The sequence below is a fragment of the Streptomyces sp. NPDC002446 genome, assembly GCF_053595675.1.
Genome location: NZ_JBSFYC010000045.1, coordinates 1 through 55892, shown reverse-complemented (window position 1 = coordinate 55892; position 55892 = coordinate 1). Strand labels below are relative to the sequence as shown.

The following is a 55892-nucleotide window of genomic DNA, read 5'->3' as shown; positions in this document are numbered from 1 at the left end:
CACCGGGTGCGGCAGGCCGCCCCTCAGCGGCGCCCGCCTCCCGCGCTCAGGCCGCGCCCACCTTCTGCTTGACCTGTGCCAGGGACGGGTTGGTCAGCGTCGAACCGTCGGCGAAGAGCACGGTCGGCACCGTCTGGTTGCCGCCGTTGGCCTTCTCCACGAACGCCGCGGACTCCGGGTCCTGCTCGATGTTGATCTCGGTGTAGGCGATTCCCTCACGGTCCATCTGGCTCTTCAGCCGACGGCAGTAACCGCACCAGGTCGTGCTGTACATCGTCACAGTGCCCGCCATGCGCCCCGCGCTCCTTCGTCAGTAGTGAATCCGTACCGCCCACTCGGCGCGGCCAAGCAGCACAACGCACGTCGGGCCCGGGCAATTCCCGGCTTCCCGGAACGCCCGCCTGACCCACAGTCTCCGGCATTCCGCCGGCGCACGTCGCCGGCCGTCCACAGCGGCCGCGCCTCGTACGACCGGGACCCGGCGGCTGTGGACAGACTTCCCGGGCGCCCCCGCGGACCTGGCAGCATGGCGGGGTGACAGCAGCAACGGACTCCTCCCTCTTCCCGCGGGTGCCCGACACGGCCGACGGGGTGCTCGACGGGCTCGACCCCGAGCAGCGCGAGGTCGCGACGGCGCTGCACGGTCCGGTGTGTGTGCTCGCCGGTGCGGGCACGGGCAAGACGCGGGCGATCACCCACCGGATCGCGTACGGGGTGCGGGCCGGGATCCTGCAGCCCGCGAGTGTGCTCGCGGTCACGTTCACGGCCCGCGCGGCAGGCGAGATGCGCGGCCGGCTGCGTCAGCTCGGCGCCGGCGGGGTCCAGGCCAGGACGTTCCACTCCGCTGCCCTGCGCCAGCTCCAGTTCTTCTGGCCGAAGGCCGTCGGCGGCGAGATCCCGCGGCTGCTGGAGCGCAAGGTCCAGCTGGTGTCCGAGGCCGCCGCCCGCTGCCGCATCCGGCTCGACCGCAGCGAGCTGCGCGATGTCACCGCCGAGATCGAATGGTCCAAGGTCACCCAGACCGTGCCGGCCGACTACCCGGCCGCGATCGCCAAGGCCGCCCGCGAGGCGCCCCGGGACTCGGCCGAGATCGGGCAGATCTACGGCACGTACGAGCAGCTCAAGCGCGACCGCGGCACGATCGACTTCGAGGACGTGCTGCTGCTCACCGTCGGCGTGCTGCAGGACCGGCACGACATCGCCGAACAGGTCCGCGCCCAGTACCAGCACTTCGTCGTCGACGAGTACCAGGACGTCAGCCCGCTCCAGCAGCGGCTGCTGGAGCTGTGGCTGGGGGACCGCGACAGCCTCTGCGTGGTCGGCGACGCCAGCCAGACGATCTACAGCTTCACCGGCGCCACCCCCGACCACCTCCTCGACTTCCGCACCCGCCATCCCCACGCCACGGTCGTCAGACTCGTCCGCGACTACCGCTCCACCCCGCAGGTGGTGCACCTCGCCAACGGTCTGCTCTCCCAGGCCAAGGGCCGCGCCGCCGAGCACCGCCTGGAGCTGGTCTCGCAGCGCGCGGCCGGGCCCGAGCCGGTGTACACGGAGTACGCCGACGAGCCCGCCGAGGCGGAGGGCACCGCCCGCCGCATCCGGGACCTGATCGCGTCCGGCGTGCCCGCCGGCGAGATAGCGGTGCTCTTCCGCGTCAACGCCCAGTCCGAGGTCTATGAGCAGGCGCTCGCCGATGCCGGTGTGCCGTATCAGCTGCGGGGCGCGGAGCGGTTCTTCGAGCGGCCCGAGGTGCGCGAGGCCGGCGTCAAGCTGCGCGGCGCCGCCCGCTTCGGGGCCAACGACACGCTGCTGGACGACGCCGTGGACCTGCCGTCCGAGGTCCGGGCGGTGCTCAGCGACATGGGCTGGACCGGTGAGCCGCCGGCCGGCTCGGGGGCGGTGCGGGACCGCTGGGAGTCCCTGGCGGCTCTCGTGCGGCTCGCCGAGGACTTCGCCGCGGCCCGGCCCGGGGCCTCCCTCGCCGACCTGGTCGCCGAGCTGGACGAGCGGGCCAGTGCCCAGCACGCCCCGACGGTGCAGGGGGTGACGCTCGCCTCCCTGCACGCCGCTAAGGGCCTGGAGTGGGACGCCGTCTTCCTGGTGGGCCTCACCGAGGGCATGATGCCGATCACCTACGCCAGGACCGATGAGCAGATCGAGGAGGAGCGCCGGCTGCTGTACGTCGGCGTGACCCGTGCCCGGCGGCATCTGGGCCTGTCCTGGTCGCTGTCGCGCTCTCCCGGCGGTCGGGCCTCCCGCAGTGCCAGCCGCTTCCTGCGGGGCCTGCGCCCCGGCTCCGGGGCACCGGCGGGACGCCGTACGCCGGGCGCGGTCCCCGGCAGCGTCGAGCGCGGCGACGGTGCGGCCCCGGTGCGCAGGCGCTCCGGGCACCGCAGCCCTGCCCGCTGCCGGGTCTGCAACAGAACGCTGACGGACGCCGGCGCGATGAAGCTGATGCGCTGTGAGGACTGCCCCTCGGAACTCGACGAGGCGCTGTACGAGCGGCTGTGCGAGTGGCGGGCCGAGCAGGCCGCCCGTACACGGCAGCCGGCCTACTGCGTCTTCACCGACAAGACACTGATGGCGATCGCGGAGGCCGTTCCGGGAACCGAATCGGAGCTTGCGGTCATCTCAGGAGTGGGGCGGCGCAAGTTCGACCGCTACGGCAGCGATGTGCTGGCTATCTGCGCCGGCGAGGAGCTCATGGGAGCCTTGGGAGACCCGTCCGAGGGCACCTTGGAAAACTCGTCGGAAAAATAGTTTGCGCACGCGGAGCGCATCCCCATAGCCTGCGGGAGCGACGGAAACAACGGAACCTTCCGGGATCCGATGGATCCGTGCTGTACTTGAACACCCTGGAACGGGATCTCCCGTTCCACCGAGACGCCGAGAGGAGGCGAGCCCAGTGATCAGCTTCATCGAGACCAACAAAATGACCGATCTCTCGGTCGTCGCCGCCTGCACGCTCGGCTCTTCGCTTCCTGGCACCGGTCTGTCCGGCTTCGGCCGTCTGTCCGGTATCGAGGTCGCGCGCCCCGAGTCCCTCGCTGTGCTGACGCCCAGTGAGCGCACCGCGCGACCGACCGAGGCACCTGCGGCAGTAGCAGTGGCGGCCGAGGCGAATGCCTTTGCCTTCGCGGCGGCGGCCAATGGTGCCGAATCCCGGAAGCAGTACCAGACGAAGCATGAAATGTGGGCCTACCGCGGCCTCGAACCCTGGAGAGATCCAGCCTGATCGGCAGATCAGGTCGGCACCTTCCAGGGCCGCGGAACCCACACCGGGATCCGCGGCCCTTTTGTTTGCTCCAAGCGCCCGCCACAAGCCGGGCCACAACAGACGAGGAACACACACCGTGCAACTGCAGACGCACACCCCGTCCGTAGCCACCGACCTGATCCCTCCGCCCGACCCCCAGGAGACCTCCTTGCTGCCCCTCACCGAGCTCGACGACGAGATCGACCGCCTCGGCGCTGCCGTCCCGTGCCGCACCTACGACCCCGAGGTCTTCTTCGCCGAGTCCCCGGCCGACGTGGAGTACGCCAAGACGCTGTGCCAGAGCTGTCCGGTCCGTGAGGCCTGCCTCGCCGGCGCCAAGGACCGCCGTGAGCCCTGGGGCGTCTGGGGCGGCGAACTCTTCGTCCAGGGCGTCGTGGTGCCCCGCAAGCGTCCGCGTGGCCGTCCGCGCAAGAACCCGGTTGCGGCATGAACACCACAGGCACAGGAACGATCGACCGTCCCGTCACACGGGATCCCAAGAAGCAGGACCCCACGATGAACCCCACCTTCACCGACACCCCCGTCCCCGCGAACGCCGACGTGATCGAGTCGCGTCAGAACAGGAACCACGCCATGCAACTCATTCCAGAAGCCCTGGCACGTGCGCATATGCATGAACGCCTGCGGGAGGCCGAGTCCGAACGCAGGGCTTACCGGCTCGCCGCCGCGCGGCGGATGCAGCGTCGCGCCGAGCGCGCCTCGCTCCGGGCCCGCCGTGCGCTGGCCATGGCCGTGATGCAGTAAGGCGATGCCCTGACACCGCCGCCCACCACGGGGTCCGTCCGACAGGACGGGCCCCGTGGTGCGTTGTATCCGGCTTCGCGCGGTTGACGGGGATATCGTCGGATGGTGGACCAGAAGACGCATGAGCAGGCGGAGTTGGCCGACGGGAACACGGTGTGCGCCGGCTGCGGCGCGGTCGCCGAGGGCACACCGCCGACCTGGACCTGCTCCGTGGAGAACGGCGAGCGCCGCTACTTCTGCGACAACTGCGCCCGGGAGAACATCCGGGCCATCGAGGGGCGCCTGGACTCGAGCTGGTGGTGAGCCCCGGACACCGGGCTCAGGCCGTGCTCTCCTCGACCGCCTCCTCACCGGTGTCCGCAGAGGTCGTGGTGCTCCCCGAGGCGCCGAGGCCGGGGGCGTGGTCCGTGACGTCCCAGGCCGCCGGCTCCTCCTCGGGCACGAAGCCCGGCATCCACGCCTCCAGCTCGTCGCGCAGCCGCACCGTCGCCCCCAGCTGGCACAGCACCCCGATGGTGCTCAAGGTCACACGGTGGATCAGCAGATACGCGGGCGGCAGATTGAGCTGCTTGCCCAACTGGTACGCGGGGGAGCGCGGATCGCCGATCCGGGCCGCCTGATGGCGCATCCAGCTGCGGGTGAAGGTGAACTCATCGGCCTGAGCGGGCTCGATGATCGGCAGCAGATACTCCAGTACCGCGTCCGGATCCAGCTCGACGGACTCCTTGACGAAGCCCTCCTCGCACAGCTGCTGGTAGACCGCGTCCGCCTCCCCGTCCAGCGTCATCCGCAGCGAGCTGCCGATCGTCGGCGGCAGCCCGTCGGGCAGCCGGTCGACGGTGCCGAAGTCCAGTACGCCCAGCCGCCACTGCTCGGCGGGCCCGTCCGGGGAGTCCCCGGCCAGCAGCCGGAAGTTGCCCGGATGCGGGTCGGCGTGCAGCAGGCCGGTGCGGGCCGGGCCGGAGAACAGAAAGCGGGCCAGGAGCTGACCGGCCCGGTCCCGCTGCTCCTCGGTGCCGTCCGCAATCACCTCGGACAGCGGCACCCCGTCCATCCACTCCGTCACCAGCACCTCGTCGCACTGGTACACCACGGCCGGCACGACCACGTCCGGGTCGTCGGCGAACTCCTCGGCGTGCGCCTGCTGGGCCTGCGCCTCCAGGGAGTAGTCCAGCTCCTCCGATACCCGGTCGCGCAGCTCGGTGATCAGCGGCTTGATGTCCATACCGGGGATCAGCGGCCCCAGCAGCCGGGCGAACCGGCTCAGCTGCGCCAGATCCGACAGCAGAGCCTGACCGGCGCCCGGATACTGCACCTTGACGGCCACCTCGCGGCCGTCGTGCCAGACCGCCCGGTGCACCTGCCCGATCGAGGCGGCCGCGGCCGGCTTGTCCTCGAACTCCTCGAACAGCTCCCGCCAGTCCTCACCGAGCCGTTCCGCGAGTACGGAGTGCACGGTGCTGGTCGGCATCGGCGGTGCGGCGTCCTGAAGCTTAGTCAGGGCGGCGCGGTAGGGTCCGGCGATCTCCTCGGGCAGCGCCGACTCAAAGACGGACAGCGCCTGCCCGAACTTCATCGCCCCGCCCTTCAGCTCGCCGAGGACCTTGAAGAGCTGTTCCGCGGTGCGCTGTTGGAGCTCCCGGCCGACGAGCTCGGCGGATCTGCCGCCGATCCGCTTGCCCAGGCTCCAGGTGGCACGGCCGGCGAACCCCAGTGGCAGCGCGGCCAGCTTGGCGGTGCGGGTGACCGCCTTGCGGGGAAGATCAGACATGCGCCCCTCCAACTCACACTGTCCCCCAACCGGGGTTACTCCGTCATTGTGGCGTGTCACGGCCGAGGATCCGAGGCGCCTGCCCCACACAGTGAAGCGGCGGCGCCGCAGCCGCACTCCGGATGGGCCTCGATCCGTACCGTGCGCACGCTCGCACACGGCAGCGCGAGCTCCATCCGCGCCCCTGTGCACGGCGGCAGTTCACCGTCGAGGAACGTCAGCGCCTGGACGGCGGCGAGCCCGGCGACCGCGGACGCCAGTGCCGCGTCACAGGCCGGCACGGCGGGTGCCGCGCGCCCCGACCGCCACTGCGTCAGCAGCCGGGGCCAGGCCGGCTCCGCGTCCGTACGGCGCAGCTCGTCGCAGCCGGCGCAGGCCGAACCACCGGGCAGCACCAGCGGACCCACCACACCCGTGCCCTCGATCACGCCCGCGTAGAGATGCGGGATTCCGGCGCTGAGCAGCGGCTCGGACAGCACCGGGTCGGGGGCGTACGCGGCGAGCCCGTCACGCGGGGCGAGCACCACGAGCGACAGGCCGGGCTCGCCGGACTCGCTGACCGGCACCCTCGGCCGGGGCCGGCGGCTCCAGGGGGAGGACTGCTGGACCAGCCGCTCGGCGGCCTCCTTGCGCTGCTCACCGATCCGTTCGGCCGGCAGTCCGCCGGGTGTCACGTCCGCGGGTGTGACCCTGCCGCCGTCGAACACCTCCACCCGGCCGATCCCGGAGGCCGAGAGCAGCGCAGCGATCGCCGCGCCCACCCGGCCGGCTCCCTTGACCCGGGCCCGGACCGCCCGGCGCGCGCCCATCCGGCCCAGGGCGCCGGCCGGCTCCCGGTACTGCACCGACAGGGAGGCCAGGTCGGGCCGCAGCTGTTCGAAGGCCGGGTGGTCGGCCCGTACGGCCTCCGCCGCCGGGCCGCCCGCGGTGGGCGCCTCCAGCAACCCGGCCGCGCCGAGCCGGTCCACCACTCCCCGCGCGTGCTCGGGCGGCAGGTCCAGTAACGCGGCCTCCGCGATGAGTTGCTGCATGGTGCGGGTGCCGTCGATCAGCGAGAGGAAGCTGCCGGTCGCCGTGTCGACCGGGCCGACCACCATCGCATGGGCCGGCGCCACGCCGAACCGCACCGTCTCCCTGTCCCGCCATCCGCGCCGCAGCGCGGGCTTGAGCATCGGATGCATGTCATCCGCCCCCGTCCTTCGTCGGTCCGGTCTTCAGCATGCGCCCTGCGGCGGATCGGGTCCGAAGTTATCCACAGGCGGTGCGGTATTAGTCGTACAAGCGGTGCACGCCATGGAGTGGTTCGGCGGCGAACCGTCCGCGGGGCGGGACTTCCCGCAGGGCCAGCGGGTAACGTCGGGCGCGTGCCCGCCGACCCTCCCGCTCACGGCTCAGGGGAGACACCCCTGCGCCGCGCCGCAGACACTTCGCGCCGGGCTGCCCCGAGCCCGAAGGGCCGCGGGGGGTCGGGGACGAGCGCGGTCGAGGTGCGCCGCAGCTCACGGCGGCGCAGAACGGTCTCCGCGTACCGCGAGGGGGACCGCACGGTCGTCCTGATTCCGGCCCGTATGTCCGAGGCCGAGGAGCAGCGCTGGGTCACCGTCATGCTCGACAAGCTCGCCGCCCAGGAAAGCAAGCGGATGCTCGGCGACGGCGAGCTGGCCGAGCGCGCCGAGCGGCTGTCGGACCAGTTCCTCGACGGCCGGGCCCGGCCCGCGTCGGTGCGCTGGGTCACCAACCAGAACACCCGCTGGGGATCGTGCACCCCGGCCGAGGGCAGCATCCGTCTCTCGCACCGCCTTCAGGGCATGCCGGAGTACGTCATCGACTACGTCCTGCTGCACGAGCTCGCCCATCTGCTCGTCCCCGGCCACGGCCCCCGCTTCTGGCGCCTGTTGGAGTCCTACCCCCGTACGGAACGGGCCCGCGGCTATCTCGAAGGAGTCGTCGCGGCCGACCGGCTGCCCCACCTGCCCGCCGCCCGGAGCGAATAGCGCTGCCGCGCGACATCCGCCGCGCCCCGGGATCGCTTGCTGTCGGTGCCAGCGGTTAGCCTGGCCGCGCAGACGAACTCACAGCGGGAGCGGGGGACGGGCGTTACGTATGGCCAGGGAATTCCAGCGGGGCCACAAGGCCAAGATCGGTGATCTGACGGCGGGGACGGATCTGTACGTCGGCGTGCAGATCGCCGGACCCGGCCTCACCTTCGACATCAGCTGCTTCGGTCTGGACGCCGACGAGCGGCTCTCCGACGACCGGTACTTCATCTTCTTCAACCAGCCCAAGTCGCCCGAGGAGTCCATCCAGCTGCTCGGCGCGCAGGCCGGCGACAGCGAGTCCTTCCGGGTCACCCTCGACAAGATCCCGCCGCACATCCAGAAGCTCTCCTTCACCGCCGCGCTCGACGGCGCCGGCCAGGTCTCGCAGATCGGCCCCGGCTACATCCGGATCGTGGCCGGCGGCGAAGAGGTCGCCCGCTACTCCTTCACCGGCAGCGAGTTCAGCACCGAACGCGCCGTGATGCTCGGTGACTTCTACCTCAAGGACGTCTGGCGGTTCGCCGCGGTCGGCCAGGGCTTCGACGGCGGCCTGGAGGCCCTGCTGAAGAACTTCGGCGGCGAGGTCGCCGAGGAGGCCGAGGCGCAGCCCGAACCGCCCGCGCCCGCGCAGGCAGTGCCCGGCTTCGCTCCGCCGTCCGGGCCGGCCGCCCCGGCGCCGTCCTTCGGGGCCCCGGCCGCCGCTCCCGTACCGCCGCAGCCCGCGCCCGGATTCGGCCCGCCCCAGGGCTCGCCGCAGACGGCGCCCCCGGCCCCCGCTCCGGCGCCCGAGCCCCCGCAGCCCACCGCCCCGCAGGTCCACAGCGCGCCCACCATCGCCGCGCCGCTCGCCCCGCCGCCCGGCCCGGTGGCGCCTCCCGGACAGCAGCCGCCGGCCCCCTACGGCCAGCCGGCACCCGGCCAGCCGATGCCCGGTCAGGACCCGTACGGCCAGCCGCAGCCCGCGCCCGGCGGATTCCCCGGCCAGCAGGCCCCGCAGGCACCCCCGTACGGCCAGCCCGGCCAGTTCCCGGCCCAGCCCGCGCCGTACGGCCAGCCGGGACAGCAGCCCCCGGGCGCCCCGCACCCCGGCGGCCAGGCTCCTGCCGTCCCCCAGGGCGGCGGCCCCGGACTCGGCGTCGTCCTCGACAAGTACAAGGAAGCCCCCACCGGCCAGCGCTGGACCCCGCAGAACGGCAAGCTGATCCGCGTCGACCTCGGTGTCGACGGCCAGCCGGTGCTCGCCCGCCAGGGCAGCATGGTGCTCTACCAGGGCAAGGTCGACTTCGGTTACAAGGGCGCCGGCTTCCGCGGCCGGATCGTCGGCAACGCCACCGGCCAGGAGATGCAGCTGATGCGCTGCACCGGAGCGGGCCAGGTCTTCTTCGCGGAGAACGGCGCCCATGTCCACCCCATCGAGCTGCAGGGCGACGCCATCTGCGTGTCGGCTGAGGCCGTCCTCGCCTTCGACGAGTCGCTGCAGCACGAGGTCCGCCGGATCGAGGGCCACGGCATCCCCGGTGGCGCCCTGTTCACCATGCAGTTCCAGGGCACCGGCACCCTCGTCGTCAAGACCCACGGCACGCCGGTCGTGCTGCCGGTCACCCCGACCACCTTCGCCGACTCCAACGCCATCGTGGCCTGGTCCGCCGCCTCGCAGGTGATCATCTCCAGCCAGGTGAGCCTGCGCCGGCACGCCTATCCGGGCCACTCCGGCGAGACCGTGAACCTCCAGTTCCGCGGTGCGCCCGGCAACTTCATCGTCGTCCAGCCCTACGAGGTCTGAGGGAGCCCGTAACTCATGAACCAGCAGCAGATGTCGGGCTACGTCCCGACCCCGCCCGCCGCCCGTATGGAGAACCACGGCAGCGCCATGGTGAAGATCGCCATGCAGAGCGGCCAGGACGTCTTCGCGCGCACCGGCTCGATGGTCGCCTACGAGGGCTTCGTCCAGTACGAGCCGAACCCGCCCGCCGTCCGCCAGATGGCCTCCCAGTGGCTGACCGGCGAGGGTGCGCCCCTGATGAAGTGCTCCGGAGACGGCCTGCTCTACCTGGCCGACTACGGCGCCGACGTGGTCTGCATCAACCTCAACGGTGACGCGCTCTCCGTCAACGGCACCAACCTCCTCGCCTTCGACGCGAGCCTCCAGTGGGGCGTACAGCGCGTCAAGGGCATGGCGAAGTTCGCCGGCCAGGGACTCTTCAACGTCGGGATCTCCGGCACCGGCTGGGTCGCGCTGACCTCCCGTGGCACGCCCGTCGTCGTCGACTGCGGCCGCGGCGAGGACGAGACCTATGTGGACCCGGACGCCCTGGTCGCCTGGTCGACCAACCTGAAGATGAAGGGCAAGCGCAGCTTCAAGGCGTCCTCGATGATCGGGCGCGGCAGCGGCGAGGCGTACCAACTCGGCTTCTCCGGCCAGGGGTTCGTCGTCGTACAGCCCAGCGAGGACAGCACCGACCGGCTCCGGGCCCGGGGCTGAGGGGGAGGACGAACACGCCATGCAGAGTCCGCTTTTCGCCTTCACCGAGGCACAGACCCAGGACCGCTACGCCCTGCAGAACAGCCAGCTGCTGCGCGTCGCCCTCCAGGGCCACGAGGACGTCCTCGCCCGTAAGGGGGCGATGGTCGCCTACCAGGGACTGCTCGAATTCGACGGCAACTACCAGACGCCGGGGCAGCGCCGTGCCCGCGCGCACTCCGGCGAGGGCCTCGACCTGATGCGCGTCTCCGGGCAGGGCACGGTCTATCTGGCCAACCTCGCCCAGTACGTGCACGTCGTCGACGTCGACCACGACGGCCTGACCGTCGACAGCAGCTACGTCCTGGCGCTGGACTCCGGCCTCCACTGGGAGGTCGTCTCCGTCGACAGCCAGTACGGCATCTCCGGCACCGGCAAGTACCAGCTCAACATCTCCGGGCAGGGCAAGGTCGCCCTGATGACCTCGGGCGAGCCGCTGATGCTGCAGGTCACGCCCGACAAGTACGTCAACGCCGACGCCGACGCGGTGGTCGCCTGGTCGGCCTCGCTGCGGGTGCAGATGCAGGCGCAGACCCACTCCTCGGGCGTGTGGCGGCGGCGCGGCAACACGGGCGAGGGCTGGGAGCTCAGCTTCCTGGGCCAGGGCTATGCGCTGGTCCAGCCCAGCGAACTGCTGCCGCCGCAGAACGCCGTCATCGGCTCCGGGGTGGCCGCCCAGTTCGGCATGGGCCAGCAGGGCGCCCGGGGACAGAACCAGGGCAACATCTTCACCAACTGACCCGCCGCCGACGCTCCTCGGCGCCCGCCCCGCAAAGGGCGGGCGCCCAAGGAGTCGTTGCCGTCTACAGGAGGGCGCGGGCGCGCTCCACCAGGCGCGCCACCGAGGCATCGGCGACGCCGGGCACCTCGTCGTACGCGAACCACCGCAGGTCCAGCGACTCGTCGCTGATCGCCGCCTGCGCGCCCTCGGGCGCCAGCGCCGCGTACTGGACGTCCAGATGCACCGCACAGGGCGTGTGATGGCGGTCCAGCCGCACCGGGCCGCCGGGCAGCAGCGTCAGCCCCTGCGCGATCCCCGACTCCTCGCGCGCCTCACGCAGCGCCGCGTCCGCCAGCGAGGCGTCCTCGGGCTCGCAGTGGCCGCCCATCTGCAGCCACATCTCCAGCTTGCGGTGCAGCGTGAGCAGCACCCGGCCGGCGGCCGGGTCGATCACCAGCGCGCTCGCCGTGAGGTGCCCGTCCTTGCAGGGCTTCCACATGCCGTCCTGATGGGCGGCGAGATGATCCAGATACGTCAGCCGCAGCTGCTCCTGATCGGGCGACGGCGCGGGCCACTCCTTGAGCACCCGCGCCGCATCCGCGTGCAGACTCACTTGTCGCCGTCACCCTTGCCCTCGCCCGGTGCCGCATCGGGACCGTCGCCCTCCTGGGAGGGCTTGCCCAGATCCGGCCTGCCGCCGCGGGCGGCCTCGCCGAGCATCTTGTCGAGCTCGGAGAAGTCCGCCTGCTCGTGGTGGACAAAGCCGTCCGGGTCGTCCAGGTCGGCCGCCGTCGGCAGCATGTCCGGGTGCTCCCACAGGCCGTCGCGGCCGTCCAGGCCCCGCGCGTCGGTGAGCGACGCCCACAGCCGCGAGGCGTCCCGCAGCCGCCGCGGACGCAGCTGGAGACCGATCAGGGTCGAGAAGGTCTGCTCGGCGGGACCGCCGCTCGCCCGCCGCCGCCGCAGCGTCTCGCGCAGCTTGTCCGACGACGGCAGATGCGGCTTGGCGGCGGCGTGCACCACCGCGTCCACCCAGCCCTCGACGAGCGCCAGCGCGGTCTCCAGCCGGGCCAGCGCGGCCTTCTGCTCCGGGGTGTCCTCGGGCTGGAACATGCCCTGCTGCAGGGCGTTCTGCAGCTCCTCGGGGTGCTGCGGATCGATCTGGCCGACCACGTCCTCCAGCTTGGTCGTGTCGACCTTGATGCCGCGCGCATAGCCCTCGACGGCACCGAACAGATGCGAGCGCAGCCACGGCACATGGGCGAAGAGCCGCTGGTGGGCGGCCTCACGCAGGGCCAGATACAGGCGCACCTCGCCCTCGGGCACCCCCAGGCCCTCGCCGAACGAGGCGATGTTCCCCGGGAGCAGCGCGGCCTTGCCGGCCGGCCCCAGCGGCAGCCCGATGTCCGTCGAACCGACGACCTCGCCGGCCAGCACGCCCAGCGCCTGGCCGATCTGGGTGCCGAACATCGCGCCGCCCATGGAGCGCATCATCCCGAGCAGCGGGCCCGCCATGGCCTGCATCTCCCCGGGCAGCACATCGCCCATGGCCGCCCCGACGCGCTCGGCGAGCGGATTGACCAGGTCCTTCCACACCGGAAGGGTCTCCTCGACCCACTCGGCGCGGCTCCAGGCCACCACCGAGCCGGAACCCGACGGCAGCGACGTCACACCGTCCAGCCACAGGTCCGCCAGCCGGACGGCCTCCTCCACGGCGGAGCGCTCGCCCGGGGACAGGCTCGCGTCCTTGCTGCCGTCCTCGGCGCCCTGCGCGACGGTCTGCCGCGCGATGTCCTTGGCCATGTCCCAGTTCACCGGGCCGCCCTCGTACGAGAGCATCTGGCCGAGCTTCTGGAAGGCGGCTCCCAGATCGCCAGGGTTCATCTGGCCGCCCGGGCCGCCCATGCTGCCGAAGAGCGCCGCGAACGGATTGTCCGCGCCGCCGCTCCCGCCGCCGAACCCGAACGGGTCCGCGGGGCCCTGGCTACCTCCCTGGCCGCCCTTCTTCTTGCCGTTGTCGCCGTCCTCCGGCTCCTCCGGCGGAAGGCCGAATCCAAATGGGGTGTCACTCACGGGTTTCCTCGGCTCGTAGGGCCGCCGACCAGGTGGCCGACGGCGGCTGCCCGACATCACCTCCAGCGTAGACACCCCGCCCGCATCGGGGCTCGGTGCTTCGCTGTCCCGGTGGCTGCGGCAGGATGGAGCCACCTGGTGCGGACGCGTCAGTACGCGTCCGCACTGAAGACAACCGCTGGAGACGCCCGGTGAGTTCCCCAGATCCGACCGTTCGCGCAGCGCGAAACGCTGCGGCCCAGACCGAGAAGGCAGGCGACACCGCGGGCGGCGCCCCCGACCGGCCGCTGCGCCGGCCCGTCGTCGCCGTCACCGGAGCCGCGTCCGGAGTCGGCGCGCAGCTCACCCGCGCCCTGGTCGCCTCCGACGAGGTCAAGGCGGTGGTGGCGATCGACGAGCGGCGCGGCGACGTCGCCGAGGCGCACTGGCACGTCCTGGACGTACGCGACCCCGCGATCGCCGACAAACTGCGCGGCGCGGACGTCGTCGTCCACCTGGCGCTCGACCTCGACCTGGAGACCGACGCCACCGCGCGCACCGCCTACAACGTGCGCGGCACCCAGACCGTGCTGACCGCCGCCGCGGCCGCCGGCATCCACCGGGTGGTGCTGTGCACCTCCGCCATGGTCTACGGGGCGCTGCCCGACAACGACGTGCCGCTGGCCGAGGACGCCGAGCTGCGGGCCACCGCGGACGCCACCGGCGTCGGCGACCTGCTGGAGATCGAGCACCTGGCGCGCCGCGCGCCGCGCGCACACCCGGGCCTGAACGTCACCGTGCTGCGCCCCGCTGTCCTGGTGGGGGGCACCGACACCGCGCTGACCCGCTACTTCGAGTCGCCCCGCCTCCTGGTCGTCGCCGGATCCCGTCCCGCCTGGCAGTTCTGCCACGTCGAGGACCTGGTCAGCGCCCTGGAGTACGCGGCACTGGAGAAGGTGGACGGCGAGCTGGCGGTGGGCTGCGACGGCTGGCTGGAGCAGGAGGAGGTCGAGGAGCTGTCCGGTATCCGGCGGATGGAGCTGCCGTCCTCGGTGGCCCTGGGCGCCGCGGCCCGGCTGCACCGCATCGGCCTGACCCCCTCGCCCGCGGGCGACCTCGCGTACACGATGCACCCCTGGGTGGTCAGCGGCAGCCGGCTGCACGACGCGGGCTGGCGGCCCCGGTGGACGAACGAGGAGGTGCTCGCCGAGCTCCTGGAGGAGGTCGCCGGACGGCACACCGTCGCCGGCCGCAGGCTGGGCCGCAAGGACGCCACCGCCGCGGGTGCCGCCGGCGCCACCGTCGCCCTCCTGGGCACCGCCGCGCTGGTGCGGCGCGCCCGTAAGGCCCGCCGGCGCATCTGAGCGCACCGGGCCCGCGGGGCTGGAGGAGTCTCCATACGGCGGCCGGGACGACCGGCAGAAACGGTCATTCCCCGGCGCCGCCGCGGTGCGGCACGATGGGGGTATGTCTGGCACGCCTTCCCCCTCGACCCCCGGCCGCGACCACCCCGGTGAGCGGGCCGCGGCGGACCCGATCCGGCTTCTGGAGATCCGCGACACCGCCCTGTCCCTCGACGAGGTGTTCGCGGCCGCGGGCGACCCGGCCGCCGGTGGCACGGCCCTGTTCGTCGGCACGGTCCGCTCGCACGACAACGGTGCCGACGTCGAGGGCCTGGGCTACTCCGCGCACCCGACCGCAGTGGCGGAGATGCGCCGGATCGCCGAGAAGGTCGTCGCCGACTATCCCGTGCGGGCGCTGGCCGCCGTCCACCGCGTGGGCGAGCTGCGGATCGGTGATCTGGCCGTGGTCGTCGCGGTCTCCTGCCCGCACCGGGGCGAGGCGTTCGAGGCCTGCCGCAAGCTGATCGACGACCTCAAGCACGAGGTCCCGATCTGGAAGCACCAGACGTTTGTGGATGGAACCGAGGAGTGGGTAGGAGCCTCATAACGTACGGGGTGGTGGTCCCAAACCCCGAGACGGCCGTTCTCGAACGCGGGGCCGAACCGGTGTAACGCATTCCGGTTGCGTAACCCGCCCCCTGGCGTGAGCGTTGATCTGGCAGATGGCTAATCTGCTTATTCGTCGATTGCGGTCGTGACAAGGGGTTGGGAGGTCGCTGATGGGTGCGCTCCTCTGGTTGCTGATTCCGGTGGGGGCCGGGCTGATCGCCGCGGTCTGGAGCAGTTGGGCCCTGCGGAACCGCAAATCCGGGGATGTCGCGGAGCTCGCGGGCTACGCGCGATTCCGTGACGCGATGGAAAAAGAGCATTCCGTTTCGCACCCCGCACCGGCCGCCTCCGATCCGGCCTGACGTCCGTCCGTCACCCGAACGCAGCAGCAAGCGGTGCCCCGCGCGCCCCTTCCGCGTGCGGGCGGGTGTTCGACCCCGTACGGACGGCCCCGCGGGCCGGTTGTCATACCCGTCCCGTACTGTCGTTCCATGCCACGCCGCACCGCGACGCTGCTCGCCTCGACCCTGATGTTCATCGTGCTGATCATCGTGGGCCTGCTGCTCCCCGTGCCGTACTCGGAGATGTCGCCGGGGCCGACGGTCAACACGCTCGGCGATCACGACGGCGAGCCGGTGCTGCAGATCGCCGAGCGCAAGACCTACCCGACGACCGGTCACCTCAACATGACCACGGTCCGGGTCACCGGCCCCGACTACACCATGAACCTCTTCCAGGCGGTCTACGGCTGGCTCGACCACGACAGCGCCGTGGTGCCGCACAAGACCCTCTACCCCGAGGGACAGACGGCCGAGCAGGCCGACCAGGAGAACGCCGAGGAGTTCAGCCAGTCCCAGGAGAGCGCCAAGGTCGCCGCCCTTCAGCAGCTGCGCATCCCCGTCGCCACCCAGACCGTCGTCAGCTCCGTCGTCAAGGACAAGCCCGCCGACGGCCGGCTGCACGCGGGCGATGTGATCAAGGCGGTGGACGGCACGGCGGTCAAGCAGGCCAGTGACGTCGCCAAGCTCGTCACCCGGCACAAGCCCGGCGAGAAGGTCGTCTTCACGGTCATCCCCGTCAAGGAGGCGGCCGCGGCGGAGAAGCGGGGCAAGAAGCCCGAGGGCGGTACGGCCCAGGTCGCGATCACGACGCAGAAGGCGCAGGACGGCCGGGCCATCGTGGGCATCCAGGCCGGCGTGGACCACACCTTCCCGTTCCCCATCGACATCAAGCTGGCCGACGTCGGCGGCCCGAGCGCCGGGCTGATGTTCGCGCTGGGCATCATGGACAAGCTCACGCCCGGGGACATGACGGGCGGCAGGTTCGTGGCCGGTACGGGCACGATCGACGACAAGGGCAAGGTCGGCCCGATCGGCGGCATTTCGATGAAGACGGTCGCGGCGCGCGACAAGGGCGCGGAGTTCTTCCTGACGCCCAAGGACAACTGCGCCACCGCCGCCAAGGACACCCCGGGCGGGCTGCGCCTGGTCAAGATCGACACGATAGGCGACGCCGTCAAGGCACTGGACAAGATCCGCAAGGGCGACCTTGCCGGCCTGCCGAGCTGCAGCCCGGCAGGCCGGTCGTAGCGCGCGACCGGAGACCGGCCGGCGCCGGTCTCAGTCCTCGAAGGTCGCCGCGAGCGCGTCGGCGAGGCCCGGGACCAGCCGCGAGCCGGTGAGCACCTCGGACGTGGAGTCCTTCTCGCGCAGCCGCAGCGCCGATTCGCGGCGCCCGTCGCGCAGTACGGCCACCGTCATCCGGACCTCCTGGCGGTCCGGATGCCCGGCGACCCACTTGGCGAGCTGCGCCTCGTCCATGCCCTCGGGCTCGGAGTCCTCGGCGGACGGGGGCAGCATCAGCCGCTCCACGGTCAGTGCGCAGCCGGTGACGGCGTCCGGCCAGGCGATGGTGGCGAGGAACTCGTCCAGCGGCACACCGGCCGGGATCTCGTCCTGTTCCACGGGGGTCAGGGAAGCGGTGGTGGAGTCGTCGATGCCGAGCTGGCCGGCGAGCGCGGGCTCCTGGGCGCGCAGCTTGGCGGTGTCGACGAGGGCGAACAGTCGGGCGGGCTGATCCCAGCCGAGCCCGGCGCTGTACTCATCGATCTCGAGCACCGCGCGGGTCAGCGGGTCGGCGGCGAGGGGAGTGCCGTCAACGGGGAGGTTGGTCATGCTCAACATCGTGCCTTGTGTACCCCGGAAATCGGGAACTGGGTAAAGCCTTCGTAAGTTGCATCACTGGGTCCTACTATCGCCGGGCCTGCTCCACACGACAGCGAACTTCGAGGTGCGCACCTTGGCTTTCCAGATGCCGGACCGCGGCGGAGGCCCGACAGGGCCACGGATCAGAGTCGGCCGACCTTCGCGGCGGATCCGGACCCTGCTCATGACATTGGGTGTGCTGGCCGTTTTGGCCATGCTCTTCGTGATGTTTGCGGGATTTTGGACCGATTGGCTGTGGTATCGGTCGGTCAAGTACTCGTCGGTCTTCACCACCACCCTGTCGACCAAGATCGGTCTGTTCTTCGTCTTCGGCGTCCTGATGGCCGTGGCCGTAGGCCTCAACATCTGGCTGGCGCACCGCCTGCGGCCGCCGCTGAGCGCGATGTCCATGGAGCAGCAGAGCCTGGACCGCTATCGGATGAGCATCGCGCCGTTCAAGAAGTGGGCGCTGATCGCCATCACGGCGGTGGTCGGTCTGATCGCCGGCGCCTCCGCGTCCGGTGAGTGGCGTACATGGCTCCAGTGGGTCAACGGCGTCCCGTTCGGGAAGAAGGACCCGCAGTTCGGCAAGGACGTCGCCTTCTACGCGTTCGACCTGCCCTGGTACCGCTTCCTGCTGAGCTTCGGCTTCGCCGCCGCGGTGCTGTGCCTGGTCGCCGCCGCGCTGACGCACTACCTCTACGGCGGACTGCGGCTGACCAGCCCCGGTTCCCGGGCGACGGCCGCGGCCACCGGCCATCTGTCGGTGCTGCTCGGCATCTTCGTCTCGCTCAAGGCGATCGCGTACTGGCTCGACCGGTACGGGCTCGCGGTCAAGTCCAGCGGCCTGAAGTCGGCCGAGAACTGGGCGGGTCTGCGCTATGTGGACGCCAACGCCTATCTCCCGGCGAAGACCATCCTGTTCTTCATCGCGGCGATCTGCGCGGTGCTGTTCTTCGCGACGCTCTGGCGGCGTACGTGGCAGCTGCCGGTGATCGGCTTCGGCCTGATGGTGCTCTCGGCGGTCCTGATCGGCGGGCTGTACCCGGCCATCGTCCAGAAGTTCCAGGTCCAGCCGAACGAGCAGGCCAAGGAAGCGCCGTACATCAAGCAGAACATCAAGGCGACCCGGGACGCGTACGGCATCCAGGACGCCGAGGTCACGCCGTACAAGGGCAACTACAAGCCCACCACCAAGGAGGACGGCCAGCGGCTGCGCGACGACGCCGACACCACGGCCAGCATGCGGCTGCTTGACCCGAACGTGGTCTCGCCGGCCTTCCAGCAACAGCAGCAGGTGCGGGCGTACTACCAGTTCCCCTCCACCCTCGACGTCGACCGCTACAAGGACGAGGACGGCGCCGACCAGGACACCGTCATCGGTCTGCGTGAGCTGAACATCGCCGGTATCCCCGAGCGCAACTGGATCAACGACCACTTCAAGTACACCCACGGCTATGGCGTGGTCGCCGCGAAGGGCACCGAGGCCGGCGACGGCGGCGGACCGAAGTACACCGAGTCGGACCTGCCCGCCAAGGGAGAGCTCGGCAAGTCCGTCGGCAAGTACCAGCAGCGGGTGTACTACGGCGAGAAGACCACGCAGTACTCCATCGTCGGCGGTCCGCAGAAGGAGCTGGACTACTCCGACGACAGCGGCGAGAAGAGCTACAGCTACCGCGGCGACAGCGGGGTCAACCTCGCCAACCCGATCAACCGCGCCGCGTACGCGGTGGCGTTCGGGGAGCCGCAGATCCTCTACTCCGGCGCCATCGGCGACGGCTCGCGGATCCTCTACAACCGCACGCCCAAGGAGCGCGTCGAATCCGTCGCTCCGTGGCTGACCATCGACGGCGACGCCTATCCGGCGGTCATAGACGGCCGGATCAAGTGGATCGTGGACGCCTACACGACGAGCAACGGCTATCCGTACGCCTCGCGCACCACGCTCGGGGACACCACGGCCGACTCGCTCACCGACGGCCAGCGGGCGGTGGTGGCCCAGCAGAACCAGGTCAACTACATCCGCAACTCCGTCAAGGCGACGGTGGACGCGTACGACGGCTCGGTCAAGCTCTACCAGTGGGACGAGAAGGACCCGGTCCTCAAGACCTGGATGAACGCCTTCCCCGGCACGGTCGAGAAGAAGAGCGCCATCAGCAACTCGCTCAAGGAGCACCTGCGCTATCCGCAGGACCTCTTCAAGGTGCAGCGCCAGCTGCTGACCACGTACCACGTCACGGACCCGGGGACCTTCTACACCGGCTCCGAGCGCTGGCAGATCCCCAGCGACCCGACGACCAAGTCGGGCAACGCGGTACCGCCGTACTACCTGAGCATGAAGATGCCGGATCAGAAGGACCAGTCCTTCTCGCTGACGACGACCTTCACGCCCAACAAGAAGGACAACCTCGGGGCCTTCATGGCCGTGGACGCCAATGCGACCAGCGGCGACTACGGCAGGATCAGAGTGCTGAAACTGCCCGCGCAGACACCGGTCCCCGGTCCACAGCTGGTGCAGTCGAAGTTCAACTCCGATCCGGTCATCGCCAATGAGCTCAACATCCTCAAGAAGTTCGGCGATTCGGAGATCGAGTACGGCAATCTGCTGACCGTGCCACTGGACGGCGGACTGCTCTACGTCGAACCGGTGTACCTGCGCGGCGCCAACACCAACTACCCCCTGCTGAAGAAGGTGTTGGTCAGCTACGGCGACAACAAGCCCGTTCTGGAGGACTCCCTCAAGGACGCGCTGGATGTGGTCTTCGGCAAGAAGGCGCCCAGCTCGGGTACGGAGAAACCGCCGGGCGACACCGACACGGGCAAGCAGCCACCGGCCGACCAGACGGTGCAGCAGGCCCTGTCCGACGCCCAGAAGGCCTACGAGGAGGGCGAGAAGGCCCGCGTCTCGGGCGACTGGGGCGCCTACGGCGAGGCCCAGAAGAAGCTCAAGGCGGCGCTGGACCGGGCCGCGAAGGCGTCCGAGAAGGGCGGCGGGTCGGGCGGCTGAGCCGGCTGGCAGCGGTCCGCGGCCCTGCGGCCGCCGGTGTGCAACCGGCGGCCGCGGGGCCGCGCCGGTGCGGGCACGGTCCGTCGCCGTGATAGATTGATGACACAACGACGCGGGGTGGAGCAGCTCGGTAGCTCGCTGGGCTCATAACCCAGAGGTCGCAGGTTCAAATCCTGTCCCCGCTACGGAAAGCCGAAGGCCTGGATCCGAACAGATCCGGGCCTTCGTCATGCGTTCGGGTCGATCCTGGCAAAGGCCGGGTCGCGCGGCCTGTGTAGGGAACCTGTGTGCTTGAGTTTGACATGTCGCCGTGTCGGGAAGTCGACAAACCGCTGAAGTGACCTCACTGGCTGCGGTATACCAGGTGTACGCGGGTTACAGGTGATGCGACGATGGGTCTTATGGGGGACAAGGCAAGGTTGTTGGAGACGGACCGGTTTGTACATGCGCCCGACGACGGGCGCGAATCCGAGCTGCAGATGGACGCGATGGAGGCCGCGGAGGCCGCCGAAGCGTCCGATGCCGTGACCGAGAACGGCCACCGCCGGGCCGCCGAGGCGGGCGACACCGCCGCGATGAGCGCGCTCGGCGCGATGCTGCTGCGCCGCGGTGACCTCGACGGCGCCGAGCCGCATCTGCGCTCCGCGGCCGCCGCGGGGGACCGCGCCGCGGCCAACAACCTCGGCGTCCTGCTCCATCAGCGCGGCTACGGGGACGAGGCGGCCGGCTGGTGGCGGATCGCCGCGGTCGCCGGTTCGGCGGCCGCCGCGCACGCCCTGGGCCGGCACTACCGCGAGCGCGGCGACGAGCCGGCCGCCGAGTACTGGCTGCGCCAGTCCGCCGAGTCCGGCCACTGCCTGGGCGCCTACGCACTCGCCGATCTGCTGGAGCACCGCGGCGACATCGGCGCCGAGCGCTGGTTCCGGGCCGCCGCCGAGCGCGGCCACCGCGAGGCCGCGTACCGCCTGGCCCGGCTCATCGAGGACGGCCGCGACACGGACCGCCGCACGGTGCCCGCCTACGGGGAGCTGAACCAGCAGGAGGAGGCCGAGCAGTGGTACCGCCAGGCCGCCGCGCGCGGCCACCGCAGGGCGGCGCTGCAACTGGGCGCGCTCCTGGAGGACCGCGGCGACGTCCAGGAGGCGGGCCGCTGGTACCTGTCCGCCGCCAAGGACGGTGAGGCCCGCGCCGCCTGTGCGCTGGGCTACCTGCTGCGCGACGCCGGCGACGAGGAGAGCGCCGCGGAGTGGTGGCGGCGTGCCGCCCAGGACGGCGACGGCAACGCCGCCAACGCGCTGGGCGCACTGCACGCCGACCGCGGCGAGCTGCAGAGCGCCGAGCGCTGGTACCGCGTGGCGCTGGACGCCGGGGACGTCAACGGGGCCTACAACATCGGGCTGCTGTGCACCAAGCAGGGCCGGGCCGGGCGGGGTGAGCAGTGGTACCGCCGGGCCGCCTACGCCGGGCACCGCGAGGCCGCCAACGCGCTGGCCATCCTGCTGCTGCAGCGCGGCGACGCCTCGGGGGCCGAGCCGTGGTTCTCCAAGGCGGCCGAGGCGGGCAGCGTCGATGCCGCGTTCAACCTCGGCATTCTCTTCGCCGGCCGCGGTGAGGAGCGGATGGCGCACACCTGGTACGAGCGCGCGGCCGCGGCCGGGCACACGGAGGCGGCGCTGCAGGTCGCCATCGTGCAGCTGCGCGACGGCGAGCTGCAGCACGCGGAGCGCAATCTGCGCTGTGCGGCCGGCGGCGGCAGCGCCGAGGCCGCCTTCCGGCTCGCGGACCTGCTGGACCGCAGGGCCGCGGCGGCGGGTGAGGGCCTGCCCGACAGCGAGCGGGGGGCGGACGACGAGAGCATGCAGTGGTACGAGCGGGCCGCCCGGCAGGGCCACCGCCGGGCCCAGGTCCGGGTTGGCATGTTCGCGGCGGCTCGCGGGGAGGTCGCCGAGGCCGCGGCCTGGTACCGAGCGGCGGCCGAGTCCGGAAGCCGTAACGGCGCCTTCAACCTGGGGCTGCTGCTGGCCCGCGAGGGCAGCCTGCCCGAGGCGGCCCTGTGGTGGCAGCGCGCCGCCGAAGGCGGGCACGGACGCGCCGCCCTGCGGCTGGCGCTGATCGCCGCCCGGCGCGGCGCGCTCGCGGAGGCGCAGACCTGGTGTGCACGCGCGGTCGAGCTGGGGCCGCCGGAGGTGGCGGAGCGCGCGGCGCGGCTGCGGGCGGCGCTCCAGGACGAGCTCAGCGCGTAGCGGTGCGCCCGGAAGTCCGGGAACGGTCCGCGGTGCCGTTTCCGGGCGTTTCCCGGGTGTGGGGAAGGGATTTGCGCTGGTCGTCGGGCCGGGGTTAGAGTGAACCCACAACGACGCGGGGTGGAGCAGCTCGGTAGCTCGCTGGGCTCATAACCCAGAGGTCGCAGGTTCAAATCCTGTCCCCGCTACTCACAGGCCAAGGCCCGGATTCCATGGGATCCGGGCCTTCGTCGTATGCGCGGGGCGTGCGGGCCCGGCCGGGCCGGGCGCGCAAAGGAGCCCGCCGCCTGAGGGGCGCGGGCTCGGGTGGAGGGCGGTGCGGCCTGCCGCGGCGGGGCGGCCCGGACGGGGGCCGGCCCTTTGGGAGGTCAGGGGGTGCTGCGGCAGTTGGGGCAGATGCCCCGGTAGGTCACGCTGACCTCGGAGACCTGGAAGCCGTAGCGCTCCGGCTCGGGGAGGGCGGAGAGCGGGTCGCCCTTGACGTGCACATCGCGGATCGTGCCGCACTGCGAGCAGACCAGGTGCTGGTGGTCGTGGTGGGCGTTCGGGTCGTACCGCTTGGCGCGGCCGTCCGTGCTCACCTCGATCACCTCGCCGAGCGAGACCAGCTCGCCCAGGGTGTTGTAGACGGTGGCGCGGGAGATCTCCGGCAGTCGGTCGGATGCCAGCGCATGCACTTCGTCGGCGGTGTAGTGGACGTGGTCCCCGTCGAGGACCTCGGCGACGACGCGTCGCTGCGCGGTCAGCCGCCAGCCGCGTCCCCGGAGCCGTTCCAGCAGGTCACTCATGCCAATCACCTATCAGTCAGATAGAGCCAGGGTAGCAGTGGCCGGTTCCATCACCGGATCGTGTATGGCTTTCGGGTCCTTCTTGACTTAGACATTGTCCAATGTAGGATCGGGTTCGGCGCAAGCCAAGGGCAGGTGTAGAAGACATTCAGGAGGCGCACGTGTCGGTAGAGAGCACCAGCGGACCGCTGACCACGGAGGCCGGCGCTCCGGTCGGGGACAACCAGAACAGCGAGACGGCCGGTATCGGCGGCCCCGGCCTCATCCAGGACCAGCTCCTGATCGAGAAGCTCGCGCACTTCAACCGCGAGCGCATCCCGGAGCGCATCGTGCACGCCCGCGGTGCCGGCGCCTACGGCACGTTCACGGTGACCGCGGATGTGACCCGGTACACCCGCGCCAAGTTCCTCTCCGAGGTCGGCAAGCAGACCGAGACCTTCCTGCGCTTCTCCACGGTCGCGGGCAGCCTCGGTGCCGCCGACGCGGTGCGTGACCCGCGCGGCTTCGCGCTGAAGTTCTACACCGAAGAGGGCAATTACGACCTCGTCGGCAACAACACCCCGGTGTTCTTCATCAAGGACGCCATCAAGTTCCCGGACTTCATCCACACCCAGAAGCGCGACCCGTACACCGGCTCGCAGGAGGCGGACAACGTCTGGGACTTCTGGGGTCTGTCGCCCGAGTCCACCCACCAGGTGACCTGGCTGTTCGGCGACCGCGGCATACCCGCCTCGTACCGCCACATGAACGGCTACGGCTCGCACACCTTCCAGTGGAACAACGAGGCGGGCGAGGTCTTCTGGGTCAAGTACCACTTCAAGACCGACCAGGGCATCAAGAGCCTCACCCAGGACGAGGCCAACAAGCTCGCCGGTGAGGACCCCGACAGCCACCAGCGCGATCTGCGTACGGCCATCGAGCGGGGCGAGTTCCCGACCTGGACCGTGCAGGTGCAGATCATGCCCGCGGCCGAGGCGGCGAACTACCGCTTCAACCCGTTCGACCTGACCAAGGTCTGGCCGCACGAGGACTATCCGCCGATCGAGATCGGCAAGCTGGAGCTCAACCGCAACCCGCAGAACATCTTCGCCGAGGTCGAGCAGTCGATCTTCTCGCCGCACCACTTCGTGCCGGGCATCGGTCCGTCCCCCGACAAGATGCTGCAGGGCCGCCTCTTCGCGTACGGCGACGCGCACCGCTACCGCGTCGGCATCAACGCCGACCACCTGCCGGTCAACCGTCCGCACGCCACCGAGGCGCGCAGCCACGGCCGGGACGGCGCGCTCTACGACGGCCGCCACGGCGGACAGAAGAACTACGAGCCCAACAGCTTCGGCGGCCCCGCCGAGACCGGGCGGCCGCTGTGGCAGCCGGCCGCCGTCACCGGAGCCACGTGCGAGACCGCGGCGCCCTCGCACGCCGAGGACGACGACTTCGTCCAGGCCGGCAACCTCTACCGCCTGATGTCGGAGGACGAGAAGGAGCGCCTGATCGGCAACCTGGCGGGCTTCATCTCGCAGGTCTCCCGCGATGACATCGCACAGCGGGCGATCGAGAACTTCCGCAAGGCGGACGCGGACTACGGCAAGCGGCTGGAAGCCGCGGTCCAGGCCCTGCGCGGCTGAGGCGCCCTTTGCGGCCAAGCCGCCGCCGCTGTCGCGGAGGTGCGTGCCGGCCGTGGGGGTTGCCCGGTTGTCGCTTGCCGTACCAGCCGAAGAGGCCGGATGCCAGTGGGCTCCGGCCTCTTCGTGCGCCCGGCTCGGTCCCGGCTGCTTCGTGTGCGCGAGGAAGCCGGGGTGTCCGGGCCCCGTTCAGGCCGGTACGGCGCCCGCTCGTACGGCCGCGGTCGACCAGCAGCGCATGATGTCGCGTACGGACACGACGCCGACCGGTTCATGGTCGTTCAGCACGATCAGATGGCGGAAGCCGCCGCGCACCATGGCGTCCGCGGCATCGTCCAGGGTCCAGTCCGGGGCGGCGAAGACCACGTCGGGGGTGAGGTGGGTCTGGGCGGTCTCCCGGTCGGGATTCTCGCCCGCGCCCAGCGAGTTGAGGATGTCGCGCTCGGTGAGGATGCCGATGCCACTGTTGTCGTTGTCGAGGACCACGGCCGCGCCGATGCGGCGGGCCGCCATCAGCTGTGCCGCCTGGCGGAGGGTGTGAGCGGGCCCGATGGTGAGGACCACCGTGCTCATGGCGTCTTTGACGTACATGGGCATGGAGTGGAGCCACCTCCTTGGTGAATGTGCTTGCGAAGGAATTCACAAGTTCACAAAGTGGGGGATTCTCATGTTCACATGCCGTCCGTCGATGCAACAAGGGGGCGGGCGGTCGGACAGCCGTCCGGCCACTCGCCCCCTTCGGGCGCCTCTTCGCGGGTCAGCGCTTGGTGTCCCCGAGGTATCCCAGCAGGTCCTCGTGCAGCAGGCCGTTGGAGGCCGCCGCATTGCCGCTGTGCGGGCCGGGTTTGCCGTCCAGGCCGGTGAACTGCCCGCCGGCCTCCTTGACCACCACCGCACAGGCCGCCATGTCCCACAGCGACAGCTCCGGCTCCGCGCAGATGTCCACGGACCCCTCGGCGACCATCATGTACGGCCAGAAGTCGCCGTAGGCCCGGGTGCGCCAGCAGTCCCGGCTCAGGTCGAGGAAGCCGGCCAGGTTGCCGCGCTCCTCCCAGCCGGTCAGTGACGAGTACGCGAACGACGCGTCCTGGATGCGGCCGACCTTGGACACCTGCAACCGGGTCGCGGAGGTCAGGCTGCGGCCGGTGAAGGCCCCCAGGCCCTCCGCCGCCCACCAGCGGCGGTTGAGCGCGGGCGCCGAGACGATGCCGACCACCGGGCGGTCGCCGCCCTCGCCGCGCTCCATCAGCGCGATCAGCGTCGCCCAGACCGGCACCCCGCGGACGTAGTTCTTCGTGCCGTCGATGGGGTCGATGATCCAGCGGCGCGGTCCCGCGCCCTCGCTGCCGAACTCCTCGCCGAGCACCGCGTCCCGTGGCCGGGCCCGCTGGAGCTGGCTGCGGATCAGCTCCTCGGCGCTCTTGTCCGCCTCGCTCACCGGGGTCATGTCCGGTTTGGTCTCGACCTTGAGGTCGAGCGCCTTGAAGCGCTCCATGGTGGCGGCGTCCGCGGCGTCGGCCAGCACATGGCCGAGGCGAAGATCATCGTGATAGTCGGGCATGTGCGAACAGTATCCATTGGTATACGCCGGAGCCACATGGCCGTGCCCGGCCGGGCGTGTGTCGCCGCGCGCCGCGGTGGGCGGGCGCCGGGTGTGGCGCGGGGACCGGCTCCCGGCGGTGCCCCTGTGACGACCCTTGACAGTCCCTGAGGCCGCGTCAATTCTGTGCGGAACCCGGCCACCTGGGCCGGCGGCCGGGGAGGCGATGGATGTCCGCAGCGCGTGAATCCCTGCTGGATGCCGCCTACACGGCGCTGATGTCCCGGGCCTGGACGGCCGTACGGATGGTCGATGTCGCGGCCGCGGCCGGGGTCTCCCGGCAGACGCTCTACAACGAGTTCGGCAGCAAGGAGGGGCTGGCCCGCGCCCTGGTGCGCCGGGAGACCGACAGCTACCTCGCCGGGGTCGGCCGGGCGCTGGCCCGCGGCGGCACTCCGGCGGCCGGGACGCGGGCCGACGCGGCGGCCCGGATGGCGGCCGCGGCCGCCTGGACGCTGCGCACCGCACGCGTCAATCCGCTGGTCAGGGCCGCGCTGACGGGCTGCTGGGGAGACCGGCTGCCGGCCCCGGCGCCGCACCCCGCACCGCTGGGGGCCGCCCGGCCCGGCGTGCCCGCGCAGCGCACCGGGCCGTCCGCCGAGGGGGCGCTGCCGGAGCCCGCCGAGCTCGTCGGCCGGCTCCGCGATCAAGCGGTCGCCGTGCTGGAGGCCGACTGGCCCGAGGAGGAGCTGGCCGCCCTGGACGCCGCCTGCGAGACCGCGGCGCGGCTGACGCTGTCCTGTGTGGTCGCCCCGGCCACCGCGGCGCCCAGGCGCGTGACGGCCCGGCGGATCCGGCGGGAGGCGGAGACGGAGGCGGTGTCGCGTCTCGTACGCGGTGCCTTCGCGCGGCTGCAGGGCGGCGCGGAGCCGGCCGGTTCGGAGCCAGCCGAGCGGTGCTGACGGGGCGTCACCGGAACCGGCGGCGGCGTGCGGAGTCCGGCGCGCCGGACCCGCCGTGTCAGTGGGCGGAGCCCGACAGCTGCAGCCCGATCACGCCGACGATGACCATCGTGATGGAGACGATCTTCAGGGTGGAGACCAGGTCGCCGAGGAAGATCATGCCGTAGATCGCGGTGCCCGCCGCACCGATGCCGGTCCACACCGCGTACGCCGGGCCGACGTCCAGCTTGCGCAGCGCCAGCGTCAGCAGACCGAAGCTGCCCAGCGCGAAGACCGCGAAGGCGATGGTCGGGTAGAGACGGGTGAAGCCGTGCGAGAGCTTCAGGCAGACCGCGAACCCGGTCTCCAGGAGCCCTGCCACCACCACCATCAGCCACGCCATGGCCCATTGCCTCCGTCGGCTGGATGGGTGACGAGGGATGATCAGGCATCAGCCCTCACTCATCTGGGGCCCCGTCCGGGCGATCAGGACCTGGTGACCAGTTCGCCAGCCTTGTGTGATTATGCATTTACCTGGGGTGGGCGGGGCCAAACTTCGGTGATCAGTCGCCCTCGCGTCGCTCCCGGGTGGCCAGCAGACGGCGCAGCGAGTAGAGGCGGGCCGGTTCGGCGTGACCGTCGCCGACCCACGCGTCCAGTGCGCAGTCCGGCTCGTCATGGCTGCACGCGCGCGGGCAGTCCACGGTGCCCGGCTCCAGGTCGGGGAAGGCGTGGATCACCCGGGACGGGTCGACGTGGTGCAGCCCGAAGGACCGTACGCCCGGGGTGTCGATCACCCAGCCCGAGTCGCCGGGCAGGGGCAGGGCCAGCGCCGACGTGGTGGTGTGCCGGCCGCGGCCGGTGACCGCGTTGACATGTCCGGTGGCCCGGCGGCGCTCCGGGACCAGCGCGTTGACCAGCGTCGTCTTGCCGACGCCGGAGTGCCCGACGAACGCCGTCATCCGGCCCGTGAGCGTCTCGCGGACCCGCTCGGCGGCGCTGCCGTCGGCGAGCTCGTCACGGTTGGTGACGATGTACGGGACGCCGAGCGCACCGTAGGACTCCAACAGGGCGTCCGCGGGCGCCAGATCGGACTTGGTCAGCACCAGCAGCGGGTCCAGCCCCGCGTCGTAGGCGGCGACCAGACAGCGGTCGATGAGCCGGGGGCGCGGCTCGGGGTCGGCGAGCGCGGTGACGATCGCCAGCTGGTCGGCGTTGGCGACCACGACGCGCTCGTACGGGTCGTCGTCGTCGGCCGTACGGCGCAGTGTCGAGGTGCGCGGCTCGACCCGGACGATCCGGGCGAGGGTGTCCTTGGTGCCGCTCAGATCGCCGACCACGGCGACCCGGTCGCCGACCACCGCGCTCTTGCGGCCCAGTTCACGGGCCTTCATCGCGGTGACCGTACGGCCCTCGATGAGGCAGGTCAGCCGGCCGCGGTCGACGGTCAGGACCAGGCCCTCGCCGGCGTCCTCGTGCTTGGGGCGGATGTTCGTGCGGGGGCGGTTGCCCTTGGGGTTGGGGCGGACACGGATGTCGTCCTCATCGGGGTTCTTGCCGTAGCGGCGCATGGCGGCGGTACCCCTCAGGCTCTCCGGGCGGGGGCCGCCGCCGGGTCGAGCATGTCCGTCCACAGCGCGGGGAAGTCGGGCAGTGTCTTGGCCGTCGTGGCGACGTTCTCCACCTCCACGCCCTCGACCGCGAGTCCGATGACCGCGGCGGCGGTGGCCAGGCGGTGGTCCTCGTAGGTGTGGAAGATCCCGCCGTGCAGCGGCCGCGGCCGGATGTGCAGCCCGTCGTCGGTCTCGGTGACGTCGCCGCCGAGTTCGTTGAGCTCCTTGGTGAGCGCGGCCAGCCGGTCGGTCTCGTGCAGCCGCAGGTGCGCCACCCCGCGCAGGGTGGAGGGGGAGTCGGCCAGCGCGGCGACCGCGGCGATGCCCGGGGTCAGCTCGCCGACCTCGCTCAGGTCGACGTCGATGCCGTGGATGCGGCCGCTGCCGGTGAAGGTCAGGCCGTGGTCGGTCAGCTCGCAGGAGCCGCCCATGGTGGTGAAGATCTCGCGCAGCGCGTCACCGGGCTGGGTGGTGTGCTCGGGCCAGTCGGGGATGGTGACCCGGCCGCCGGTGACCAGCGCCGCGGCCAGGAACGGCTGGGCGTTGGACAGGTCCGGCTCGACGACCAGATCGCGGCCGAGCAGCGCGCCCGGGGTGACCCGCCAGACGTTCGGCTCGCCGCCCGCCTCGGGGGTGTCCACCTGCGCGCCGACGCTGCGCAGCATGTCGACGGTCATCCGGATGTGCGGCATCGAGGGCAGCGCCGCGCCGACGTGCCGGACCTCGACGCCCTGGTTGAAGCGCGGCGCGGACAGCAGCAGGGCGCTGACGAACTGGGAGGACGAGGAGGCGTCGATCTCGACCGGGCCGCCGTCCAGGGCGCCGCCGCCGAAGACCGTCATCGGGAGCGCGCCGCGGTTGTCGTCGTCGATCCGGGCGCCCAGGGTGCGCAGCGCGTCGATGACGCCGCCCAGCGGGCGCTCGTAGGAGCGCGGGTCGCCGTCGAAGCGGACCGGGCCGTCGGCGAGCGCGGCGACCGGCGGCAGGAAGCGCATGACCGTTCCGGCGTTGCCGACGTCGATGGTGGCCGGGCCGTGCAGCCCCGCCGGGATGATCCGCCAGGCCTCACCGCCGCCGGGCTGCCCCGCGGCGTCGGCGGAGCCGGCCGGGCCGGACGAGCTGGAGGAGGCGGTCTCCTCGATGCCGACGCCCAGCGTGCGCAGCGCCTCGGCCATCAGGAGCGTGTCGCGCGAGCGCAGCGGGCGGCGCAGCCAGCCGGGCTCGGAGGAGAGGGCGGCCAGCACCAGGCCGCGGTTGGTGACCGATTTGGAGCCGGGCACGGTGACGGTTGCATCGACGGCCCCGGGGGCGAGGGGGGCGGGCCACAGGGCGGGGTGTGCGGGGCTCTCGGTCATGCCCTTACTTTAATGGCTGGGCAAGGGTGCCGATCTTGATCAAAAGTGGCGCAACCCCGCCGAAACATGGCACTGGTAGTGCGCTGGCTTGCCAGGGGCGCGTAACCGGCGGTAACGCGAGGCGTGGTGGTACGGGAACCGGCCGCCGTTGACGTCAGACGCCGAGCAGCCAGCGCCCGCCGCCTATCAGGGAGCACAGCGTCACCACGTGGAACAGGCCGAGCCAGACGGCCGCCGGGACGTTGGTCAGCCGCGCCAGCTGATCGGGGTCGGAGTCCCCGCCGCTGCCGCGCCGCCGCTTGCCCTGCAGTTCGAAGGGCGGCCGCACCCCGCCCAGCAGCAGGAACCACACCACCGCGTACGCGAACGCCGCCTGCACCGCCGCCGTCGTCAGCCAGGACACCAGCACGAACGCGGCGCCGGCCAGGACGACGGTGAGCACGCCGTAGGCGTTGCGGATCATGATCAGCATCGCCAGCAGCAGGGCCGTCGCGCCCCACAGCAGCGCCGTGATGTGCCCCGCGGCGAGCAGCGCGGCGCCCGCCAGGCCCAGCAGGGAGGGCGCGATATAGCCGGCCGCGGCGGTCAGCACCATGCCCAGACCGGTCGGCTTGCCGCGCGAAACGGTCAGACCCGAGGTGTCCGAGTGCAGCCGGATGCCGTCGAGGCGGCGGCCGGTGACCAGCGCGATCAGCCCGTGCCCGCCCTCGTGCGCGATCGTCACGGCGTTCCGCGACAGCCGCCAGGCGGTGTGCGGGACGACCGCGCCCAGTGCCAGCACCGCCGTGCCGATCACCAGCCAGAGCGAAGGAGCGGGCTGGGTCCCGAAGACGCGGCTCCATATGTCGGTGAGGTGGTCGGTGTCCATGTCTCCCCTTCGTGTGGCATGGCAGTGTGGCATGCATGTGCGGGAGGTATGCAGCGAGTCGGCGCCCCGAGGAACTGGCGGGGCTCTTCGGTGTGCAGCAGTGGGAGCCGAAGGAGACCCTGGCGCCCAGTTGGAACGTGGCGCCGACGGACGGCGTGCACGTGGTTCTGGAGCGTCCCCTCAAGGGCGGGGCGGCCGCCGCCTTTCCGCCGGGCCCGGTGCGCCAGCTGCGGACGCTGAAGTGGGGCCTGGTCCCGTCGTGGTCGAAGTCACCCGAGGGCGCCGCGCGAATGATCAATGCGCGGGCCGAGACCGTCCACGAGAAGCCGTCCTTCCGCCAGGCGTTCGCCGCCCGCCGCTGCCTGCTCCCCGGTGACGGCTACTTCGAGTGGGTCACCGACGCCGCCGAGCGGCAGCTGGAGGAGCAGGGCAGGAAGAAGCGGCCCCGCAAGCAGCCGTACTTCGTCACGCCCGCGGACGGTTCGGTGATGGCGATGGCCGGGCTGTACGAGTTCTGGCGGGACCGGACGCTGCCCGGCGACCACCCGCTGGCCTGGTGGGTGACCTGCACGGTCGTCACCACCGAGGCCGAGACCACCCCGCTGGCCGGGGCGGGCGGCGAGGGGCCGCAGTCGCTGGCCGACATCCACCCCCGGATGCCGCTGGTGCTGACCCCCGACCGCTGGGACGCCTGGCTCGATCCGGCCCGTACGGACCCCGACGAGCTGCGCGGGCTGCTCACGCCCCCGCCGCCCGGTCTGATGCGCGCCCATCCCGTCCCCACCGAGGTCAGCAACGTCCGCAACAACGGGCCCGAGCTGCTCACCGAGCTCGACGGTCCCGAGGTCGGCACGCTGTTCTAGGGACGGTGCCCCCGGGCGCCGGCATGGCTGTGTGCCCTCCGTGCGCCGCGGCGGGGCAGGATGGACCGTATGAGTACAGGGGCGAAGGAGACCGAGACGGTCGCGACATCGGCGGGCGAGGCCCGGATCACCTGGTACCGCGACGCGACACCGGCCCGTGCCGTGGTGGCCCTCGGTCACGGCGCCGGCGGCGGCATCGAGGCCCGCGATCTGGCGGCCCTGGCGGCCGTGCTGCCGGCCCGCGGCTACACCGTGGCGCTGGTCGAGCAGCCGTGGCGGGTGGCGGGCAAGAAGGTGGCGCCCGCGCCCAAGACCCTGGACGCCGCGTGGAGTGCGCTGTGGCCGGCGCTGGCGAAGCCGGGGCTCCCGGTGGTGGCCGGCGGCCGCAGCGCGGGGGCCCGGGTGGCCTGCCGTACGGCGCGCGAGCTGGGCGCCGAGGCCGTACTGGCGCTCAGCTTCCCGCTGCACCCTCCGGGCCGGCCGGAGAAGTCCCGGGCCGACGAGCTGACCGGCGCCGGGGTGCCGACGCTGGTCGTCCAGGGCGGGCGGGACCCGTTCGGCCGTCCGGAGGAGTTCCCGCCGGGGACCGAGATCACCGAGGTCGCGCACGGTGACCACGGCTTCGCGGTACCGAAGAAGGCGGGCGTCGGCGAGGCGGAGTCGATGGCGGTCATCACGGCGGCCACGGCGGCCTGGCTCGACGCGATGTTCACCTGACGCCTGCCGGGCCGCGGCCGGCTCACCCCTGCCCGCGCGGCCGGGCCCGTACGTGCATCCGCTCGCCCTGCCGGCCGAACAGGCTCAGCAGCTCCACCGGCTCGTCGCCCGCGGGGCCGAACCAGTGCGGCAGCCGGGTGTCGAACTCCGCGGCCTCCCCGGCCCGCAGCTCCACATCGCGGTCGCCGAGCAGCAGCCGCAGCCGCCCGGACAGGACGTAGAACCACTCGTAGCCCTCGTGCGTACGCAGCTCCGGCGGCCCGCCGCCCGGGTCGATGACCAGCTTGAACGCCTGCAGCGCGCCCGGCTGGCGGGTGAGCGGCACCACGGTGCGGTCCCCGCGCCGCACCGGCACCGCGCGCACCCGCGGATCGCCGACCTCCGGCGCCCCCACCAGCTCGTCCAGCGGCACCTGATGCGCATGGGCGAGCGGCAGCAGCAGTTCGAGGGTGGCCCGGCGGCCGCCGGACTCCAGGCGCGAGAGGGTGCTGACCGAGATGCCCGTCGCCTCGGACAGGGCGGCGAGCGTCACCCCGCGCTCCTGGCGCAGCCGCCGCAGCCGCGGCCCCACCTCGGTGAGCACCCGCTCGTAGGCGCCACCGGCCGTGCCGTTCGCGTCGTCGCGCGCTGTCTGGTCCACCCCTCCATTGCCGAAGGAGCAACGCGGTTTGTCAACTCATCCGCGAAAAGATCGGCGGCGGAACGGGAATGATCCGGCGCGGGCCGCTGTTGAGCGAGTCGTACGTACTCGAATTCGTCCGGCGAAGCATGAGGAATGGGAGTCCGCCGCATGGGAATCGCTTGCCCGGCCCGCCCGGCCGCAGACCTGCCGTGGTCGCAGACGCAGGTGACGCAGCCCGCCCTGGCTGGAGCGGCGGCGGCACCGGATCGTCGTCTATTCTCCGATTCGAGTGGGTCCGCTTCCGGATCCGTGGCGCTGCTGGAGGAGGTGGGTCCGGTCACCGGTACCGACGCAGGGACCGACGGCACGGCTGAGGAGCAGTCTGCGCGCGGACAGGAGAGCGCCGCCGAGCGCAATGCGCGCTTCGAGCGGGACGCGCTCACCTACCTCGACCAGATGTACTCCGCCGCGCTGCGCATGACGCGCAATCCGGCCGATGCGGAGGACCTTGTGCAGGAGACCTACGCCAAGGCGTACGCGTCCTTCCACCAGTTCCGGGAGGGCACCAACCTCAAGGCCTGGCTCTACCGCATCCTCACGAACACCTTCATCAACTCCTACCGCAAGAAGCAGCGCGAGCCCCAGCGCAGCGCCGCCGACGAGATCGAGGACTGGCAGCTGGCGCGCGCCGAGTCGCACATGTCGACGGGTCTGCGCTCCGCCGAGTCCCAGGCGCTCGACCACCTCCCCGACTCGGACGTGAAGGCCGCGCTCCAGGCGATCCCCGAGGAATTCCGCATCGCGGTATACCTCGCGGATGTCGAGGGGTTTGCGTACAAGGAGATCGCGGACATCATGGGGACACCCATCGGCACGGTGATGTCCCGGCTGCACCGTGGCCGGCGCCAGCTCCGCGGCATGCTGGAGGACTACGCCCGTGAGCGCGGGCTGGTCCCGGCGGGGGCGGCGGCTGCGGACCCGCAGGCCGCGCGGACGTCGGAGTCGCACGACCGGAAAGGCTCGGGATCATGAGCTGCGGAGACCCGCACGAGAAGGACTGCTCAGAGGTCCTTGACCACCTCTACGAGTATCTCGACCGCGAGATGCCCGCCGGTGAGTGCGCGGAGTTCCAGGTACATCTCGACGAATGCTCGCCGTGCCTGGAGAAGTACGGCCTGGAGCAGGCCGTCAAGAAGCTCGTCAAGCGCTGCTGCGGCCATGACGACGTCCCCAGCGACCTGCGCTCCAAGGTCATGGGACGGATCGACCTCATCCGGGCCGGCGAGGCCGTGCCCGAGGTGAGCGTGCTCGACCAGGCCCGGCACGAGCAGGCGCAGCGGGAGCAGGCGGACGCGACGGCCGGCGCCCAGGAGGCGGCCGGCCCGTCCGAGGCGACCGGTCCCGCCGATGCACGGAAGAACGCCACGCGCGCCGAATAAGGCGGCACATCACCCCAAGGGGTGAGGGGCGGGCGATTCGTCCCGCCCGATCCTCCGATGCGCCCTCCCCGGCGCCCCGGCCCCTCTATTCTCACCGAACCCTGTTGCACTGCGGATGCGACGCGAGCGCAGCGCGGCCGCGAGGGGTTCCCCCGCCCGGCGAGAGCCCGGGGGAGAGCGGTGGCATGGTGAGGAGGGCGCGATGCGGGGACTGCCGGCGGCTGCGCGAGGGTATATCGGCTCCGCCGCGCTGGCCGCGGCCCTGTGCGCCGCCCCCGCGTTACGGCTCGGCTCCGGCGCCCCCTGGACCAGCACCCTGGCCCTGGCCGCCCTCTACGCACTGTGCGAACAGGTCCGCCACTGCCCGCTGCCCGGCAGCCGGACGACGCCCGGGGCACGCACCTACGCGGGGCCCGGCTGGGCCGGCCCCGTCCTGCTCGCCGGGGCCTTTCTGCTGCCGCCGCCGCTGGCCGCGCTGGCCGCCGTCCCCGGTGCGCTGCTCGCACCGGCCAGGGCCCCCTCGGCCGCCGCCCGCAGGATCTGGCACGCCGCCGGGCTCGCACTGGCCTGCTGGGCGGCCGCCGGGGTCTTCGCAGTCGTCGGCCACCAGCCGCTGTCCACACCGCAGTTCCCCGCTCTGCTGCTGCCCGCCGCGGCCGCCGCGGCGGCCTTCTGCGCGGTGCCGGCGGCGCTGGAGGGCGGCGTGCTGATCACGGCCGAACGCCACCCCGTACGCACCGCCTGGCGCGGGCTGCTGACCCGCTCGCTGGGCCCGCATCTGGTGCACGGCCTGGCCGGGCTGATGATGGCGGTCCTGTGGCGCAGCGCGTACGGGCCGCCGGCGGCGCTGCTGGTGCTGCTGCCGGTCTGCCTCTCCTGCTGGGCCTTCGGCCGCTACCACCGCGAACGCGCCGCCCATCAGGCCACCATCCGCGCCCTCGTCCAGGCCGTGGACATCAAGGACCGCTACACCCGCGGGCACAGCGAGCGGGTCGGCCGGGCCTCGGCGATGATCGCCGAGCAGCTGGGCATGGCGGAGGACCGGAAGGAGGTGCTCAGGTTCGCCGGCATCCTGCACGACGTCGGCAAACTCGGCATCCCCACCCGGCTGTTGCGCAAGGACGGGCCGCTGACCCCGCAGGAGCGCCGGATCATCGAGCTGCATCCGGAGTACGGCCACGAGATCGTGCGCGGCATCGGCTTCCTGGGCGAGGCGCGGGCGGCGATCCTGCACCACCACGAGCGGCTGGACGGCAGCGGCTACCCGTACGGCCTGAAGGGGCATCAGATCCCGGAGTTCGCCAGGGTGGTGGCGGTCGCGGACGCCTTCGACGCGATGACCTCGACCCGCTCCTACAGCAGGGCCCGGCCGGTGCCGGTGGCGGTCGCGGAGCTGCGCAAGTGCGCCGGGACGCAGTTCGACCCGCGGATGGTCCGGGCGCTGGCGGCCTCGCTCGACCGCTACGGCTGGCACCCGGACCTGGTGACGGCGGTGGACGGGGAGCCGAGCGCCGTGCGGGGCAGGAGAGGAAACGTCACGCCTGGGGAGCCGGGCCGGTGGGACGGCCCCGCCCTGCCCGCGGCCGTGGCTCCCGGCCCGGTGGCCGGCGGGGCCGGCCGGCCCCAGGCACCCCGGCAGGGCGGCGCACGATGACCGACGCCCCCGGGGAGCCCCCGGACACCTGGTCCCCCGGCCCGGCCGGTACCCGCGGCGGCGCCGCCCGCGCCCCGCGCTCCCGCCCGCGCACCGCCCGCCCGGGCGCCGTCATCGCCGCCGTCCATGCCCCGGCCGCGGCCCTGGCCTGCTGGTCGCTGGGCCGGACGCTGTGGGACGGACTGGACCGGCCCGGGGTCGCGCTGGCCTTCGGCGCGCTGATCGCGGTGGGTGAGCTGGTCGGCTGGGGCCCTGCACCGGCGACCGGGCGCGGACGGGCGCCGGGGGAGCGGGAAGGCGCTCCGCTCGGCGCGGCCGGTGCGCTGGCGTATGCGCTGCTCGGTGCGGTCGGCGGGCGGCCCACCGGCCACGGCGTCGCGCAGACCGTGACGGTCGTCCTGGCGGCCGGCCTGGTGGGACTCGTCCCGCGGCTCGCGCGCGGCCGGGGACCGGCGCTCGACCCGCTCGCCCGCCGGCTGCTGACCGTCGGCTTCGCCGCCGTCTGCTTCCACCCCCTGCGCGACGACGGGGTGTTGGACGGCGCGCTGGCATCCGGCCCGGCCCACCCGCTCCTCCTGGTCGCTCTGCTGGCGCTGACTGCGCTGTGCGACGCCGTACTGGCGGCGGCCCTCGCCCGCGCCCGTACCGGCTGGCCGTACGGGCCGCTGCTGCGCGACGAGTTGCGGGCGCTGCCCGGCATCGGCACCGCCATCTGCGCCACCGGCGTGGTGATCTCGCTGGCCACCGCGGTCGCCGGACTGTGGGCGCTGCCGGTGTTCTGTCTGCCGCTGCTGCTGGCCCAGTTCGCCTTCCGCCGGTACGAGTCCGTCCGCACCACCTACCGCCAGACCATCGCCTCGCTGGCCCGCGCCACCGAGATCGCCGGCTACACCCCGCACGGCCACGCCCGCCGGGTGGCCGCGCTCAGCCGCGCGGTGGGCCGCGAACTGGGACTGAACCAACCGGACTTGGACATTCTGGAATACGCCGCCCTGATGCACGACATCGGCCAGCTCTCGCTCCTGGACCCCGTACCGGACGGCGCGACGGCGCCGCTGCCGCCCGCCGAACAGCGCCGGATCGCCCTGCTGGGCGGCGCCGTTGTCCGGCAGACCGGTGCACCCGCGCAGGTCGCGGTGATCGTCGAGCGGCAGGCCGATCCGTACCGGGACCAGCCGGTCACGGCACGTATCGTCCGCACCGTCAACGCCTACGACGATCTGTCGGGCCCGGCCGCGGGGCCCGGCGGCCCGCTGCGCGCCCTGGAACGGCTCCGGCTGGCCACCGCGCGGGACCACGAACCCCTGGTCGTCGAGGCGCTTGCGCGGGTCCTGGGGCGCGGCGGGCGGCCGGTGTGACATGAGTGACCGCGTGGGACGCGGGTCACGGTCGCGCCCGCGCTCTCCGCCTTGCGGAACACCTTCACAGACGCCCCTCCACCGGTAAGGTCGGAAATAGCCCAGGACGGGTCATGAGCGGCTCCCCACGGGCCTCGTCGGCCTCCTGGGGCCCAGGGGGCACACAGAGCACCACAGCCGCGCCGTTGAGCCGTCACCGGGCGCCCGGCGGCTTGGAACCCATGGGTAATGAGCGGCCTCCGAGAGGGGCATGGTTGGATGCGGAGGAAGCCCCCTCGGGGGGATTCAGGGGGTCGGCGAAGGGCAAGGAGCCGCAGGGGGCACAGCAAACCAGGCTGAGCCCGACGGCAATCTGTGGCAGGTTGTCGAGTGGGCCCCGGAAGGGCCCCGGGCGCTGCTCGGGACACCTCCCCAGCGGCATCGAGAGAACCAGCAGGCGGGAATCGTGAGGATCTTCGGCAAGGTACGGCACCGGCCCTCCGCCTCGTGGCGGCAGGCGACCGACCGCGCTTTCACGCTGATCGGCGACGGCCGTTACGAGGACGCGGGGGCGCTGCTGACCCGTGCCGCGGACATGGAGCCGTGGCTTTCCGAGTCCTGGTTCAACCTCGCCCTGCTGCACAAGTTCCGGCACGACTGGGAGCAGGCGCGGGCCGCCGGCCTGCGCGCGGTCGCCCTGCTGGACCGCGAGACCGGGGCGCCCGACTGGTGGAACGTCGGCATCGCCGCGACCGCGCTGCAGGACTGGCCGCTGGCCCGCCGCGCCTGGCAGGCGTACGGCCTCAAGGTCCCCGCCGAGGGCTCGCCGTCCGGCGAACCGCACGGTATGGCCCTGGGCAGCGCCGCCGTCCGGCTCTCCCCGGAGGGCGAGGCCGAGGTGGTCTGGGGCCGCCGGCTGGACCCGGCCCGCATCGAGGTGCTGTCGATCCCGCTGCCGTCCTCCGGGCGGCGCTGGGGCGAGGTGGTGCTCCACGACGGCGTCCCGCACGGCGAGCGGACCACCGCCGACGCGGACGGCGCCACCAGGGCCTTTCCGGTCTTCGACGAGATCGAGCTGTGGGCGCCCTCCCCGGTGCCCACCTGGGTGGTGCTCCTGGAGGCCGCCACGGAGGCCGACCGGGACGCCCTGGAGCAGCTGGCGGCCGACGCCGGCTTCGCCGCCGAGGACTGGTCGTCCTCCGTGCGGCTGCTGTGCCGTACGTGCTCGGAGAGCCGGATGCCCAGCGACGAGGGCGACGGCGAGCATCTGGACCCGCACGACCACAGTGAGCCCGGCCACCCCGGCCCGCTCGGGCACCGCACCGCGGGCTCGGGTTCCCTGTGGGTGCCGGAGCGCGAGTGCGGGATCGCGGCGCCGTCAGCCCTGGTCCGCGGCCTGCTGGACGGCTGGGTCGCGGACAGCCCGGACACCCGGGAATGGCGCGATCTTGAAGAGGTCTGCTGAGCGGCTTCCCGGGTCCCCGTAGGCTGTAGGGCGACTCATCAGGGTTTTTGAGGAAGGCGTACGGCGGAGATGGCCCAGCAGCCTGTGTTTGATCAAGAGGGTGACCAGCGGGTGGACGACGAGTTCATCGACGATGTCACGGACGCCGGGGAGCGGGAGGCCGCCCACCGCGAGCGCGGCACCTCGCGGCCGATCACGGTCGTCGGCAATCCGGTGCTCCACAAGGAGTGCAAGGACGTCACGGCCTTCGACGACGAGCTCGCCCGGCTCATCGACGACATGTTCGCCAGCCAGCGCACCGCCGAGGGCGTCGGCCTGGCCGCCAACCAGATCGGTGTGGACCTGAAGGTCTTCGTCTACGACTGCCTGGACGACGAGGGCGTCCGGCACGTCGGAGCGGTCTGCAACCCCGTGCTGGACGAGCTGCCCGCCGAGCGCCGGGTGCTGGACGACTCCAACGAGGGCTGCCTGTCCGTGCCGGGCGCCTACGCCGAGCTGGCCCGTCCCGACTACGCCGTGGTCCGGGGCCAGAACGCCAAGGGCGAGCCGATCGCGGTCCAGGGCACCGGCTACTTCGCGCGCTGCCTCCAGCACGAGACGGACCACCTCTACGGCTACCTCTACATCGACCGGCTCAGCAAGCGGGACCGCAAGGACGCGCTGAAGCAGATGGCCGAGCGGGAGCCGCGCTACCCCGTCGTCGCCAACGACTGACCGCGGACGTGCCGCCTGCTCGGCACGCCCAGGGCGCCCGGATGCCACCGCAGCCGGGCGCCCGCGCGCGTTACGACGCCTCCTGGTAGGCGCTCCAGACCTTCGGTGGGAGATCCGTACCGAGCTGGGAGTCGGCGCCGCCGACGCCCTGCATCGGCAGCAGCTCGGGGGCGCCCGGCTTGTTGCGGAACAGGGTGATCGCGGTGGTGGGCTCGGCGTCGCCGTCGGCGCCGGGCGCGCGGTCGGGGCGGACGCCGCCCCAGTTGCCCGTGCCGGCGCCGGGCCCGGTGGCGAATTCCGGGCCGGCGGCCGACGGGCTGCCGATGAACCACGCCGACTTCATCCGGTCGCCCGGCTCCGTACGGCCGGCCGCGACCGGCGCCCGGGCCACCTCGCCGTCCGACCCCAGGCTGCGCCAGCCCACCCCCTCCAGGGCCGCGGTCACCTCCTGGGCGACCCCGGCGTCGAGGACCTGCCGCGGGGCGGTGCGGTCGAAGCCGCGGATCTTCTTGCCGTCGTAGGTCATGCCGGACACCGCGTACGGGTCGGCGTGCAGCCCGCCGTTGGCGAAGGTGGTGTAGGCGCTCGCCATCCGGATCGTGCTGGGCGCCGAGGTGCCCAGCGGGAACGTCTGCTCCAGGGGCGCCATGCTCTCCTCGCGCAGCCCCGCGGCCACCGCGAGATCCCGGATCCGCTCCAGCCCGATGCGTTGCCCGGCCTGCACGAACGGCGGGTTCTCGGCCTTCAGCAGGGCACCGTGCAGATCCCCCGGCCCGCTCTCCCAGTCCACCGGCTGTGCCTCGCCCGGCTCCCCGGGCTGCTCGGTGTCCTCGTCCGGTCCCTCGTCGACTTGCTGCTGGAGCGCGGCCGCCAGCACGAACGGCTTGAAGGCGGAGCCGGCCGGGACCGCCGTGGTGTCCGCGTTGTTGCTGAAGTGCCGGGTGGCGTCCGCGCCGCCGTAGAGGGCGACGATCGCCCCGTCCTTGGGGCGTACGGAGGCGGCGCCGAACTCCACGAAGGTGTCGGCCTCGCGCTTCTTCGGATCGAGGTGCGCGCGGCGGACGTCGGCCACGGCCTTTTCCAGGCGGCGGGTGCGCTGTTTGTCGAAGGTGGTGTGAATGCGGTAGCCGCCGCGCGCCAGGTCCTTGTCGGTCAGGCCGGTGCCGGCCTTGACGAACTTATTGGCGATATCGACGAGATAGCCGATCTGGCCGGCCTGGCTGGTGGGCTTCGACAAGGAGCGGGGCTCGGGGAACGTGCGGTACTTCGCCCGCTCCTCCTTGCTCATCCGGCCGGTGGCGACCTGCCGGTCGAGTATCCACTTCCAGCGTTCCACGGCCCGCTGGTGATTCGCCTTGCTCAGCCCCGGGTCGTACTGCTCCGACCCCTTCAGCAGGGCGGCCAGCAGCGCGCCCTGGCTGGGATTCAGCTTCCTGGCGTCGATGCCGTAATACGCGTGGGCGGCCGCCTGGATTCCGTACGAACCGCGGCCGAACCAGCTGGTGTTGAGATATCCGCGCAGGATCTCCCGCTTGGACTTCTGATTGCTCACCTTCAGCGACAGGATGAATTCCCGGGCCTTGCGGGTGAGCGTCTGGTCCTGCGAGAGATAGGTGTTCTTCACATACTGCTGGGTGATCGTGGAGCCGCCCTGGGTGTCCTCTCCGGAGACCATGTTGACCACGGCGCGGGCAATTCCCTGGAGGGAGACGCCGGGGTCCGTGTAGAAGGTGGCGTTCTCCGCGGCTATCACGGAGTTCTCGACGGAGTCGGGCACCATGTCGAGGGTGACGTTCTGCCGGTTGACGGCGCCCACGCTGACCATCTGGCTGCCGTCCGCCCAGTAGTAGACGGTGGCCTCCTGCCCGGCGAGCTCGTTCTCGTTCGGGATGTCGATCTTCGCGTAGACGACGGCGAACAGCCCCGCCAGGCAGAGAACGCCGGACGAGAGGGTGCCGAGCCACAGCCGCCATGACGGCAGCCAGCGGCGCGGCCCCTCCCGACCCTGGCGCGGATAGTCGATGAACCGACGACGCCCCTTCGTGCCCTTCATATCCACAAAGATGTGGTGGCCACGACTCCGGTTGCCGAGGTAACAGAACGCTCATATACGCCGGTGGCCAGGGCATACCGGGTGTCGCGGGCCCGGGAAACGAGCGGGCCCGCGACGTGTGCCGGTCTCTTGGGTCTCTTCGGCCTCTTCGGCTCAGAAGTCGTCGTCGAAGGAGACCGAGCCCTCGACGGCGACCTGGTAGGCCGAGGCCCGCCGCTCGAAGAAGTTGGTCAGCTCCTGGACGTTCTGCAGCTCCATGAAGGAGAACGGGTTCTCCGAGCCGTAGACAGGCGGGAAGCCCAGGCGCTGCAGCCGCTGGTCGGCCACGCACTGGAGGTACTCGCGCATCGACTCGGTGTTCATGCCCGGCAGGCCGTCACCGCACAGATCGCGGCCGAACTGCAGCTCGGCCTCGACGGCCTCCTTGAGCATCTCGGTGACCTGCTGCTCCAGCTTGTCGTCGAAGAGGTCGGGCTCCTCCTCGCGGACCGTGTCCACCACCGAGAACGCGAACTCCATGTGCATGGACTCGTCGCGGAAGACCCAGTTGGTGCCGGTGGCCAGCCCGTGCAGCAGACCGCGCGAGCGGAACCAGTAGACGTACGCGAACGCGCCGTAGAAGAACAGCCCCTCGATGCAGGCCGCGAAGCAGATCAGGTTCAGCAGGAAGCGGCGCCGGTCGGCCTTGGACTCCAGCCGGTCGATGCTCTCGACCGAGTCCATCCACTTGAAGCAGAACTCGGCCTTCTCCCGGATGGACGGGATGTTCTCCACGGCCGCGAAGGCGGCGGCCCGGTCGTCCGGGTCGGGGAGGTAGGTGTCCAGCAGCGTCAGATAGAACTGGACGTGCACCGCCTCCTCGAACAGCTGACGGCTCAGGTACAGCCGCGCCTCGGGGGAGTTGATGTGCTTGTAGAGCGTCAGCACGAGGTTGTTGGCGACGATCGAGTCACCGGTCGCGAAGAACGCGACCAGCCGGCCGATCATGTGCTGCTCACCCGGCGAGAGCTTGGCGAGGTCGGCGACGTCGGAGTGGAGGTCGACCTCCTCCACGGTCCAGGTGTTCTTGATCGCGTCGCGGTAGCGGTCGTAGAAGTCCGGGTAGCGCATCGGGCGCAGCGTCAGCTCGAATCCCGGGTCCAGGAGGTTCTTGGTGCCGGTGGTGGCCGTGTGCGTCGCCGAAGCGTTGGTCTCGGTGGTCATTACTGGCAGGCCTCGCAGGACTCGGGGTTTTCCAGGGAGCAGGCGACCGCCTCGGGGTCGGTGGCCTGCTGCGGGACGGGTACGGGAGCGGCGGCCGCGGTGCCGCGGGCCGACTGGGCGATCCGGGTCGCCGGGCGGGAGCGCAGGTAGTACGTCGTCTTGATGCCGCGCTTCCAGGCGTAGGCGTACATCGAGCTGAGCTTGCCGATGGTCGGCGACGCCATGAAGAGGTTCAGCGACTGGCTCTGGTCGAGGTAGGGCGTACGGGCCGCGGCCATGTCGATCAGCGCACGCTGCGGGATCTCCCAGGCGGTGCGGTACAGCGCCCGGACCTCCTCGGGGATCCAGCTGACGTCCTGCACCGAGCCGTTCGCCTCGCGCAGCGCGTCACGGGTCCGTGCGTCCCACAGCCCAAGCGCCTTGAGCTCCTCGATCAGATACGCGTTGACCTGCAGGAACTCGCCCGACAGGGTCTCGCGCTTGAAGAGGTTGGAGACCTGCGGCTCGATGCACTCGTACACGCCCGCGATCGAGGCGATGGTCGCGGTCGGCGCGATGGCCAGCAGGAGCGAGTTGCGCATTCCGGTCGTGGCGATACGGGTGCGCAGCGCCGCCCAGCGGTCCGCCCAGCGGGGCTCGGCGTTCGGGTAGTGGTCCGGGTGCAGCACACCGCGGGCGGTGCGGGTCGCGGACCAGGCCGGGTGCGGGCCGTGCCGCTCGGCGAGGTCGGCGGACGCCTCGTACGCGGCGAGCATGATCCGCTCGGAGATCCGGGTCGACAGCTCCCGCGCCTCGGGCGAGTCGAAGGGCAGCCGCAGCCGGAAGAAGACGTCCTGCAGGCCCATCAGGCCCAGACCGACCGGGCGCCAGCGGGAGTTGGAGGCCCCGGCCTGCTCGGTCGGGTAGAAGTTGATGTCCACGACGCGGTCGAGGAAGGTGACGGCGGTACGGACCGTGGCGTCCAGCCGCTCCCAGTCCATCGTGCCGTCCGCACCCAGGTGCGCGGCGAGGTTGACCGACCCCAGGTTGCAGACCGCGGTCTCCCCGTCGTCGGTCACCTCCAGGATCTCGGTGCACAGGTTGGAGGAGTGCACGACCTTGCCGGGCTCGGCGGTCTGGTTGGCGGTGCGGTTGGCGGCGTCCTTGAACGTCATCCAGCCGTTGCCGGTCTGCGCCAGGGTGCGCATCATCCGGGAGTACAGCACCCGGGCCGGGATCTGCTTGAGCGCCCGGCCGTCCGCCTCGGCCTTGCGGTACGCGGCGTCGAACTCGTCGCCCCACAGGTCCACCAGCTCCGGGACGTCCGAGGGGGAGAACAGCGACCAGTCGGCGTCCGCCTCCACCCGGCGCATGAACTCGTCCGGGATCCAGTGCGCGATGTTCAGGTTGTGGGTGCGGCGGGCCTCCTCACCGGTGTTGTCGCGCAGCTCCAGGAACTCCTCGATGTCCGCATGCCAGGTCTCCAGGTAGACACAGGCGGCGCCCTTGCGCCGGCCGCCCTGGTTCACGGCCGCGACCGAGGCGTCCAGGGTGCGCAGGAACGGCACGATGCCGTTGGAGTGCCCGTTGGTGCCGCGGATCAGCGAACCGCGGGCGCGGATGCGGGAGTACGACAGGCCGATGCCGCCGGCGTGCTTGGACAGCCGGGCCACCTGGTGGTACCGGTCGTAGATCGAGTCCAGCTCGTCCAGCGGGGAGTCCAGCAGATAGCAGGACGACATCTGCGGGTGGCGGGTGCCGGAGTTGAAGAGGGTGGGGGAGGAGGGGAGGTACGACAGCGAGCTGGTCAGGCGGTACAGCTCGGCGACGTCGTCCAGGGCGCGCTCCGAGTGGTCCTCGGCCAGGCCGCAGGCCACCCGCAGCAGGAAGTGCTGGGGCGTCTCGATGACCTGACGGGTGGTGGGGTGCCGCAGCAGGTAGCGCGAGTGCAGGGTGCGCAGCCCGAAGTATCCGAAGCGGTCGTCGGCACCGTCGGCGAGCGCCTTGTCGACCAGCGCGTCCAGCCGGGCGGCGTGGGCCCGTACGAACTCCGCGGTCTCGTCGGCGATCAGCCCCTCGCGGTGGCCGACCTCGATGGAGGCGGAGAAGGCGACCGCCCCCTGTTCGGCCGCCTCCTCCGAGATCGCGAGGGTGAGCAGCCGCGCGGCGAGCTTGGAGTACTGCGGCTCGTCACCGATCAGGCCGGCCGCGGCGTCGATGGCCAGCGACCGCAGTTCGGCCCCGCCTGCGCCCTCGTACCTGCCGCGCAGGGCGGCGGCGGCCACCTTGCCGGGGTCGGTCGCGGTCAGGTCCTCGGTCAGCGCGGTCAGGGTGCGCAGCAGCGCAACGCCCGGACCGTCCTGCCCGTCCTCGCCCGGCCCGCCGACGGGGGCGGCAGGCGTGGTCACCGCAGGCTGCACGACCTCGGCGTCTGACGCGGGTTCCGTTGGCGCGATGGTCACGTGATGCTCTCCCTCACTCGGCGGGGGCCGGAGGGGCGGGGCGCGACGGGCGCACGCGCGCATGCGGCACCCCGTGACGGAATGGGGTGCGCGGGCACACCGCGCGGCGTCCACCGGCCCAGCCCTCGGGGCCCGGACGTATCGACGTCCGCACCGATGGCGGTGCGGGCGTACCGTCGGCAGGTCCTCGGACTTCACGGGCGCGCGGCAGAGCCGTCATCAGGCCACTGGGCGCGCTCCTACACCGTTGCGGGACAGTTCCGGATTCCCACCGGATTCCCCTGCGGCGACAGCGAGGACGAGCATACATCTTGTGCCGCACCCCGTACGCACCCCCACATCTTGTGTCGCCGCCTCATACCACTCCGACACGTGTGCGAAGCGCCAGGGGGTGCGGCCGGGCCCGGAACGGCTCCGGGGCCGGGCCCGGCGCGCCCTTCAGGCCAATTCCCGGGCGAACGCCCAGAGCATGACGCCCGGTACGGGCTCCCAGTCCCGCTCCTCGGCGCGCTCGAACCCCAGCCGCCGGTAGAGCCGGTGCGCGGGCCGCACATGGCGCGGACTGGACAGCACCATGCCGTGCAGCCCGAGCACCCGCGCCCGCTCCAGACATGCCGCCACCAACGCCTCCCCGACTCCCCGCCCGCGCCCCTCGGACGCCACCGCCAGCATCCGGAACTCCCCCTCCCCGGGCCGCGCCAGCTCCGCGTACGGACTCCCGTACGCGCTGAAGGTGACCGTCCCCACCACCCGCTCGCCCGGCCCCTCCACGGCCACCAGCACATCCGCCTGCTCCGCCCGCTCGGCCACCTCCCGCAGCTTCGCCGCGTACGTGTCGCCCTCCCCGGCCACCAGCAGCCCATCGGCCAGATAGACCGCCACCAGCAACTCGCCGACCACACCGAACTCCGCCTGGCGCACGGGCCTGATCGTGATGTCCATGGGGTCCAGTGTGGGGGTGGGTTGATGGCGGGGTGGGTGTCAGTGGCCCTCGCTATCGTCGGGAGCACGCCCCAGCTCAGCTCGGCAGCGAAAGGAGAAGGTCTCATGACCGATTCCGCCGACCGGCCCTACCGCACGCTCACCGAGTACTTCGAAGAGGCCGCTCGGATACTCGCTCGCGCGGACGAGCGTCCGAGGCTGGAGCTCATCGAGGAAATGGTCAGCAGCAAAGCCGGACCCGACGGGAACCACGGACGGATCATCGCGTGGCTTACCCGCCTCTTCCTGCGGCGTCGGCCCGAACTCTGGCTCTCGGCCTCCCAGGGCCTGAAGGTGCAGTCCGGCCGCGATGGACGCGCCTGCCCGGACGGTCTGCTCGCGCACAGCGGGGCTTTCGTGGGCCAAGGGGAATGGGTGGATCCTGAACCGGCGTTGATGGTCGTCGAGATCACCTCGTACGACCCCGGAGCCGACCACCGTGCCCGGGTGCAGAAGCCCCGTGCCTATGCGGAGGCCGGCATCCCGCTGTATCTGCTGATCGAGCGGGAAGAACGTCAGCTCACGCTGCACAGCGAGCCGGATGCCTCCCGCTACGAGGACGTCCTCACCGTCGCGTTCGGCAAGGCGCTTCACCTGCCCGCCCCCGTGGACATCACTCTGGAAACGGAGCCGCTCAAAGACTGGGCCGCCGCACCCCGGAGGGATGCGGCGGCCCGCAGCCGAGCGTGATCCGGCGCCTCAGTGCCCCGCCGGTGCCCCCGCCGTAGCCGGTGGCAGATCGGCCGAGACGCCCTTGTCGCCGGCGTCCGCGGTGTAGTCGGCGGGGCTGGTCTCGTCGACGCCCTCAGGGGCCTTGGCGGCCTTCAGGGCGAAGGTGAGCACCACCGTCACCACGACGTTCAGGACGAAGGCGGTCAGGCCGATGTAGCCGATCTCGCCGATGCCGGGGATCTCGGCGGACGATCCGCCGAAGTGCTTCTGGGTCGGGCTGGCGACGCCGTAGGCCGCGAGCGTGCCGTAGAGCATGCCGACCGCCCAGCCGGCCAGCAGCGCCCAGCGGTGGAACCAGCGGGTGAACAGGCCGCCCACCAGGGACGGCATGGTCTGCAGGATCCAGATGCCGCCCAGCAGCTGGAAGTTGATCGCGACGGTCTTGTCCATGGTGAGGACGAAGACCAGGGCGCCGACCTTGACCAGCAGGGAGACGAGCTTGGCGACCTTGTGCTCCTGCTCGGGCGTGGCGTCCCGCTTGAGGAAGTCCTTGTAGACGTTGCGGGTGAAGAGGTTGGCCGCGGCGATGGACATGATCGCCGCCGGGACGAGTGCGCCGATGCCGATCGCGGCGAAGGCGACGCCGGAGAACCAGCTCGGGAACATGTCCTCGAACAGCTGGGGGATGGCCAGCTGCGGGTTGCCCTGGATGTCCGTACCGGCCTTGATCGCCATGAAGCCGAGCAGCGCCAGGAGGCCCAGCATCAGGGAGTAGAGGGGCAGGATCGTGGTGTTGCGGCGGATGACGTTGCGGCTGCGCGAGGAGAGCGTGGCGGTGATCGAGTGCGGGTACATGAAGAGCGCCAGGGCCGAGCCGAGCGCCAGCGTCGCGTACGTCCACTGCTTGGCGGGCCCGCTGGTCAGCTCGCCGCGCGGCTGGCCGGGAACGGCGCCGGGCTCGGCGAACGCCTTGCCCGCCGCGTCGAAGATTCCCTCGAATCCGCCCAGCTTGATCGGGATGTAGACGATCGCCACGGCGATGACCAGATAGATCAGGCCATCCTTGACGAAGGCGATCAGGGCCGGGGCGCGCAGGCCGGAGGAGTAGGTGTAGGCCGCCAGGACCGCGAAGGCGATCAGCAGCGGCAGGTCCTTGACGAACCAGTTGGTGTGCTCGCCGCCGCCGACGCCCATCACGTCCAGCACGGCCTGGATACCGACCAGTTGGAGCGCGATGTAGGGCATCGTCGCGAGGATGCCGGTCAGCGCCACGGCCAGCGACAGGCCCCTGGACCCGAAGCGGCCGCGGACGAAGTCGGAGGTGGTGACGTACCCGTGCTTGTGCGAGACCGACCACAGGCGCGGGAGGAAGGTGAAGATGAGGGGGTAGACCAGGATCGTGTACGGGACGGCGAAGAAGCCGGCCGCGCCCGCCGCGTAGATCGCCGCCGGTACGGCCACGAACGTGTAGGCGGTGTAGAGGTCGCCGCCCAGCAGGAACCACGTCACCCAGGTGCCGAAGCTGCGGCCGCCCAGGCCCCATTCGTCGAGGTTGGCGGACTCCTCGGCCTTGCGCCAGCGGGCGGCCAGGAACCCCATGACCGTCACGGCGAGGAAGAAGAAGACGAAGACGGCGAGCGCCACGCCGTTGACGCCCTGGGTCGAGGAGGCGGCGAGCGGGGCAGAGGTGCCCGGTGCGGTCATGGCGTACGTCACTGGTCCGCACCCCCCTTGCGGGCGCGCTGCTCACGCTGCACGAGCTTGTAGGCGACCGTCGTCAGCGCGGTCGAGATGAGCACCCACAGCATCTGGTACCAGTAGAAGAACGGGATCCCGATGAGCGTCGGCTCCATCCGGGCGTACGAACTCACCCACAGCATCGCCACGAACGGAGCGAGCAGGCACAGTCCGGCCACCACACGCGTCGGTGTGACGACTTGTCTGCTGGCGGGGGATTCGGCTGGCTCTGGCATCGGCGTGGCTCCGTCCGTGGCGATCTCCTGTGCGATGGGCTGGAAATCTATGGCAGGGCCGTGGCGCGCGTCACTAGGTGTCCGCATATCGGTATGACAAATCCGAGCGGGCGCCGCGGTCCGCGGCCGCAGTTCACTCCGCGGGACGCTGCAGCCGGGCCACGCTGTGTCTTCCCGGGGGATAACCCCCGGACCCCCAGCCGCGTCCGGGCCGGCCCCCGTCAGTCCGCCGCGGGCCGCTGCAGCCTGGCCACGCTGTGTCTTCCCGGGGGGTAACCCCCGGACCCCCAGCCGCGTCCGGGCCGGCCCCCGTCAGTCCGCCGCGGGACGCTGCAGCCTGGCCACGAACTTGTAGCGGTCGCCGCGGTAGACCGAGCGCACCCACTCCACCGGTCGGCCCAGGGCGTCGAGCGAGTGCCGCGAGAGCATCAGCATCGGCAGGCCCACGTCGGTGCCCAGCAGACCGGCCTCGCGGGGGGTGGCCAGCGAGGTCTCGATGGTCTCCTCGGCCTCCGCGAGGCGTACGTCGTACACCTCGGCCAGCGCGGTGTAGAGGGAGGTGTACTTGACGAGGTTGCGGCGCAGCGCCGGGAAGCGCTTCGCCGACAGATGGGTGGTCTCGATGGCCATCGGCTCCCCGCTGGCCAGCCGCAGCCGTTCGATGCGCAGCACCCGGCCGCCGGGGACGATGTCCAGCAGGCCGGCCAGCCGGTCGTCGGCGGTGACATAGCCGATGTCCAGCAGCTGGGAGGTCGGCTCCAGGCCCTGGGCCCGCATGTCCTCCGTGTAGGAGGTCAGTTGCAGCGCCTGGGAGACCTTGGGCTTGGCCACGAACGTGCCCTTGCCCTGGATGCGTTCCAGCCGGCCCTCGACGACCAGCTCCTGCAGCGCCTGGCGCACCGTCGTACGGGAGGTGTCGAACTCCGCGGCGAGGGTGCGCTCGGGCGGTACCGGGGTGCCGGGCGGCAGGGTCTCGGTGATCTCCAGCAAGTGCCGCTTGAGGCGGTAGTACTTGGGCACCCGCGCGGTCCGCGCGCCGCCGCCGCTCTCCGCGCTGCCCCCGCCGTCGCTCTCCATGGCCCGCCTCTCCGACGCCTGTCGTGCTGCCGTCACCGGCTCCTCCGTACGTAGCGGCTCACATCGTGGCACGGGCGGGTTCTCCGTGCTCCCTCGCAGGTCCCGGCGTGCCAGATGTCGGTCCGGTAACGGACCTGACAGCGACTCTTATACACCCTTGACACCCCAAAAGGTCTAGGCCAAGCTGCGGGCACTGGTCTAAACCATTAAAGACCACACCCGGCCTTTAGGGGAGAGCGCAATGAAGCGTGGGCTCATAGCAGCGACGGCGGTCGCGGGAATGCTGGTGAGTGTCGCTGCCTGTGGGTCCAGCGACGGCGGGAAGGCGGGCGCGGATGGCTTCAAGGGCCAGAAGCTGACCGTTTGGGTGATGAGCGGTTCGAACCCGGAGCAGTGGAGCAAACAGGTCTCCGCGGAATTCAGGAAGAAGACCGGCGCCACCGTCGAGTTCAAGGTCCAGCAGTGGAACGGGATTCAGCAGAAGCTGAGCACCGCCCTTTCCGAGGACACCCCGCCGGATGTCGTCGAAATCGGCAACACCCAGACCGCCGCCTATGCGAAGGCCGGCGCCCTGGCCGAGCTCGGCGATCTGAAGAAGGAGATCGGCGCCGGCTGGAACGATGCCTTCAACAAGGCCTCGCTCGTGGACGGAAAGCAGTACGCGCTGCCGTGGTACGCCGGAAACCGCGTGGTGATGTACAACAAGAAGATCTGGGCCGAGGCCGGTCTGAAGGGCACCCCCAAGACCCGCAACGAACTCTTCAAGGCGCTGGACGCCATCAAGAAGAAGACCGACGCCGAGCCGCTGTACCTCCCCGGCCAGAACTGGTACTTCTTCGACGGTCTGACCATCGGCACCGGCGCCGACCTGGTGAAGAAGCAGGGCGGCAAGTGGGTTTCCAACCTCGGCGACCCCAAGGTCTCCAAGGCCATGGACATCTACAAGCAGTACCAGGCCTTCAGCAGCGCCCCGAAGAACAAGGACGAGGCCACCCCGCAGCAGGCCGAGGTCTTCGCCAAGGGCAAGACCGGCGCCGTCATCGCCATGGGCTACGAGGCCGCGACCGCCGTCAAGGCCAACCCGGAAATCAAGAAGGACATCGGATTCTTCACCATCCCCGGCGAGACCGCGGACCGGCCCGAGGGCGTATTCCTCGGCGGCTCCAACTTCGCCGTCGCCGGTATGGGCAAGAACCAGGAACTCGCCAAGGAATTCCTGAAGATCGCCCTGTCGAAGAAGAACGACGCGCAGATGGTCAGGGAAGCCGGCTGGACCCCGAAGTCCCCGGACCTGGCCGACGCCGCCAAGGAGAATCCGGCGACCGCGGCCGCCGCGGCCGCGGCGCAGAAGTCGGGCGGCACCACCCCGCTGATTCCGCAGTGGGCCGCGGTGGAGAACGTACCGAACCCGATCAAGAGCTATATGACCGCCGTTCTGAACGGCAAGTCCCCGGCCGACGCCGCCAAGGACATCGAGTCCGAGGTCAACGCGCGGCTCGCCAAGCAGTAGGGACCACCACCGCGTACGGGGCCGGCCGCCCGGCCCCGTACGCCTGCCGCCGGCACACCGAGGATCCACGGCGACCGACGCCGACGAGGGGGAGCAGCGACCCATGGCAGTGCAGCTCGACGACGCGGTGACGCACACCGCGCCGCGGACCGGAAAGGGAGGCGCACCTCCCGCCCGCCGCGGCGGCCGGCGCACCTCCCGCACGCCCTATCTCCTGCTGCTGCCGGCCCTGCTCGCGACCGCGGTGCTCCTGGGCTGGCCCATGGTCCGCAATCTGCTGCTCTCCTTCCAGAACCTCAACATGAAGGAGCTGATCCAGCATCTGACCGACTGGCGCGGGACCGGCAACTACCAGGAGGTCCTGGGCAGCGAGCAGTTCTGGCGGGTCACCGGCCGCACCGTCGCCTTCACCGCCGTCAACGTCGCCCTGATCATGGTCCTCGGCGTACTGATCGGACTGCTGCTGGCCCGGCTCGGCACGAAGATGCGGCTGACGCTGTCCGTCGCGCTGGTGCTGGCCTGGGCCATGCCGGTGATCGCCGCCACCACCGTCTTCCAGTGGCTCTTCGACTCCCGCTACGGCGTCGTCAACTGGCTGCTGGACAGGCTCGGCTGGCACCAGATGGCCCACTACGACTGGGTCGGCAGCCAGCTGTCGACCTTCTTCGTGATCACCGTACTGATCGTCTGGCAGTCGCTGCCGTTCGTGGCGCTCAACCTCTACGCCGCCACCACGACCATCCCCAAGGAGCTCTACGAGGCGGCCCGGATGGACGGCGCCGGCACCTGGAAGGTCTTCACCTCGGTCACCTTCCCGTTCCTGCGGCCCTTCTTCCTCGCCACGACGTTCCTGGAGATCATCTGGGTCTTCAAGGCGTTCCCGCAGATCTTCGCGATCAACGAGGGCGGCCCGGACCGGCTCACCGAGACCCTGCCGATCTACGCCTTCACCGAGGGCGTCGGCAACCTCCGCTTCGGTATGGGAGCCGCGATCTCGCTGCTGACGATCGCCGTGCTGCTGGTCATGACCGCGTACTACCTGCGACTGACGGTCAAGCAGGAACAGCAAGAGGAGAACGAGCGGTGAAGCACTCCCTCGCCGGCCGGATCTGGCCCAACGCCACGGCGATCGTGCTCGCCGCCGGCTTCGTCTTCCCGGTCTACTGGATGTTCAACACGGCCTTCAAACCGACCCGGGACATCATCAGCGAAGACCCCGTGTGGTTCCCCTTCCACGGCACCTTCGAGCACTTCGCGACCGCCGTGCAGGCCCCGGACTTCTGGACCCTGGCCGGGAACTCCGTCGTCGTGACCGTCCTCGCCGTCGGGCTGTCGCTGGTCATCGCGCTGTGCGGGGCGTTCGCGCTCACCCGCATGCGCTTCAGGGGCCGCAAGGGCATCCTGCTGACCTTCATGGTCGCCCAGATGGCGCCCTGGGAGGTCATGGTGATCTCGATCTACCTGATCGTGCGGGACGCGGACATGCTCAACAGCCTGGTGCCGCTCACCTTCTTCTACATGCTGATGGTGCTGCCCTTCACCCTCCTGACGCTGCGGGGCTATGTCGCCGCGGTGCCCAAGGAGCTGGAGGAGTCCGCGATGGTCGACGGCTGCTCCCGCCGCCAGGCCTTCACCAAGGTCGTCTTCCCGCTGCTGGCGCCTGGTCTGATGGCCACCTCCCTCTTCGGCTTCATCACCGCCTGGAACGAGTTCCCGCTGGTGCTGGTCCTCAACAAGGAGCCGGCCATGGGCACCCTGCCGCTGTGGCTCTCGCAGTTCCAGACCCAGTTCGGGGACGACTGGGGTGCCACCATGGCCGCCGCCTCGATCTTCGCCGTCCCGATCCTGGTCCTCTTCCTGTTCCTGCAACGCAAGGCGGTCGGCGGTCTCACCTCCGGCGCAGTGAAGGGATAACGCAGTCCATGACTCCTTCCGCAGGCTCGGCGCACTCCGTACGCTCCGCCGACACCCTCACCCGCGACGCGCTCGCCGTCCTCCAGCCCGGCTTCACCGGCACCACCGCCCCCGACTGGCTGCTGCGCCGGGTCGCAGAGGGCCTGGCCTCGGTCGGGCTCTTCGGCCGCAACATCACCGACCCCGGGCAACTCGCCGCCCTCACCGCCCGGTTGCGGGCGGAACGCGAGGACATCCTGGTCGCCATCGATGAGGAGGGCGGCGACGTCACCCGCCTCGACGTACGCGGCGGCTCCTCCTTCCCCGGCAACCACGCGCTGGGCGCCGTCGACGACACCGCCCTGACCCGCGCGGTCGCCCGCGAGCTCGGCCGCCGGCTGGCCGACTGCGGCGTCAACCTCAACTGGGCACCCTCCGCCGACGTCAACTCCAACCCCGCCAACCCGGTCATCGGCGTCCGCTCCTTCGGCGCCGACCCGCAGCTGGTCGCCCGGCACACCGCCGCCTACGTCGAGGGGCTGCAGTCGGCCGGCGTCGCCGCCTGCACCAAGCACTTCCCGGGCCACGGCGACACCGCCGTCGACTCCCACCACGACCTGCCGCGCATCGCCGCTGACCTGCCCACCCTCCAGGAACGCGAACTGGTGCCGTTCCGCGCCGCCGTCGCCGCCGGCACCCGGGCCGTGATGAGCGCACACATCCTGCTGCCCGCCCTGGACGGCGACCGCCCCGCCACGCTCAGCCCGGCCGCGCTCCACGGACTGCTGCGCGCCCCCGTCGCCGAGGGCGGCCTCGGCTTCGACGGGCTGATCGTCACCGACGGGATGGAGATGCAGGCCATCTCCGCCACCTACGGCATCGAGCGCGGCAGCGTGCTGGCCGTCGCGGCCGGCGCCGACGCGATCTGTGTGGGCGGCGGACTGGCCGACGAGGACACCGTGCTGCGGCTGCGGGACGCCCTGGTGCGGGCGGTGCGCGATGGCGAGCTGCCGGAGGAGCGGCTCGCCGACGCCGCAGCACGGGTGCGTGCCCTGGCACGCTGGACCGGGAGCGCGGGCGCGGGGGAGGGGGCCGCGCCCGCACCCGGGATCGGCCTGACCGCGGCCCGGCGCGCCCTGCGCCGTACGACCGCCGGCCGGCCGTACGAGCCGCTGACCGGCCCCGCCCATGTCGCCGCCTTCACCCCCCTCGCCAACATCGCCGTGGGCGACGACACCCCCTGGGGCGTCGGCGCCGAACTGGCCCGCCTCCTCCCCGGCACCGAAACCGCCGCCTACACCGCCGAGTCGGCCGCCGGCGCCGGTACCGCGGCGCTGATCGACGGCCTGCTCGCCGCGGCCGGCGGCCGGCGTATCGTCGCCGTCGTCCGCGACGTCCACCGCCACCCCTGGATGGCCGACGCGCTGCACGCCCTGCTCGCCGCCCGCCCGGACACCGCCGTCGTCGAAATGGGCGTCCCCCAGGCCCCGCCGCGGGGCGCGCTCCACCTCGCCACCCACGGCGCCGCCCGGGTCTGCGGCCAGGCCGCGGCCGAGGCCCTCACCGGCCACCACCGGGCGGAGCACGGCTGAGCGCACGGCTACCGCGGCAGTACGACGCGCAGGGTCAGGCCGCCCCCGTCGCGGGGCTCGGCGGTGATCGTGCCGTCGTGTGCGCGCACCACCGAGCGCACGATGGACAGGCCCAGACCCACGCCCTTGTCGCTGCCGGTGCGCTCGGTACGCAGCCGCCGGAACGGCTCGAAGAGGTTCTCCACCTCATACGCCGGAACCACCGGCCCCGTATTGGCGACCACCAGCACCGCACACCCCGGAAGCGCCTGGGTGGTCACCTCCACCCAGCCCTCCTCCGCCACGTTGTACCGCACCGCGTTCTGCACCAGATTCAGCGCGATCCGCTCCAGCAGCACACCATTGCCCTGGACGAACACCTGCTGACGCACCCCCCGCAGCTCCACCCCCTTGCCCTGCGCCTCCTCCCGCGTCTGGTCCACCGC

At 71.6% G+C, this 55892-nt stretch carries 52 protein-coding genes, 2 tRNA genes and 1 riboswitch; of the genes, 32 read left to right on the top strand and 22 right to left on the bottom strand.

The window, feature by feature from the left end; all coding sequences use genetic code 11:
- Nucleotides 1–46: 46 nt before the first annotated feature.
- On the bottom strand, nt 47–292 hold the full coding sequence (locus ACWD6P_RS24095) for a mycoredoxin (RefSeq protein ID WP_393489069.1): 246 nt from the start codon (nt 290–292) through the stop codon (nt 47–49).
- A 242-nt stretch (nt 293–534) separates the two neighbouring features.
- On the opposite strand from ACWD6P_RS24095, the gene ACWD6P_RS24090 reads away from it, so the two are divergent.
- From ACWD6P_RS24090 to ACWD6P_RS24070, 5 genes are all read left to right on the top strand, one after another.
- Nucleotides 535–2763: an ATP-dependent DNA helicase UvrD2 gene (locus tag ACWD6P_RS24090; protein WP_451446221.1), complete on the top strand. Its 2229-nt coding sequence runs from the start codon at nt 535–537 to the stop codon at nt 2761–2763.
- A 145-nt stretch (nt 2764–2908) separates the two neighbouring features.
- Entirely contained in the window at nt 2909–3238 is a 330-nt protein-coding gene (locus tag ACWD6P_RS24085; protein WP_451446220.1) for a hypothetical protein, read from the top strand.
- A 118-nt stretch (nt 3239–3356) separates the two neighbouring features.
- Nucleotides 3357–3710, top strand: coding sequence for a WhiB family transcriptional regulator (locus tag ACWD6P_RS24080; protein ID WP_451446219.1), 354 nt, complete (start codon nt 3357–3359; stop codon nt 3708–3710).
- Nucleotides 3707–4024, top strand: a complete 318-nt coding sequence (locus tag ACWD6P_RS24075; protein WP_451446218.1) for a hypothetical protein — start codon at nt 3707–3709, stop codon at nt 4022–4024. The genes ACWD6P_RS24080 and ACWD6P_RS24075 overlap by 4 nt, the downstream gene beginning before the upstream one ends.
- Nucleotides 4025–4126: 102 nt before the next feature.
- Nucleotides 4127–4327: a hypothetical protein gene (locus ACWD6P_RS24070; protein WP_451446217.1), complete on the top strand. Its 201-nt coding sequence runs from the start codon at nt 4127–4129 to the stop codon at nt 4325–4327.
- A gap of 16 nt (nt 4328–4343) precedes the next feature.
- On the opposite strand, the gene ACWD6P_RS24065 is transcribed toward ACWD6P_RS24070, so the two are convergent.
- On the bottom strand, nt 4344–5795 hold the full coding sequence (locus ACWD6P_RS24065; RefSeq protein ID WP_451446216.1) for an ABC1 kinase family protein: 1452 nt from the start codon (nt 5793–5795) through the stop codon (nt 4344–4346).
- A gap of 56 nt (nt 5796–5851) precedes the next feature.
- Entirely contained in the window at nt 5852–6967 is a 1116-nt protein-coding gene (locus ACWD6P_RS24060; RefSeq protein WP_451446230.1) for a ThiF family adenylyltransferase, read from the bottom strand.
- Between the two features lie 192 nt (nt 6968–7159).
- Here ACWD6P_RS24060 and ACWD6P_RS24055 point away from each other — a divergent pair, with 192 nt between their 5' ends.
- The 4 genes from ACWD6P_RS24055 to ACWD6P_RS24040 all read left to right on the top strand — a co-directional run bounded on the left by ACWD6P_RS24055 (nt 7160) and on the right by ACWD6P_RS24040 (nt 11094).
- On the top strand, nt 7160–7789 hold the full coding sequence (locus ACWD6P_RS24055; RefSeq protein ID WP_451446215.1) for a M48 metallopeptidase family protein: 630 nt from the start codon (nt 7160–7162) through the stop codon (nt 7787–7789).
- Nucleotides 7790–7898: 109 nt separating this feature from the next.
- Nucleotides 7899–9617 carry a TerD family protein gene (locus ACWD6P_RS24050; RefSeq protein WP_451446214.1) on the top strand — a complete coding sequence of 573 codons (1719 nt, stop codon included), beginning with the start codon at nt 7899–7901 and terminating at the stop codon, nt 9615–9617.
- Nucleotides 9618–9632: 15 nt separating this feature from the next.
- Nucleotides 9633–10316: an AIM24 family protein gene (locus tag ACWD6P_RS24045; protein WP_451446213.1), complete on the top strand. Its 684-nt coding sequence runs from the start codon at nt 9633–9635 to the stop codon at nt 10314–10316.
- 19 nt (nt 10317–10335) lie between these two features.
- Nucleotides 10336–11094 (top strand): AIM24 family protein, encoded by a 759-nt coding sequence (locus ACWD6P_RS24040; RefSeq protein ID WP_451446212.1) that lies wholly within the window; start codon nt 10336–10338, stop codon nt 11092–11094.
- Nucleotides 11095–11158: 64 nt separating this feature from the next.
- On the opposite strand, the gene ACWD6P_RS24035 is transcribed toward ACWD6P_RS24040, so the two are convergent.
- Nucleotides 11159–11689 (bottom strand): NUDIX hydrolase, encoded by a 531-nt coding sequence (locus tag ACWD6P_RS24035; protein ID WP_451446211.1) that lies wholly within the window; start codon nt 11687–11689, stop codon nt 11159–11161.
- Complete coding sequence (locus ACWD6P_RS24030; RefSeq protein WP_451446210.1) at nt 11686–13149, bottom strand: zinc-dependent metalloprotease; 1464 nt, start codon at nt 13147–13149, stop codon at nt 11686–11688. The genes ACWD6P_RS24035 and ACWD6P_RS24030 overlap by 4 nt, the downstream gene beginning before the upstream one ends.
- A 191-nt stretch (nt 13150–13340) precedes the next feature.
- Here ACWD6P_RS24030 and ACWD6P_RS24025 point away from each other — a divergent pair, with 191 nt between their 5' ends.
- The 4 genes from ACWD6P_RS24025 (at nt 13341) to ACWD6P_RS24010 (ending at nt 16669) form a co-directional block, all read left to right on the top strand.
- Nucleotides 13341–14492 (top strand): SDR family oxidoreductase, encoded by a 1152-nt coding sequence (locus tag ACWD6P_RS24025; protein ID WP_451446209.1) that lies wholly within the window; start codon nt 13341–13343, stop codon nt 14490–14492.
- A gap of 103 nt (nt 14493–14595) precedes the next feature.
- Entirely contained in the window at nt 14596–15078 is a 483-nt protein-coding gene (locus ACWD6P_RS24020) for a molybdenum cofactor biosynthesis protein MoaE (RefSeq protein ID WP_451446208.1), read from the top strand.
- A gap of 172 nt (nt 15079–15250) precedes the next feature.
- Nucleotides 15251–15442, top strand: coding sequence for a hypothetical protein (locus ACWD6P_RS24015; protein WP_451446207.1), 192 nt, complete (start codon nt 15251–15253; stop codon nt 15440–15442).
- A 129-nt stretch (nt 15443–15571) separates the two neighbouring features.
- Complete coding sequence (locus ACWD6P_RS24010) at nt 15572–16669, top strand: YlbL family protein (protein WP_451446206.1); 1098 nt, start codon at nt 15572–15574, stop codon at nt 16667–16669.
- Between the two features lie 30 nt (nt 16670–16699).
- Here the strand turns inward: ACWD6P_RS24010 and ACWD6P_RS24005 are convergent, their stop codons facing one another.
- Entirely contained in the window at nt 16700–17254 is a 555-nt protein-coding gene (locus ACWD6P_RS24005; protein WP_451446205.1) for a PPA1309 family protein, read from the bottom strand.
- Between the two features lie 136 nt (nt 17255–17390).
- Between ACWD6P_RS24005 and ACWD6P_RS24000 the strand changes: the two genes are divergently transcribed.
- The 4 genes from ACWD6P_RS24000 (at nt 17391) to ACWD6P_RS23985 (ending at nt 22722) form a co-directional block, all read left to right on the top strand.
- Nucleotides 17391–20291, top strand: coding sequence for a UPF0182 family membrane protein (locus ACWD6P_RS24000; RefSeq protein ID WP_451446229.1), 2901 nt, complete (start codon nt 17391–17393; stop codon nt 20289–20291).
- Nucleotides 20292–20402: 111 nt separating this feature from the next.
- Nucleotides 20403–20476: transfer RNA gene (locus ACWD6P_RS23995), tRNA-Met, on the top strand.
- 207 nt (nt 20477–20683) lie between these two features.
- Complete coding sequence (locus ACWD6P_RS23990) at nt 20684–22534, top strand: tetratricopeptide repeat protein (protein ID WP_451446204.1); 1851 nt, start codon at nt 20684–20686, stop codon at nt 22532–22534.
- A 114-nt stretch (nt 22535–22648) separates the two neighbouring features.
- Nucleotides 22649–22722 (top strand) — tRNA-Met (locus ACWD6P_RS23985).
- A gap of 180 nt (nt 22723–22902) precedes the next feature.
- On the opposite strand, the gene ACWD6P_RS23980 is transcribed toward ACWD6P_RS23985, so the two are convergent.
- Nucleotides 22903–23322 carry a Fur family transcriptional regulator gene (locus ACWD6P_RS23980; RefSeq protein WP_451446203.1) on the bottom strand — a complete coding sequence of 140 codons (420 nt, stop codon included), beginning with the start codon at nt 23320–23322 and terminating at the stop codon, nt 22903–22905.
- Nucleotides 23323–23483: 161 nt separating this feature from the next.
- Between ACWD6P_RS23980 and ACWD6P_RS23975 the strand changes: the two genes are divergently transcribed.
- Nucleotides 23484–24947, top strand: a complete 1464-nt coding sequence (locus tag ACWD6P_RS23975) for a catalase (RefSeq protein WP_451446202.1) — start codon at nt 23484–23486, stop codon at nt 24945–24947.
- A 186-nt stretch (nt 24948–25133) separates the two neighbouring features.
- On the opposite strand, the gene ACWD6P_RS23970 is transcribed toward ACWD6P_RS23975, so the two are convergent.
- Together ACWD6P_RS23970 and hisN are read right to left on the bottom strand one after the other, a co-directional pair.
- Complete coding sequence (locus ACWD6P_RS23970; RefSeq protein ID WP_451446228.1) at nt 25134–25535, bottom strand: CBS domain-containing protein; 402 nt, start codon at nt 25533–25535, stop codon at nt 25134–25136.
- A gap of 166 nt (nt 25536–25701) precedes the next feature.
- Nucleotides 25702–26505 carry a histidinol-phosphatase gene (gene hisN, locus ACWD6P_RS23965; RefSeq protein WP_451446201.1) on the bottom strand — a complete coding sequence of 268 codons (804 nt, stop codon included), beginning with the start codon at nt 26503–26505 and terminating at the stop codon, nt 25702–25704.
- A 209-nt stretch (nt 26506–26714) separates the two neighbouring features.
- Between hisN and ACWD6P_RS23960 the strand changes: the two genes are divergently transcribed.
- On the top strand, nt 26715–27446 hold the full coding sequence (locus ACWD6P_RS23960) for a TetR/AcrR family transcriptional regulator (RefSeq protein WP_451446200.1): 732 nt from the start codon (nt 26715–26717) through the stop codon (nt 27444–27446).
- A 58-nt stretch (nt 27447–27504) separates the two neighbouring features.
- Here the strand turns inward: ACWD6P_RS23960 and ACWD6P_RS23955 are convergent, their stop codons facing one another.
- The 4 genes from ACWD6P_RS23955 to ACWD6P_RS23940 all read right to left on the bottom strand — a co-directional run bounded on the left by ACWD6P_RS23955 (nt 27505) and on the right by ACWD6P_RS23940 (nt 31261).
- Nucleotides 27505–27828, bottom strand: coding sequence for a DMT family transporter (locus ACWD6P_RS23955; protein ID WP_451446199.1), 324 nt, complete (start codon nt 27826–27828; stop codon nt 27505–27507).
- 160 nt (nt 27829–27988) lie between these two features.
- Nucleotides 27989–28996 carry a ribosome small subunit-dependent GTPase A gene (rsgA, locus tag ACWD6P_RS23950; protein ID WP_451446198.1) on the bottom strand — a complete coding sequence of 336 codons (1008 nt, stop codon included), beginning with the start codon at nt 28994–28996 and terminating at the stop codon, nt 27989–27991.
- A gap of 14 nt (nt 28997–29010) precedes the next feature.
- A complete protein-coding gene (aroA, locus tag ACWD6P_RS23945; protein ID WP_451446197.1) occupies nt 29011–30393 on the bottom strand; it encodes a 3-phosphoshikimate 1-carboxyvinyltransferase in 1383 nt (460 codons plus the stop codon).
- A gap of 154 nt (nt 30394–30547) precedes the next feature.
- Entirely contained in the window at nt 30548–31261 is a 714-nt protein-coding gene (locus tag ACWD6P_RS23940) for a M50 family metallopeptidase (protein ID WP_451446196.1), read from the bottom strand.
- A gap of 35 nt (nt 31262–31296) precedes the next feature.
- Between ACWD6P_RS23940 and ACWD6P_RS23935 the strand changes: the two genes are divergently transcribed.
- Nucleotides 31297–32124 (top strand): SOS response-associated peptidase, encoded by an 828-nt coding sequence (locus ACWD6P_RS23935; RefSeq protein ID WP_451446195.1) that lies wholly within the window; start codon nt 31297–31299, stop codon nt 32122–32124.
- Nucleotides 32125–32193: 69 nt separating this feature from the next.
- Nucleotides 32194–32841: an alpha/beta hydrolase family protein gene (locus ACWD6P_RS23930; protein ID WP_451446194.1), complete on the top strand. Its 648-nt coding sequence runs from the start codon at nt 32194–32196 to the stop codon at nt 32839–32841.
- 22 nt (nt 32842–32863) lie between these two features.
- Here the strand turns inward: ACWD6P_RS23930 and ACWD6P_RS23925 are convergent, their stop codons facing one another.
- Entirely contained in the window at nt 32864–33481 is a 618-nt protein-coding gene (locus tag ACWD6P_RS23925; RefSeq protein WP_451446193.1) for a helix-turn-helix domain-containing protein, read from the bottom strand.
- Between the two features lie 309 nt (nt 33482–33790).
- Between ACWD6P_RS23925 and ACWD6P_RS23920 the strand changes: the two genes are divergently transcribed.
- The 6 genes from ACWD6P_RS23920 (at nt 33791) to def (ending at nt 40072) form a co-directional block, all read left to right on the top strand.
- A complete protein-coding gene (locus tag ACWD6P_RS23920; RefSeq protein ID WP_451446227.1) occupies nt 33791–34495 on the top strand; it encodes a sigma-70 family RNA polymerase sigma factor in 705 nt (234 codons plus the stop codon).
- Nucleotides 34492–34902: a mycothiol system anti-sigma-R factor gene (gene rsrA, locus ACWD6P_RS23915; protein WP_451446192.1), complete on the top strand. Its 411-nt coding sequence runs from the start codon at nt 34492–34494 to the stop codon at nt 34900–34902. Before ACWD6P_RS23920 ends, rsrA begins: the two co-directional genes overlap by 4 nt.
- A gap of 202 nt (nt 34903–35104) precedes the next feature.
- Nucleotides 35105–36556 (top strand): HD-GYP domain-containing protein, encoded by a 1452-nt coding sequence (locus ACWD6P_RS23910; protein WP_451446191.1) that lies wholly within the window; start codon nt 35105–35107, stop codon nt 36554–36556.
- On the top strand, nt 36553–37914 hold the full coding sequence (locus ACWD6P_RS23905) for an HD-GYP domain-containing protein (protein ID WP_451446190.1): 1362 nt from the start codon (nt 36553–36555) through the stop codon (nt 37912–37914). Before ACWD6P_RS23910 ends, ACWD6P_RS23905 begins: the two co-directional genes overlap by 4 nt.
- A 445-nt stretch (nt 37915–38359) precedes the next feature.
- Nucleotides 38360–39358 carry a tetratricopeptide repeat protein gene (locus ACWD6P_RS23900; RefSeq protein ID WP_451446189.1) on the top strand — a complete coding sequence of 333 codons (999 nt, stop codon included), beginning with the start codon at nt 38360–38362 and terminating at the stop codon, nt 39356–39358.
- Nucleotides 39359–39427: 69 nt separating this feature from the next.
- Complete coding sequence (def, locus tag ACWD6P_RS23895) at nt 39428–40072, top strand: peptide deformylase (RefSeq protein WP_451446188.1); 645 nt, start codon at nt 39428–39430, stop codon at nt 40070–40072.
- A 70-nt stretch (nt 40073–40142) separates the two neighbouring features.
- Here def and ACWD6P_RS23890 read toward each other — a convergent pair whose 3' ends face one another.
- The 4 genes from ACWD6P_RS23890 to ACWD6P_RS23875 form a co-directional block, all read right to left on the bottom strand.
- Nucleotides 40143–42125 (bottom strand): transglycosylase domain-containing protein, encoded by a 1983-nt coding sequence (locus ACWD6P_RS23890; protein WP_451446187.1) that lies wholly within the window; start codon nt 42123–42125, stop codon nt 40143–40145.
- 153 nt (nt 42126–42278) lie between these two features.
- The gene (locus ACWD6P_RS23885) at nt 42279–43328 is read right to left on the bottom strand and encodes a ribonucleotide-diphosphate reductase subunit beta (protein WP_451446186.1); all 1050 of its coding nucleotides are present in this window, start codon (nt 43326–43328) and stop codon (nt 42279–42281) included.
- Nucleotides 43328–45769 (bottom strand): ribonucleoside-diphosphate reductase subunit alpha, encoded by a 2442-nt coding sequence (locus ACWD6P_RS23880; protein ID WP_451446185.1) that lies wholly within the window; start codon nt 45767–45769, stop codon nt 43328–43330. Before ACWD6P_RS23880 ends, ACWD6P_RS23885 begins: the two co-directional genes overlap by 1 nt.
- Before the next feature lie 161 nt (nt 45770–45930).
- Nucleotides 45931–46081: riboswitch (cobalamin riboswitch) on the bottom strand.
- 126 nt (nt 46082–46207) lie between these two features.
- The gene (locus ACWD6P_RS23875; RefSeq protein ID WP_451446184.1) at nt 46208–46711 is read right to left on the bottom strand and encodes a GNAT family N-acetyltransferase; all 504 of its coding nucleotides are present in this window, start codon (nt 46709–46711) and stop codon (nt 46208–46210) included.
- A gap of 105 nt (nt 46712–46816) precedes the next feature.
- Between ACWD6P_RS23875 and ACWD6P_RS23870 the strand changes: the two genes are divergently transcribed.
- Complete coding sequence (locus ACWD6P_RS23870; protein ID WP_451446183.1) at nt 46817–47440, top strand: Uma2 family endonuclease; 624 nt, start codon at nt 46817–46819, stop codon at nt 47438–47440.
- 9 nt (nt 47441–47449) lie between these two features.
- Here ACWD6P_RS23870 and mctP read toward each other — a convergent pair whose 3' ends face one another.
- From mctP to ACWD6P_RS23855, 3 genes are all read right to left on the bottom strand, one after another.
- On the bottom strand, nt 47450–49126 hold the full coding sequence (gene mctP / locus ACWD6P_RS23865) for a monocarboxylate uptake permease MctP (protein WP_451446226.1): 1677 nt from the start codon (nt 49124–49126) through the stop codon (nt 47450–47452).
- Between the two features lie 8 nt (nt 49127–49134).
- Nucleotides 49135–49395, bottom strand: coding sequence for a DUF3311 domain-containing protein (locus ACWD6P_RS23860; protein WP_451446182.1), 261 nt, complete (start codon nt 49393–49395; stop codon nt 49135–49137).
- A gap of 312 nt (nt 49396–49707) precedes the next feature.
- Nucleotides 49708–50472, bottom strand: coding sequence for a GntR family transcriptional regulator (locus ACWD6P_RS23855; RefSeq protein WP_451446225.1), 765 nt, complete (start codon nt 50470–50472; stop codon nt 49708–49710).
- Nucleotides 50473–50713: 241 nt separating this feature from the next.
- Here ACWD6P_RS23855 and ACWD6P_RS23850 point away from each other — a divergent pair, with 241 nt between their 5' ends.
- The 4 genes from ACWD6P_RS23850 (at nt 50714) to ACWD6P_RS23835 (ending at nt 55467) form a co-directional block, all read left to right on the top strand.
- Nucleotides 50714–51982, top strand: a complete 1269-nt coding sequence (locus ACWD6P_RS23850; RefSeq protein ID WP_451446181.1) for an extracellular solute-binding protein — start codon at nt 50714–50716, stop codon at nt 51980–51982.
- A 103-nt stretch (nt 51983–52085) separates the two neighbouring features.
- Entirely contained in the window at nt 52086–53069 is a 984-nt protein-coding gene (locus tag ACWD6P_RS23845) for a carbohydrate ABC transporter permease (protein WP_451446180.1), read from the top strand.
- Nucleotides 53066–53896, top strand: a complete 831-nt coding sequence (locus ACWD6P_RS23840; RefSeq protein ID WP_451446179.1) for a carbohydrate ABC transporter permease — start codon at nt 53066–53068, stop codon at nt 53894–53896. The genes ACWD6P_RS23845 and ACWD6P_RS23840 overlap by 4 nt, the downstream gene beginning before the upstream one ends.
- A gap of 8 nt (nt 53897–53904) precedes the next feature.
- Nucleotides 53905–55467, top strand: a complete 1563-nt coding sequence (locus ACWD6P_RS23835; RefSeq protein ID WP_451446178.1) for a glycoside hydrolase family 3 protein — start codon at nt 53905–53907, stop codon at nt 55465–55467.
- Nucleotides 55468–55475: 8 nt separating this feature from the next.
- On the opposite strand, the gene ACWD6P_RS23830 is transcribed toward ACWD6P_RS23835, so the two are convergent.
- A partial coding sequence (locus tag ACWD6P_RS23830; protein ID WP_451446177.1) for a sensor histidine kinase occupies nt 55476–55892 on the bottom strand: 417 nt, incomplete at its 5' end.

Excerpts from the sequence above, each read along its gene's own strand:
- ACWD6P_RS23935 (WP_451446195.1), top strand. The coding sequence starts at position 31,297 with ATGTGCGGGAGGTATGCAGCGAGTCGGCGCCCCGAGGAACTGGCGGGG.
- hisN (WP_451446201.1), bottom strand. The coding sequence starts at position 26,505 with ATGCCCGACTATCACGATGATCTTCGCCTCGGCCATGTGCTGGCCGAC.
- rsrA (WP_451446192.1), top strand. The coding sequence starts at position 34,492 with ATGAGCTGCGGAGACCCGCACGAGAAGGACTGCTCAGAGGTCCTTGAC.
- ACWD6P_RS24015 (WP_451446207.1), top strand. The coding sequence starts at position 15,251 with ATGGGTGCGCTCCTCTGGTTGCTGATTCCGGTGGGGGCCGGGCTGATC.
- ACWD6P_RS23835 (WP_451446178.1), top strand. The coding sequence starts at position 53,905 with ATGACTCCTTCCGCAGGCTCGGCGCACTCCGTACGCTCCGCCGACACC.
- ACWD6P_RS24060 (WP_451446230.1), bottom strand. The coding sequence starts at position 6,967 with ATGCTCAAGCCCGCGCTGCGGCGCGGATGGCGGGACAGGGAGACGGTG.
- ACWD6P_RS24020 (WP_451446208.1), top strand. The coding sequence starts at position 14,596 with ATGTCTGGCACGCCTTCCCCCTCGACCCCCGGCCGCGACCACCCCGGT.
- ACWD6P_RS23910 (WP_451446191.1), top strand. The coding sequence starts at position 35,105 with ATGCGGGGACTGCCGGCGGCTGCGCGAGGGTATATCGGCTCCGCCGCG.
- aroA (WP_451446197.1), bottom strand. The coding sequence starts at position 30,393 with ATGACCGAGAGCCCCGCACACCCCGCCCTGTGGCCCGCCCCCCTCGCC.
- ACWD6P_RS23875 (WP_451446184.1), bottom strand. The coding sequence starts at position 46,711 with ATGGACATCACGATCAGGCCCGTGCGCCAGGCGGAGTTCGGTGTGGTC.
- ACWD6P_RS24045 (WP_451446213.1), top strand. The coding sequence starts at position 9,633 with ATGAACCAGCAGCAGATGTCGGGCTACGTCCCGACCCCGCCCGCCGCC.
- ACWD6P_RS23870 (WP_451446183.1), top strand. The coding sequence starts at position 46,817 with ATGACCGATTCCGCCGACCGGCCCTACCGCACGCTCACCGAGTACTTC.
- ACWD6P_RS23970 (WP_451446228.1), bottom strand. The coding sequence starts at position 25,535 with ATGTACGTCAAAGACGCCATGAGCACGGTGGTCCTCACCATCGGGCCC.
- rsgA (WP_451446198.1), bottom strand. The coding sequence starts at position 28,996 with ATGCGCCGCTACGGCAAGAACCCCGATGAGGACGACATCCGTGTCCGC.
- ACWD6P_RS23960 (WP_451446200.1), top strand. The coding sequence starts at position 26,715 with ATGTCCGCAGCGCGTGAATCCCTGCTGGATGCCGCCTACACGGCGCTG.
- mctP (WP_451446226.1), bottom strand. The coding sequence starts at position 49,126 with ATGACCGCACCGGGCACCTCTGCCCCGCTCGCCGCCTCCTCGACCCAG.
- ACWD6P_RS23955 (WP_451446199.1), bottom strand. The coding sequence starts at position 27,828 with ATGGCGTGGCTGATGGTGGTGGTGGCAGGGCTCCTGGAGACCGGGTTC.
- ACWD6P_RS24070 (WP_451446217.1), top strand. The coding sequence starts at position 4,127 with ATGGTGGACCAGAAGACGCATGAGCAGGCGGAGTTGGCCGACGGGAAC.
- ACWD6P_RS23860 (WP_451446182.1), bottom strand. The coding sequence starts at position 49,395 with ATGCCAGAGCCAGCCGAATCCCCCGCCAGCAGACAAGTCGTCACACCG.
- ACWD6P_RS23980 (WP_451446203.1), bottom strand. The coding sequence starts at position 23,322 with ATGAGTGACCTGCTGGAACGGCTCCGGGGACGCGGCTGGCGGCTGACC.
- ACWD6P_RS23890 (WP_451446187.1), bottom strand. The coding sequence starts at position 42,125 with ATGAAGGGCACGAAGGGGCGTCGTCGGTTCATCGACTATCCGCGCCAG.
- ACWD6P_RS24095 (WP_393489069.1), bottom strand. The coding sequence starts at position 292 with ATGGCGGGCACTGTGACGATGTACAGCACGACCTGGTGCGGTTACTGC.
- ACWD6P_RS24040 (WP_451446212.1), top strand. The coding sequence starts at position 10,336 with ATGCAGAGTCCGCTTTTCGCCTTCACCGAGGCACAGACCCAGGACCGC.
- ACWD6P_RS24005 (WP_451446205.1), bottom strand. The coding sequence starts at position 17,254 with ATGACCAACCTCCCCGTTGACGGCACTCCCCTCGCCGCCGACCCGCTG.
- def (WP_451446188.1), top strand. The coding sequence starts at position 39,428 with ATGGCCCAGCAGCCTGTGTTTGATCAAGAGGGTGACCAGCGGGTGGAC.
- ACWD6P_RS24010 (WP_451446206.1), top strand. The coding sequence starts at position 15,572 with ATGCCACGCCGCACCGCGACGCTGCTCGCCTCGACCCTGATGTTCATC.
- ACWD6P_RS23905 (WP_451446190.1), top strand. The coding sequence starts at position 36,553 with ATGACCGACGCCCCCGGGGAGCCCCCGGACACCTGGTCCCCCGGCCCG.
- ACWD6P_RS24000 (WP_451446229.1), top strand. The coding sequence starts at position 17,391 with ATGCCGGACCGCGGCGGAGGCCCGACAGGGCCACGGATCAGAGTCGGC.
- ACWD6P_RS23930 (WP_451446194.1), top strand. The coding sequence starts at position 32,194 with ATGAGTACAGGGGCGAAGGAGACCGAGACGGTCGCGACATCGGCGGGC.
- ACWD6P_RS23885 (WP_451446186.1), bottom strand. The coding sequence starts at position 43,328 with ATGACCACCGAGACCAACGCTTCGGCGACGCACACGGCCACCACCGGC.
- ACWD6P_RS23845 (WP_451446180.1), top strand. The coding sequence starts at position 52,086 with ATGGCAGTGCAGCTCGACGACGCGGTGACGCACACCGCGCCGCGGACC.
- ACWD6P_RS23850 (WP_451446181.1), top strand. The coding sequence starts at position 50,714 with ATGAAGCGTGGGCTCATAGCAGCGACGGCGGTCGCGGGAATGCTGGTG.
- ACWD6P_RS23855 (WP_451446225.1), bottom strand. The coding sequence starts at position 50,472 with ATGGAGAGCGACGGCGGGGGCAGCGCGGAGAGCGGCGGCGGCGCGCGG.
- ACWD6P_RS24075 (WP_451446218.1), top strand. The coding sequence starts at position 3,707 with ATGAACACCACAGGCACAGGAACGATCGACCGTCCCGTCACACGGGAT.
- ACWD6P_RS24050 (WP_451446214.1), top strand. The coding sequence starts at position 7,899 with ATGGCCAGGGAATTCCAGCGGGGCCACAAGGCCAAGATCGGTGATCTG.
- ACWD6P_RS24065 (WP_451446216.1), bottom strand. The coding sequence starts at position 5,795 with ATGTCTGATCTTCCCCGCAAGGCGGTCACCCGCACCGCCAAGCTGGCC.
- ACWD6P_RS23990 (WP_451446204.1), top strand. The coding sequence starts at position 20,684 with ATGGGTCTTATGGGGGACAAGGCAAGGTTGTTGGAGACGGACCGGTTT.
- ACWD6P_RS23940 (WP_451446196.1), bottom strand. The coding sequence starts at position 31,261 with ATGGACACCGACCACCTCACCGACATATGGAGCCGCGTCTTCGGGACC.